We start from the raw sequence: 56490 nt of genomic DNA, 5'->3' as shown, positions 1-56490 counted from the left end.
CTGATCTTATCTTAAGTGGGCATACACACGGGGGACAACTCGTGATCCCGTTTCTTGGACCGATTTTCCTTAACCAAGCTTACCGGAATGTGTCAAACGGATGGTACACCTTGAAACGAATGAACGATGATCCGGATGGGAAAATGCTGGTCAGCAGAGGTTATGGAACGAATCATTTGCCGCTCAGGTTATGCTGTCCAGCTGAGATGCACAAGATTACTCTAAAATCGATGAAAATAAAATAAAACAGCCTTGATCTATATGGATCAGGGCTGTTTATCTATATCCTCACCTGGCTTGAAGCTCTATCGAACGAGGGTCAACAAAAGAATATCCCTTGTTCTCCAGCTTCGTTAACAAATCATCTAGGGCCTCTACAGTCCAAGGAAGTTCATGCATCAATATATTGCTTCCGGGATTTAACTGATCAAGCACATTCTGAACGACTTTATCGGGTTTGTTCTGAGTACTCTTGTCCCAGTCCAGCGAACCGTTGGACCAAGTCATGTATAACATGCCATTTTGTTTGACGGTTTCTTTCAAAGCGTCATTACCAGAACCAAAGGGAGGGCGGAAGAATTCAGGCTCCACACCAATGGTTTCTTTGACGATGTGTTGAACATCCGTTACCTGCTTGGCAGCCTCTGAAGCGGACATTTTTTTGAGATCCTCGTGGTCCCAAGCATGGTTACCAATGATTTGCTCACGCTCGTAAATCAGCTTTAGCAATTCCGGATGGCTTTTGACACGATATCCATTAACGAAAAATATGGCTTTGGCATCATGTTTGTCAAGTGTATCAATTAATCCATTAATCATTTCTGCTTCCTTAGGGCCGTCATCGAATGTCAGAAGAACGACCTTCTTCTCACCCTTTTCATCATTGGGTTTGATGTAATAATTTTCATTCATATGATACGTTTTCTCAATGTGTTGTTCTTTTTTATCCTCAGTTGTTTCTTGTTCTGTTTCTTGTTCTTGTGTTTGCTCTAGGCTGTCTTGAGACGAAGGTAGGCCATCTTCCACTGCGTTTGAAGTGTTGCTTTCTTCACTTGGTGCAGAGGAGACCGTTTCATTTTCAGGAGCGGTGTTTTCGGTAGTAGGTGTATCCTGCTCCCCACATGCTGACAACAGGAGACATGCGGCAAAAAGGATAGCGGCAGTCGTTTTCAACATAATTTCAACTCACTTTCCTGTATTTATGCGGAATGAGATGTCGTGCTTCCGCAAACACTAGTTGTGATCTTAACATAAGAGGAGGTTGGTGTAATGAAGGCGTCATCCTTTTTTTGGGGGATTGTAGTTGGTGTTGCTGCCAGTTCATATCTGTCCAAGGGCAAAATTCCCATGTTGTCTTCACTCTCGTCCGGCAACATGATGGGTCAAGCCAAGCACAAGATGATGGAAATGACTTTTCCAGGCATGGATGGATTCAGCCCTAAGAATAATGAGCATGGTGAATCCCACAAAAGTGCATTGAAAAAAACAGCAAGAGCCATTACCCCGCAGGAAAAAGAAGAAAACATGAACATGCTCAAAGATTTTATTCGCACCAATCCGGATGTTAAACATGAAGTTGAGCAAATTTTGAGTCAAACAAACACAACAGTACCCGGTTTATAAACCAAAACTACTGGAATAGAATCAACCACAGTCTTGTTTGATGTGGATTGATTCTTTTTTTGTCGATTTTACTTCGTGCATTTGCAGGTATAAAATGATAACATAACTACATAGATTTATTTTCAGCACATATTGTTTTGTGCTTCATAATCTGTTATAAGACTTGCTTATAAAGGGGAGATCCTGTATGAAAATAGAACGATTAAGTCACGATAAGATACGGATTTTCCTGACCTTTGACGATCTGAGCGAGCGCGGAATACAAAAAGAAGATATGTGGCAGGAAATACCTAAAGTTCATGAACTGTTCACTGAAATGATGGATCAGGCATATTCCGAACTTGGGTTCGATGCTACAGGTCCGCTTGCTGTCGAAGTATTCGCACTTCCCGCTCAAGGAATGGTGGTCATTGTTACGCGTGGGAAATATGATCCGCAACAATATGGTTCCGGCCATGAGGATGATCTGCCTGAAGAAGTATACGAGATGGAAGTTACACTGGAGCAGAGCGATTCCATTGTATATGCTTTTAAGGATTTTGAAATCTTGATTGAGGCTGCACATATGTTGCGTCAACATGTAACGAATGCGGGAAGACTTTATTCCTATAAAGATAAGTGGTTCCTGCATCTGGAACCGGACGAAGTCGATAGCACCAAACATGCTGCCTTAATAGCATTGCTTGCTGAATTTGGTGAGGGTTCTTCGGTTACGCCAGCGGTAATGGAAGAGTACGGTAAAGTTATTATGCCTGAACAGGCCATTGAAGTGATCTGCACCCATTTCAAACGCCAGGATTAAATTCAATTGCAAACGCGTCTTAGTCAGAGGAGGGAATTTCGGTGCTTTTGTTTTCGGTTTTAGCTGCAGCAGTAGCTCCGGGTCTCGCCTTGTTAACATATTTTTATCTGAAAGACCGTTATGATTCCGAGCCGCTTCATATGGTACTGAGAGTATTCGTTATGGGTATTTTGATGGTGTTGCCTGTGATGATTATTCAGCGAGGTATGATGTTATGGCTCGGAGATAACCCCTACGTTGAGTCCATTCTCATTTCGGGCGGGGTTGAGGAATTTGTTAAATGGTTTGTGTTATACCACATCATTTATAATCACACGGAGTTTGATGAGCCATATGACGGTATTCTTTACGCTGTTGCTGTTTCGCTTGGTTTTGCAACGGTGGAGAATGTATTGTATGCATTTGCGGGGAATGCCTCCGTCTCAGCCATGTTTCTCCGTGCATTACTTCCTGTGTCAGGACACGCCATGTTTGCGGTAATTATGGGGTATTACATGGGTAGGGCCAAGTTTACGGATGGCAAGAAGAAACGTTGGTTCCTGATGCTATCGCTGTTGCTTCCATTTTTCTGGCATGCACTGTACGATGTCATCATGAACACGATGGTAAACTACTGGCTGTGGTTCATAGCACCGCTAATGGCGGGATTGTGGTATGGGGCCATGGGCAAAATTACGCGGGCTAATAACCGCTCTCCTTTTCGATTTGTGAAACGGGAGGAAGAGGTTAAATTATAGAAATACGGACACACTGGTGGACATGGAGCGCGTACTGCGCCTGATGCCCCGGTGTGTTTTTTTGTTTTCGACCTAAAGAATCTCCGGGGAATGAACAACAGAAACGGGGACAGCGTAATGAGGATAAAAATAAAAATCAGATGCAAACAGTGCGGAGAGCGGTTTACGCTGCGCGGCAAAAAAGAAAGAGGGCGAATTGAGACCGGATTCAAGCAGTGTCTGTGTGATAATCGAGATCAATTTGAGATTGAAGAAGATGGCGGTACGTCTTGGATTCAAATGAATTAAATAGCTCGTAAAGAGTCAAACATTGTGCCGGCTGGAAAACCGATGCATAAGAGGACTTTCTTCGATCCACAATATAGATAGTGGTTCAGATGAAAGGAGACTCTACCGATGTATAAACGTTTAAGTTCAGTCATGTTTCCGATATTTGCAGTATTGCTGATCGGTGCCCTTGTTTGGGGATACCAGGAGAACCAGGAGAAAAATGCGATCTTGATCAAAGCGGAGAATCAGTATCAGCGTGCGTTTCATGATTTGTCTTTCCATATGGACAAGCTGCACTCTGAAATCGGTAATACACTGGCGGTGAACTCCACTTCCCAGGGCATGCACCGTAAAGGTCTGATGAATGTGTGGCGGCTTACCAGCGAGGCGCAAAATGAGATTAACCAACTGCCACTAACCATGCTGCCTTTTAACGAGACGGAGGAATTTCTTTCTCGAATCTCAAACTTTGCTTATCAGGCATCCATGCGTGATTTAACCAATGAACCACTAAGTGAGAAGGAAGTGGGCAACCTGAAAAGGCTGTACCAAAATTCCTCCGAAATCACTAAAAACCTACAGGAAGTCCAGCAAAAAGTGCTTTCTGACCGCTTGCGCTGGATGGATGCCGAAACGGCTATGGCGACAGAAGAAGAAACGATGGATAACACCATTGTCGATGGATTTCGCACGGTGAACAAAAAAGTACAGGAGTATCCTGAACTGGATTGGGGCCCTTCGGTATCCAGCATTTATGCAAAACGTTCAGTCAAAAAGCTTGATGGTATTCCTGTATCAAAAGAACAAATTCAAAGTAAAGCTGCGAAATTCTCGAATGCAGACAGCAGCAAGATCCAGGTTCAGGAGAATGGTAAAGGTACGGATTGGGAGTCCTATACCGCTACAATCAATCAAGGCAAAGAAAGCAAGTTGATGATGGATTTTACCCGCAATGGGGGCATGCTGATTTCCTACAGCGATACTAGACCGATTGGCGCGAAAAAGGTCTCACGTTCAGATGCCATGGCCAAAGCGGATCAATTTCTCGTCAATAAGGGCTACAAAGATATGAAAGCAGTAAACTACGATGAGTATGGTAACTTGGCAAACTTAACGTATGTTCGCAAACAAGGGGATACCCTGCTTTATCCGGAGAAAATGTCTGTACGCGTCGGTCTGGATACAGGAGACGTTACTGGCTTCCAGGCAAGTGATTATGTCTATGAGCATCAAAAACAACGGCAAATACCAAAAGCGACTCTTACCGAAGCACAAGCTCGCAAAAAGCTTAATCCTGAATTTGAGGAGAGCTATGCACGTAAGTCATTAATTGAGAATGATTACAGCAAGGAAGTATTATGTTATGAATTCGGCGGACGCATCAACGGGACGAAATACCGAATTTATATCAACGCTAATACAGGGGTCGAAGAAGCAGTTGAAGAAATTAAACCTGTGAATGCGACTTCCTAGAATTTAAAGGGAAAACGACAGACAATAATTTTACCAAACAGACCACCTCGTGGTCTGTTTTTTGTTATCCGCTATGAGAAAGGTCATGGTATAATAGTCCTTGTACATACGATGATGAATAGTAAGGTGGCGGTGAAGAGCTTGTATCCGAAAATTAATGAAATTTTACACATCCAAATTGCCTCAGCAGATGAAAAAGAAGAGAGCAAGGAATACAAATCCCGTATAGCAGACATGGATGATCACAGTTTTTTGATTGAAGTACCGATGCAGCAAGGTAGCAGTCGTTTGAAAAGATTGTATTTCGGCGAAGAACTGTCCATCTCTTATATCACTGAGGATGGCGTCAGACATTATTTCAATACGTACGTGACCGGATTTGAAGAAGATGTGGTAAGGCTTGTGCGTATACGCAAACCGCTGCCTGATGATATCTCAAAAATACAACGACGCAGCTTCCTGCGTGTTCATGCGAATCTTGAACTAGCCATTCAAGCAGAAGATCTGACTCGTGCGGTGGGATTGACCGAGGATATAGGTGGCGGGGGGTTGTCTATATATGGAGAACCAAATTTCCCGATTGCGGAAGGGCAAAAGTTGAATTGCTGGCTGCTCGTTCCCTATCGGAATTCTACGATTGAACATGTGGCTTTCGAGGCTGAAGTGGTTCGCATTAAAACCCTCGAGTCTGGAAGACAGCTCTGCATGTTGAAATTTACCCAGATCACAGACTCGGAGCGGCAAAAAATCATTAAGTTCTGCTTTGAACGGCAGCTGGATTATCGTACGAAGTAAGGGCGGATTTTTTGAATAAAAAGGAAATATGGCGGGAAACGTAAGGGGAAAAACGGAGGTGCTTGGGTATGAATCACCGACGTATATCCCGAAGATATGAGCGACTGTATTACGTGTTCTCCAAACGAATGGAAAGAAGACTTTTTCAGCTTATTGCCGTTTTATTCTTGTTGTTGGTGGTATATCAATTGCTGCTTCAGGTTCCATATTTCAAACAAAATGTGACCCGGATAGACCGAATGGAGGGGACACCAATTCATATGGAGCTTTCAACGAAAAGGGAACATCAATGAATTGGCTGTTTTTGCATCCATGTGTATAGTGTGGTATAATTTTCACGATGCAGGCAATGCCTGTTTTTTTATTGAGGCTTATCGTTTGAGGAGGAATGCCCCGTTGGCAAGCCAGAACACATCAGAGAACGGGAAGATGAACGTTGCAATTGACGGACCTGCTGGTGCCGGGAAAAGTACCGTGGCCCGATTGGTTGCAGAGGCGCTCGGTTATATTTACGTCGATACTGGCGCAATGTACCGTGCGGTAACCCTACACATGATTCGGAAAGGGATTTCTCCGGATAATGTATCAGAGGTACTTCAAGAAGCCCACAAACTGGTCATTGATTTACAGCCGGACCCGGGCGGACAGAAAGTGTTCTGTAACGGGGAAGATGTAACCTCGGAAATCCGCTCCCGTGAAGTTACGGGGATCGTGTCCCGATATGCGCAAATCGAGGGGCTGCGTTCGCAATTAGTGGATACTCAGCGGCAAATGGCTTTGCGCAAGGGCGTCGTCATGGATGGACGCGATATCGGAACGACAGTATTGCCCGATGCGGAAGTGAAAATCTTCATGACTGCCAGTGTGGAAGAGCGCGCACTTCGCCGCTTCAAAGAACTGGACCCCTCTGAAGGACTGACGTTGAAGCAATTAGAGCGAGACATAGCCACACGTGACAAATTGGATGAAGAGCGGGAAATATCCCCACTTCGCTGTGCTGAGGACGCAACTGTTCTTGATACAACCAAGATGAGTATTCATGAAGTGGTTGACAAAATCGTATCTTATTGCACAATGGTCAGAGGAGAGGTTGGTCTATGATTTACACATTTTGCAGCACAGTACTGCGGATCATTTACACCATTCTTTTCCGCCTGGAAGCAGTTGGACGGGAGAATATCCCCCAAGAGGGCGGCGTACTTTTATGTTCCAATCATATCAGTAACTTTGATCCTCCAACGGTAGGTATTAAACTTCGCCGGCAGGTACGCTTCATGGCCAAAAGTGAATTGTTTGATGTTCCGGTACTTGGGAAGATCATTAAGGCTGTGGGCGCGTTTCCCGTTAAGCGTGGAGGCGTTAGCAAGGAATCCATCAAAACTTCACTAAACATTTTGCGCAATGGTGAAGTGCTCGGCATTTTCCCTTCCGGGAGTCGGCACAACGATGGAGGCATCGGCAAAAAAGGTGCAGCGAGCTTTGCTCTTCGGAGTGGTGCTACCGTTATCCCTACTGCTATTATCGGCAACTACAAGCTATTTCGTAAGATGAAAGTGGTGTATGGAGCACCGGTGAATTTGGACGAGTTTAAGGAAGATCCTTCTGGTGATGCACTGGAAAGAGCAACTGAAAAGATTATGTCCAAAATTAATGAGATGGTGAAAACAGGTGTACCGAGCAAATAATTTGCTCTTCACCGAAAGTCTGAATGCATTATTTCCATATTTTTGAGGGAAACTAATCCGAGCCATTCAGCGTTGAAAGTGTTTTGAACTCTGCTACAGGCAGGTTTGAATATAATGGGGTTTTTGAATTGAGGAGGGTATTTGACATGTCGGAAGAAATGAAAAATCAAGAAGCAACCCAAGATGAGTTGGATCAATTCGTTTCCTTGAAAAAAGGAGATACTGTAAAAGGAACCATCGTCAAATTGGAAGATAACCAAGCCTATGTGAGCATTGGATATAAATATGACGGTGTAATTCCAATTCGCGAACTGTCCTCATTGCATGTTGACAGCGCGTCTGATGCAGTAGAAGTTGGACAAGAAGTTGAAGCTAAAGTTCTTAGCATCGACGACGAGAAAGAAAAACTCGTTCTGTCCAAACGTGCAATCGACAGCGAAAACGCTTGGGATCAATTGCAAAAGCACTTTGAAGATCAAGATGTATTCGAAGTTGTTGTAGCTGATGTGGTAAAAGGCGGTCTGGTAGCAGACGTGGGCGTACGCGGATTTATTCCGGCTTCCATGGTTGAGCGCCATTTCGTAGAAGACTTCAGCGACTACAAAGGACGCACACTGCGCGTTAAAGTGAAAGAGATCGATCGTGAGAACAACAAAGTGATCCTTTCCCAAAAAGACGTTCTGGAGCAAGAATTCGAAGCTAACAAAGCTGAGGTTATGGCTGGTCTGCAAGAAGGCCAAGTTATCGAAGGTACAGTACAACGTTTGACTCAATTCGGAGCATTCGTTGATGTAGGCGGAGTTGACGGTCTGGTTCACGTTTCTGAGCTCGCTTGGACGCATGTGGACAAACCATCCGATGTCCTTTCCGAAGGTGACAAAGTTAGCGTTAAAGTGCTGAAAGTTGACCCTGAAAAAGGCAAAATCAGCCTGAGCATGAAAGCTGTTCAACCAGGACCATGGGAAACAGCTGGCGAGAAATTCAACACTAGCGATATCGTAACAGGTGTTGTTAAACGTCTAGTTGATTTCGGTGCTTTCGTTGAAATCGCTCCTGGTGTTGAGGGACTTGTGCACATTTCACAAATTTCCCACAAACACATCGGCACTCCTCACGAAGTGTTGAAAGAAGGTCAGGAAGTTCAAGTTAAGATTCTCGACATGAACCCTGCTGAGCAACGTGTAAGCCTGAGCATCAAAGAAACAGAAGAAGCTCCTGCCCAAGCGCCAAAAGCTGAAAGACCTGCTAGAAACAACGCTCCTCGTGAAGAAATCAACAACCCGAACGTTTCCTTGAGCAATCAAGGTATGAGCATCACACTCGGCGAACGTTTCGGTGACAAACTCAGCAAATTCAAATAAGTTATTCATGCATGGTTCTAAGTTATACTGCATATTTTGCTGAACAATAAAAGCAAGATCGGCGAGCCCCAGCGGGTTCGCCGATTGTTGTTATTGTGAGCATTCTTGGCATGAAAGGTTAGCCAAGACATGTGTTTTTTGCTATGATGAGTAACGTAAGTATGGACAGGAGGAGTGGAATGTATGGCAAGACCCGTTGTGGCAATTGTCGGGCGACCGAACGTGGGTAAATCCACTATTTTTAATCGGATTATCGGCGACAGACTGGCCATTGTGGAAGACAAGCCGGGCATTACCCGTGACCGGATCTACGGAATCGGTGAATGGAACGGTAAACCATTCAGTATTATCGATACAGGTGGTATCGAAATCGACGGCGAGGATGTCATTCTTAAATCAATTCGGATGCAGGCAGAGCTCGCCATTGAAGAAGCGGATGTTATTGTATTCATGTGTGATGCAAAAGCAGGAATTACGCAATCTGACGAAGAAGTCGCAGAGATGTTGTACCGCTCAGGCAAGCCCATAGTTGTAGCCGTTAACAAAGTGGATAATATTGGGCGCAGTGAGCTCATTTACGAGTTTTACGGATTTGGATTTGGAGATCCGATCGGTGTATCCGGAAGTCATGGTACGGGTATTGGTGATTTGCTGGATGCGATTGTTGAAAAATTGCCTGAACTTGAAGAAGAAACATACGATGAAGACGTCATTCGTGTTGCTCTAATCGGACGTCCAAACGTTGGTAAATCTTCATTGGTGAATGCCATCTTGGGTGAGGAACGCGTAATCGTAAGCGATGTAGCCGGAACGACACGCGATGCCATTGATACCCCGTTCGAAAAGGATGGGCAGCGTTATGTGCTTATTGATACAGCAGGTATGCGTAAACGTGGTAAAGTGTATGAAACTACCGAGAAATACAGTGTTATGCGTGCCATGCGTGCCATTGAACGTGCTGATGTTGTTTTGGTCGTTATTAACGGCGAGGAAGGCATCATTGAACAGGACAAGCACATTGCAGGTTATGCATTTGAAGCGGGTAAAGCTTCCCTATTCGTTGTGAATAAATGGGACGTGGTGGATAAAACAGATAAAACGATGAATGAGTTTGAGAAAAAAATTCGGGATCACTTCCTGTTTATGACTTATGCTCCCGTAGTCTTTTTGTCAGCCAAAACAAAACAACGCTTACAAAAATTGCTACCTGTGGTAACTCGTGTAGCTCACCAGCATGCTATGCGTGTTCAGACGCATTTGCTTAATGATGTTGTATCTGATGCAGTGGCTATTAATCCACCGCCTACAGACAAAGGACGCAGAATGCGGATTAACTACGTGACACAGGTTGCTGTAAAACCGCCGACCATGGTTATTTTTGTAAACGATCCGGAATTGATGCACTTCTCTTATGAGCGTTACCTGGAGAATAAAATCCGCGGAGCGTTTGATTTTGAAGGTACGCCAATTCGCATATTTACTCGGAGGAAGTCCGACGAAGGTTAGGGGAGAAGTTTGTGATTTTACCAATCGCAGCGATTGTACTGAGCTATTTGCTCGGTTCAATCAGCTTTAGTGTCCTCCTTGCAAAGGCAATACGGGGGATCGACATTCGTCAGCATGGCAGCGGAAACGCAGGCGCTACCAATACATTGCGAATATTGGGTAAAGGACCGGCTATTCTTGTGCTGCTGTTGGATGTCCTTAAAGGTATTGCGGCTGTATGGATTGGAGTGTGGCTCAGTGACGGCTCCGAGTGGATTCCTGCAATTTGTGGTATAGCAGCGATTGCAGGACATAACTGGCCGCTCTACTTCCGATTCCGTGGGGGAAAAGGAATTGCAACAGCAATTGGCGTACTCGCCACTCTTGCATTTGTTCCTGCAGTTTCTGCCGGAATTTTTGCAATCCTGTCCATCGTTTTGACACGTTACGTTTCGCTGGGTTCTCTTATTTTTGTAGCATTAACACCAATCTTCATCCTAGTGTTCCCGGGATATTCCATGAATCTATTCTGGGGAAGTCTGATTATTTGTCTGTTTGCTTTTTGGAGACATCGCACCAACATTGCGAAGCTTGCCAGAGGACAGGAAAATAAATTAGGAGCCAATAAACCTGGGGGTGGAAAACGCGTTGTCTAAAAAAGTTGCCGTCCTGGTCGCAGGCAGTTGGGGGACCGCTCTCGCAAGTGTGCTGGCCGCCAATGGGCTGGAAGTGACGATGTGGACACGTGGTGAAGAGCAGGCCGCCGAAATTAACAACCAGCATCGGAACAGTCGTTTTCTACCTGGTGCAGAGTTATCACCTCGCATTCAGGCAACGACTAATATGGGAGATGCCGTTCAAGGGGCATCGGCCGTTTTGATTGTTGCACCTTCCTCAGCCATGCGTTCGGTAGTCAACCAACTCAAGTCGTATTATACGCCAGACATGTTAATAATCCATGCAACCAAGGGATTTGAAACGGAAAGCCTCAAACGGATGTCGACGGTGATCTCTGAGGAACTTGAATGCGAAGAAGGGCATATCGTTGTACTTTCGGGTCCGAGTCATGCGGAGGAAGTGGTCAAACGCTGTCCTACAACGGTGGTTGTGGCTTCACTGGATAAAGCCGCAGCAGATGCGGCTCAGGCATTATTCATGAATGCCTATTTCCGTGTGTATACGAATCGGGATATGCTTGGCGTGGAGCTCGCAGGTGCTTTTAAAAATATTATCGCACTTGGTGCAGGGATGTCAGATGGCCTGGACTTCGGAGATAATGCCAAAGCCGCTCTCTTGACTCGTGGATTGGCAGAGATCACCCGGATTGGCGTGGAGATGGGAGCAAACCCGCTTACGTTTTCGGGCCTCGCAGGAATCGGTGATTTGGTCGTTACCGCGACAAGTCAACATAGCCGGAACTGGCGGGCCGGTTCCATGCTAGGACAAGGACAAAAGCTGGAGGATGTGCTGAATTCCATGGGAATGGTCGTAGAAGGCATTCGTACGACAAAAGCAGCCTATTTTATCTCCCAGAAATACGGGGTGCAGATGCCGATTGCGGATCAACTATACCATGTTCTCTTTCAGGATCGTGAGCCGCGTGATGCGGTTGAGGCACTTATGGGCCGTGATCCCAAGACCGAAATGGAAGTTATGAAACTGGAAACATGGGAACAGTGGCACTCCTGATTCTCCATTGCTTTACTCACCAGAAATCAAGAAGCTCATTCACCTTTTCATCGGTACACTCATACTATACACATGAGTATTGCCGGAGGAGGGGAGACGAATGGGTAACAACATTTCTAAGGATGCACTAAAAGCGATCAATAAAAAAACGGGCAAAACAATTACAGAAGGTGCTGTCAAGAAATTGGCGAGCACAGTAAAACCGTCCACCATGCAAAATGAAGCTCAGTTGCGCCAATTGATTAAACAAGTATCCGCCATGGCGAAAGTTCCGGTATCTGAAGATACGGTTCAGGATATTGTAAGTGCGGTCAAAAAAAGTGGACTGAATCCAAACAGCATGGAATCATTAATGAAAATGATGATGAAAAAATAATAGATCGTTTTTGCTTCTACAACGTGGGCAAGCAAGACAAAAAGATGAGTCAGCTAAGGCTGGCTTTCTTTTTGTCTTTTTTTTGGAAAAGTCCTCTGAATTTCGTGTTATAATAATTTCAATTGTCACCGTGTCAGTGATGAATAACGGATTGAAGGGGAGACTGCTGGATTATGAGCGCAATGGACAAGATGTGGCTGTCATTGGTTGCAATTCTGATTATGGGATTGTCTGTATTCCTGATAACTTTCGCGAGAGCCAAGACCAAAGGCTTTGTGCGAGGGATTCTGTCATTAATCGCGTTTCTGATTATGCTGATCGGTTTTTTCGGCGGAATTGCTTCGCTCACTTGATCTTATTCTTGCGTGCAGCTTAACATCCGCATAACTACACCATAGAACTGACACAATGAAAACGGATGAAGGGAAGGTGAGCCGGTTGGGACCACAGGGAACAGAGGGCCTTACAGAACACTATCCGGAATTGCACGCTGCGTTGCTGGAAACGGCAAAAGCCTGGAATACAGTACCTTATGCTTGGCTTCTTGGGGGGAGCTGTGGACTGCTGCTGCAGCAGGTCGAGTTGCAGCAGGCTCCCAGAGATATTGACGTGTACGCCGATCTGGCTGCAGCACATGGGCTGCATCATGCTGCCCCAGGAATTGCCCTGGATGAACCAGTGATAGATCGAACAGGACCATACGCTTCATTGCTGAGTCATTATCAAGTCGGAGAGTGTGCACTTGAACTCGTAGGTGGGTTTGAAGTATGGTCCAGGCAGAGCTGGTACCGGATTGAGATTGAACAACTGCTGATTCATCATGCGCCTCAGGCTCAAATTGGTTCTTACACGTTAAGATTGATGCCCCTTGCTCATGAGCTGCTTTTTAATCTGCTGCGAGGTCGAGCTGACCGTTATGAGGCTATTGCTGAAGCAATCCGTAAGGATCCACAGCTTCATCAACCCTTACTGGCTTCATTGGGTAAGCATAATGTGTGGACAAGCCGCTTCTCCGCTGAGGTAGAAGAGTTGGTTGGTTTTACATGGACTTCATAGGTGGGGAGGCAAGAGGATGGAGCACACGATTACATTTTTACCGCAAAATAAAAGCATCCGCCTAAAAGCGGGAGTGAACCTGCTCAGTGCCGCACGCCGTGCAGGAGTGAAGATTCCAACCCGTTGCGATGGAAAAGCCGCTTGTCTAATGTGCAAGGTCAAAGTAGATGGTGATCAGATGCAGGCTCTGCACCCTCCTACAGATGCTGAACAAAGGAAACTGGGTTCCCTGCTGGAAGCAGGAACTCGTCTTGCTTGTCAGGCCAAGGTGAGGGGATCCGTGTCTGTTCATGTTCCAGAGGATCCGCTCAAAGCCGCAATACGTAAGCAGTTGGAACGCCAGCAGCAGGAGAATGACGACTGGTTCTGAAATTAGCCTGAATGGAGCTCAATTGGAATGGGTTTTCCCGTTGGACTCTTCAGATTGAAGGAGGATGCGGATGAACGAAAACAAAAATAGACTCTTCATTAGTTCGGGGCGGAGGTACGGGATTCAGGGAGTCCGCTGCCTTCTCTTCATTTTAATGGTTGCTACAGTAAGTGGCTGCATGTATCCCTCCCAGGGGAACGATGACCCCAAAATAGCATACAGGGAGAGTGTGAACCGGATACAGAGTGCTGTAGAGGCATTTCAGAAGGATCAGGGGATTCTGCCCATGATTAATGCGGATATGGATACACCAAAATATGAAAAATTCAGAGTGGATCTTCCGAAGCTGAAACAGCAAGGTTATCTGGACGAGATTCCGGGTACTGCTTTTGAAAGTGGTGGGAGCGCTTACTTTCTTATTCAAAATGAAGAGACAGCACCCACTGTAAAAGTAATGGACTTGCAGACGGTACAGAAGGTCAATGATGTACAGCGCATGGTTAACCAGTATAAATCAGTACATAACGGCAAACTGCCCGCCGGGGAAGAATTGTACACCGGTCTGTATGCTGTAGATATGAAACAAGCCGCTCAGGCAGGTACTCCAGAGGTTACACTGAACAGTGTATATTCTGGTCAGGAGTTACCATTTATCATGGACAGTGAAGGTAATGTGTACGTGGACTATGCCTTCGATATCATGCAAGCGGTGGAAAAATCGGATCGTTCTCCTGTGGAGGGGGATGATGTGCGCGAGTATTTGCTGGAGCACTCCTATTTCGTTCCTGTAAAATCGGTTAGTTATACGTGGCAGAATAATGCCCCAGTTGCACAAGAAGAACCATAGATGAAATACACCCAAAAAAGAGATATTCCTCATCAAGGAGTATCTCTTTTTGTTGATGCATTAAGTTCTCAGGAGCTTCAAAGAACTGGAGTAGGTAATACCTCAGACCTCAACGTTGTAGTTCAACTCAAGTTCATCGCCGGGCAATCCACGAATGCCCCAGTGAGCACGTGGTGTCTCGAAAATGGTGATCTCCAAATCATGGACAGGCAACAGGAGTTTTTCATGTATTTGTTTATTTAGTAGCTGGATTAAATCTTTCTTTGTTTCCATAGATCTTCCTTCGAACATGCTGATTTCAACAATGGTGTATGCTGCTGATCGGTCTGGCGGGTACTGAAAGTCCTCCGCATCCAAGGGGAAGTAAAGTTGGAATTTTTTGTTCTATGGCAGTCCCAGGACATCCATCAGAACGGAATGAATCACGCTAGCAAGCTGTTCTTTCATTGGATTTAATTGCTCACGTACACCGAAAACTTTAATTTGTGCCATGCTCATCACACCTTTCTCATCTCGTTTTCAATCTAACTCAGCTCGGCTCTATAACCATGTTTCCTTCACAGCATACCTCTAACTCCAAGTGTCCGGTACCCCAAATAGAAATGAATGAAGCCAGCATAAATGCGACCCGGTGTTCATAAAGTAGATTGAAATAATGACGCGCAGTCCGAGAGCAGGGCAACTTACCGGAGTTGATAACCTGAGAAAAAAACAAAAAAAACGCGTCATATTGCTGCATACGGATACATAAGATGATACTAGTCCAATTGCATGTACGAGTTAACGCCGCTTTCGCCGGTTTCATCAGAATGCAACGTTCGGCGGCGGACGACTTCCGGGCACTCACAAAGGCGGCTCTACCGTTGCAGGGATTTCAGTCTTCTGATTGAAAAAACGAAGCGGATGCTCTTTAGCATTTTTCCTTCGGAGTAATTTAAGGAGGGGATTTCATTGGAGAAAGTGGACATTTTTAAGGACATAGCTGAGCGGACCGGAGGGGATATCTATCTCGGGGTTGTCGGCGCAGTCCGGACGGGGAAATCAACATTTATTAAACGATTCATGGAAACGATCGTTCTGCCGAATATCACAAGTGAGGCTGATCGTGCCCGTGCAGTGGATGAACTTCCACAGAGTGCAGCAGGCAAAACGATTATGACCACCGAGCCAAAATTCGTACCGAATAACGCAGTCCAGATCAAAGTGGCTGAAGGGCTCGATGTTAATGTACGTTTGGTGGATTGTGTAGGGTACGCTGTGGAGGGTGCGAAGGGCTATGAGGATGAAAATGGTCCACGCATGATCTCCACGCCGTGGTTCGAAGAGCCGATCCCGTTCCAGGAAGCAGCGGAGATTGGCACGCGCAAAGTCATTCAGGAGCATTCCACATTGGGTGTGGTGGTTACCACAGACGGCACCATTGCCGAGATCGCCCGTAGTTCCTACGTGGAATCTGAAGAACGAGTCATTGCCGAACTGAAAGAGGTTGGCAAACCATTCGTACTGATCATCAACTCTACCCGTCCTCGCAGTGAAGAGGCTCTTCAATTGCGAAGCGAATTGGCAGCTAAATATGATATTCCGGTAATGACATTAAGCGCGGCCACGATGACGGAAGATGATGTGACAGGCGTGCTGCGTGAAGTCCTGTATGAGTTCCCTGTTCATGAGGTGAATGTGAATCTGCCGAGTTGGGTTATGGTCCTCAATGAAACCCACTGGCTGCGTAACAACTACGAAAATTCCGTGCGCGACACGGTGAAGGACATTCGTAGACTGCGTGACGTGGACCGGGTTGTGTCCCAGTTCATGGAGTATGAGTTCATTGACCGCGCAGGACTCAGCGGCATGAACATGGGCCAAGGTGTGGCCGAAATTGATCTATACGCACCTGATGAATTATACGATCAGATCCTCGTGGAAGTGGTCGGCATTGAAATCAGAGGCAAGGATCATCTGCTGCAGCTGATGCAGGAATTCTCTCATGCCAAGCGGGAATATGACCGCTTCGCTGAAGCCTTGGAGATGGTCAAAACGACCGGATACGGCATTGCGGCACCTTCGCTTGCTGAGATGGCACTGGATGAACCCGAGCTTATTCGCCAAGGTACCAAATTCGGTGTGCGCTTGAAAGCAACTGCACCTTCCATTCACATGATCCGGGTCGATGTCGAGTCCGAGTTCGCACCGATTATCGGCACGGAGAAGCAAAGTGAGGAACTGGTGAGGTACCTGATGCAGGACTTCGAGAACGACCCAATCAAGGTGTGGGATTCAGACATGTTTGGTCGTTCACTACATTCCATCGTGCGCGAAGGGATTCAGGGCAAGATCGCCATGATGCCGGACAATGCAAGGTACAAATTGCAGGAGACATTGGGACGTATCATCAACGAAGGTTCAGGCGGCTTGATTGCCATCATTCTGTAAGACAAAAGACCACAAGGCCATCCTTGTGGTCTTTTTCCTGTACCATTTCTTTTCTTATAAATGGTACTACTGGATGTATACTACATGTTTCACGAAAAACTTAGCGAGTTTTAGCTTTAAATTGTTAAAACCCATTTACATACTAGGGATTAGCCGTTATATTAATATTCAACTATTGTGATCAAGGTCACTGAGAGTGCACGAATAGGGGGAGACAGAGATGAAAAAGAAAGATACGAAATGGGTATGGTTAAGTGTTCTGCTTGTATTTACATTGGCACTGTCCGCTTGCGGGATCAAAAAAGAACCGGCAGCAACTCCAGCTTCCGGAGCATCAGAGGACAAGCCCAAGACGGAGGCAGTGACAGGCCCGCTTAGTGGTAAACGGATTGCCCTAATCATGGAATTTAACACGGGCACATTCTCACAGCAGTATGTACAAGGCGTAAAAGAGGAAATTGAAAAATTCGGCGGTGAGCTAACTACATTTGTTGCTGATAATGATAAAGCCAAAATGGTTTCTTTGCTGGATAGCGCAATTAACCAGAAGTTCGATGCAATCTTGACGGATCACGGGGACTCGCTTCTGGAACCGGGTGTGAAAAAAGCAGTAGAGCAAAACATTCCGGTAGTAGTCTTCGACGCAGCAATTCAAGTACCAGGGGCAACTGTACTGTCTCAGGACGACCAGAAGATGGCGGAGCTTACACTGGAACAAATGAAAAAGGATATTAACGGCCAGGGGAATATCGTGAAAGTATGGGTGGCCGGATTCGCTCCTATGGAACGTCGCCAGATTGCCTACGGCGAATTCATGAAAGAGAATACGGACATCAAGGAGATTGCCACATTTGGCTCCGCGCAAAACCCGGCTCTGGATACACAAGCCAAGATGGAAGCGATTCTGAAACAATATCCGAAAGGCGAAATCACAGCCGTGTGGGCTGCGTGGGATGAGTTTGCCAAAGGCGCTGCACGTGCAATCCAGCAAGCGGGTCGTGACGAAATTAAAGTTTACGGTATCGATATGAGTGATGAAGATCTGCAAATGATTCAGGATCCGAAAAATCCTTGGGTTGCTTCCGCAGCGGTAGACCCGACAGACATTGGACGTGTTCAGGTACGTTATGCTTATCAGAAACTGAACGGCGATGAGACTGAAGATCAGGTGGTCCTTAATCCGGTTTATGTTCAACGCGAAGCACTGCCTGAGACCCAAATCTCTACTTCCGAATTGTCCCAATATGTTGAGGGTTGGGGAGGTAGTACACAGGGCATCAAGGATTGGATGGCGGATTATGGAATCACTGCTAAATAAAGCAGCGTTAGAAGGCGCGCCGCAAGGTGCGCTTTTTTCGCAGGCAGATATGCAAAACAACAGATTGTAAGGATAGCATGACTCCCTGGAGGAGGGAATGGAGGTCTACATCATGACAACTGCACCGATATTGCTTCAAATGGAACATATTCATAAGCAGTTTGCTGGCGTTCCTGCGCTGAAAGACGTTGATTTTTCTGTAAAAGGTGGAGAGATTCATGCACTGCTTGGCGCCAATGGAGCAGGAAAAAGTACCTTGATGAAAATCCTGTCGGGTGCCTACCAACTGGATCAGGGAGAGATTCTTTTAAATGATCAGCATTTACGTCTAAATTCGCCGGGGGACGCTAAGGCAAACGGGATTCACTGTGTTTATCAGGAGGTCGATGCTGCACTGGTACCGCAGCTGACGGCTGCTGAGAACATTATGCTGGACCAGCTGGCATCTCCAGTTGGTGGATGGTGGAAAAGCCCGCGTAAGCTCCAGCAGCGCGCTCTTGAGGCACTCAAAGAATTGGGAGCAGACATTTCAGTTCAGAAAAAGGTAGCAGATCTCACACTTGCAGAGAAACAGATGATTCTGCTGGCGCGCATCCTGATTCAGGATGCCAAGGTGATTATATTTGATGAACCGACTGCTCCGCTGAGCCAGGAAGAAACCGATGCCTTTTTCCGGATTGTTCATTTGTTAAAAGAACGGGGAGTAGCTTGCATTTTTATAACCCATCGGCTTGCAGAAGTGACTGGACATTGTGATCGAGTGACCGTCATGAGAGACGGGCAGCATGTATTTACGGGTGAGGCGCGTGGACTAACGGTCAATGATCTGGTCACACAAATGCTGGGCAAGCCATTCGAAGAGGAATTTCCGAAGACGGAAGCTCCTATTGGCGAGATAATCTTTGAAGCACGTGGACTGCACCGGGGGATCAAGGTCAAGGGGGTTGATTTGTCTGTACGCCGTGGTGAGGTCCTGGCTGTTGTCGGTCTGGTCGGTGCGGGCAAAACGGAATGCTCCCGTCTTCTGATTGGAGCTGACCAGCTGGAGAAAGGGGATATTCATTTAAACGATAAACCGCTTCGCTTCTCTCAGCCTGCGGATGCTGCAGCTTCAGGCATTGTTTCCGTACCTGAGGAACGTCGCAAGCAGGGGATTCTCATTCAGGAAAATGTGGAACGAAATCTGAGCCTGCCCTTGCTCGGACGTCTTAGTACATTCGGATTCGTGAGTCGCAAGAAGGAGCGGGAGAACGCGGAATCACTGGTTCAACAGCTCGGCATTAAAACACCTTCGGTACGTCAGGAAGTGAAGTATCTGAGCGGAGGTAACCAGCAGAAAGTAGCTATTGGCAAATGGCTGAATGCGGACGCTGATGTCTTTATATTTGATGAACCTACCAAGGGCGTGGATATTGGAGCCAAAAGTGACATCTTCCGTATCATTAACGAGCTGGCTTTGGCAGGCAAGGCGGTCATCTATTTCACATGTGAGCTGGACGAGGGGCTCGGTATAGGTGACCGCATTGCAGTGATGTGTGAAGGGAAAATCGTAAAAGAATTCAAGCGTGGCGAGACCAACCAAGAACAGCTGCTATACTACGCAAGCGGTGGACAAGAGGTGCAGGTATGAAGGACAAATCTATGGATTTTGCGTTCCGTTACGGGGCGATTATTGTTATTATCGGAGTTATTGCTTTTTTTGGCATAAAGTTGCCTTACTTTTTTACCTACAGTAATCTGACTGACATTCTGGGATCGATATCGATTGTGACTTTTGTTGCCATCGGTGTTACGTTATCTCTCATTGTGGACGGTTTCGATCTCTCGGTGGGGGCTACCGTCTCATTGACGACCGTTGTAACCGCATCATTAATGATTTGGTATCAGCAGCCGCTCGCGGTTGTCATTATTGTTCCGCTGGTGATTGGTGCTGTCATTGGTCTCCTGAATGCTTTGTTGATTGTAAAACTACGTATTCCTGATCTGCTCGCCACGCTGGCGACCATGTACATCATTGGAGGTATTCACAAAACGTACGCGCAAGGGTATACCATTTATAATCATATGCAATTTCCTGATGGCAGCAAGGCAGCCGGAGAGATGGATCCAACGTTCTTGCTGATTGGTCAGGGGAAATGGCTCGGCATGCCTATATCGGTTATCCTCCTTCTCGTTGCAGTCATTGGTGTTCATATCTTTTTGACGTATACGAAATACGGACGCCAGATGTACGTTACTGGAGGCAATGAAGAGGCTGCGCGCTTGTCCGGAATCAAGGTGAAAAAGGTGCGGACGCTTGCTTATGTGGCTGCTGGCGTGTTTGCTGCAATAGGGGGCATTATCTACGCTTCCAAAGTGGGATCAGGACAGATTGATGCTGGATCTCCGTTGTTAATGGAATCCGTAGCGGCTGTGTTTGTAGGGTTCTCGGTCTTCGGTGCGGGTAAACCAAATGTTATCGGAACCTTCATTGGTTCGGTTCTGATTGGGGTACTGGTGAACGGTTTAACCATGATGAATGTTCAGTATTTTACTCATGACATTGTAAAAGGTGGCGTCCTCGTGCTTGCCCTGGCGGTGACATTTTACGTGCTAAACCGCAACCGCACTTGAAATTGTGTGCTGTCTGTATTAGTATAAAATTTGTTCCGCGTCTGAAACGCGCTTGGTTTCAGGCGGCATTCTGCCGGAAATGACTGTTGACCGCAGGCGGAGAATTGTGTTCATCACGCTCAAGATGTACGTAGATTTTTTGCGTATGAACGTATATTTCGCTTTAAAACGGAAACACAGTATAACATTCAGGACATTGATTCAGGAGGTGAAAACAAATGAACAAATCAGACTTGATTACACACGTGTCCGAAGCGACTGAATTGTCCAAGAAGGATGTAACGAAAGCGGTTGACGCCGTATTCGAAGCAATCTCTGAGGCTCTTCAAAGCGGAGACAAAGTACAATTGGTTGGTTTTGGGAACTTCGAAGTTCGCGAGCGTTCTGCACGTAAAGGGCGTAACCCGCAAACAGGTGAAGAAATCGAAATTCCTGCGAGCAAAATTCCTGCATTCAAACCAGGTAAAGCGCTCAAAGACGGAATTAAATAAGATTTCTACATATTCCATATGTCAAAGAAAGGACCGTGACTCGTTCACGGCCTTTTCTTTTGTCTTCTAACGATGTGCCTCGCTGTTTTTTGTGTCGGCGGAATTGTCCGGTTGCTTGCTATAGGCGATCAATATCAGATCTTCTCCTGCTGATTCCGAAAGGTGCTGTTCAATGTCCTGTAGCTGATGAATGTGCTCGTCTGTCAAGGTTGCAGGGGTGTACTTCATGCAGAGGCTCCTTTCTATGGAATGTATCCTGTAGTATGACCCGGTTCCCATAGATTATTGCAGCTTTTACAAGCAAAACTCAGTTGACAAATGAATCAATCTTAATCATCATTAACGCTATTGAACAATTAGGAGAGGGGACGTTACGTAATGGACCATCCAACCGGCAGTGATTACATTGTCATTAAGGCAGAGGAAAACGGAGTTCAGGTCATCGGTTTGACGCGAGGACAGGACACGCGTTTTCATCATACCGAGAAGCTGGACAAAGGTGAAGTCATGATTGCCCAGTTTACGAATCATACTTCCGCGATCAAAATCCGCGGCAAAGCTACCATGATTACAAAGCATGGCCAAATAGAATCAGAATAATAGACGAGTTAAGAGTCTGTTGCATCAGAGCTAAGCGTCGTTTTACGAAAAACTCCTGCCTGTTTACGAAGTGGATTTGGGTAGAGCCAATACTTTGGGTATGAACGAAAAATTGCAGGCATAGCCTGCTTTTTTTCATTGTACAATGAGGTATGAGCCTTTACCGGACAGACTACACTAACATGTAAAGGCAGGGAGGCATTTTATGAAACCGCGGATGATCGTGACGGCTTCGCTGCTGGCAACGGTTGCAGCAGTTTTCCTGTTGGTTGCTGTGCAAACCTTACATATGCGAACATTGGGCGGAGAGCGGGTACAGCCGGTATCTGCAGCTGAGCAAAAGCTGGAACTGTCTGACGAGAATTTGGTGGACGTGCTGAGCTCTATGCCTTTAACTACACCGATTGCAAAAGTGGAATGGAAGCAGTCCATTTTGAAACTGGATCTGAAGGTGACAGGTACCGGAACAAGTTACACCGAAATCTATGATAATATGGCAACGGTGGCCGAGCTTGGATTTCACGGTATTGATAACGTGGAGCAAATACTGCTTCGTGTCATGGCAGAAGATGAGTGGCTGCACAAAAGGCATCTGCTGCTTGCTGCTGATATACGAAGAAATGAGTGGCCAACAGATGCAATCGATGCACTTCGAAATTGGAAAAGCCCCGTCCTATCCAGTGAAATAAAAGAATGGTTTCACATCATGGAGACGGATCTGTGGAAGAAGCAATTCGAATTGTTGAACGAAGGGTAATAGAATAGCAGGATTCAGTGCGTGTCTGTTCAACATATGCTATAATATATAAGATTGTAGTGCAGAAATGGTTTAACAATGCAAAGGCTCGGAGGCTGAGAATGAATTCATATCGCGTACCCCAACTAGCAAAAAAATATACGGATTACGACATGATTCGACAACATACGGAAATACCACCGTTTCCGGATAGCCGGGCTCGTCTGCTGCAGGCGTTTGTGGGCCGTACAGATGAAAAGGAGCATGATGAGCTCTATGCTCTGGCTACCTCGCTCGTTCAGCTGGCCATGGATACGCATGATCGAATCGATACGATCTCCGGGGATCGGAATGAGCAGGAGATGCGCTCACGCCAGTTGAACGTTCTTGCTGGTGATTACTTGAGCAGTCGCTTTTATCAGCTACTTGCCCATGCGGGTCGTATTGAGATGATTGGCAAGCTCAGCGGTGCCGTATCTGATGTCAACGTGCGCAAGATGACGCTGTATGATCGGATGAAAAAACTTCTCGTTTCGGCTGAAGAATACTTGCGTGAAACGGTACAGCTGAAGATGCAGCTGTTTCTTTCTTTTGCGGACATGATTGGATCAAAGGAACAGAAGCTATGGGAGAGTCTTCTTGCAGAATTCAGCTTGTGCGAGACCGTTGTGGAAGAGCTGCAGCGAATGAATGACGCGAAGAAATTCAGTCATAGCTATGCTTTCTGGCATATATACAAGCAAGGTACAGCCGATGAGCGGAACCTGCTTGGCCAGCCAGAGCTAGATATGCGGGCATGTGGTGCTGTGGCAGTCAAGTATCAAATTGATGGGCTTCTGCTGGACAGGCTTCGTGAAAGTACAAACCGCATAAAGCTTTTGCTGCAGGAAGAACAAGACCAGCGGGGATTAGCTGAGCTGCATGCCATCTTGGAAACCTATTTGGGTTATCTGGAGCCTTCACATGCAGCAGTAAGGGAAGATTGAGGGGGAGACAAATGGGGAGCGCAGAGTCGAAACCGAAAGAAGAGTTTGTCCATTCGGTGTTTCAGAGTATAGCGGGAAAATATGATGTCATGAATGACATCCTGAGTTTCCGCAGGCATAAAGCCTGGCGCAAATTCACAATGAAAAAAATGAACATGTCCAAAGGGGATACAGGTTTAGATCTGTGCTGCGGTACCTGTGACTGGACGCTGGCGATGGCAGAGGCAAGTGAAACAGGTCACATGCATGGACTGGACTTTAGCAGCAATATGCTTGAAGTGGGACAGAACAAGGTTAATGCCGTAAACAGACAAAAGCAGATTACGCTTGTTCAGGGGAATGCCATGTCACTTCCTTTTGAAGATAATTCATTTGATTATGTTACCATCGGGTTTGGCCTTCGTAATGTTCCTGATCTGAGACAGGTTTTGTCAGAGATGAAACGTGTAGTGAAACCTGGTGGCATGGTTGTGTGTCTGGAATTGTCCAAGCCGACCTGGCAACCGTTTAAAGGTATTTATTATTTTTATTTTGAACAAGTACTGCCGAGACTTGCCAAATTGTTCGCCAAACGTTATGAGCAGTATAAATGGCTGCCTGATTCATTGGCATTATTTCCGGGAAGGAAGGAACTGGCTACCATTTTCGAAGAAACCGGATTGAAGCAAGTGCAGGCCTATCCTCTGACCGGAGGCATCGCGGCATTGCATATTGGAACCAAGGAGAATCAGCATGTTTAGGAAAATTCGCATCTTTTTAGAAATGATCAAGATTGAACATACGCTTTTTGCTTTACCTTTTGCATTTATGGGTGCCATTCTCGGCTCTATGGTCGTGAACGGAACGTTCCCAACCTGGATGCAGATTATGTGGGTGCTGCTGGCCATGGTTGGTGCACGCAGTGCGGCATTTGGACTTAACCGGATGATTGACCAAGCGATCGACGGCAAAAATCCGCGGACAGCTATGCGCGCCATCCCAGCGGGCCTGCTCAAAAATGGCGAGGTTGTTATCTTTATTATTGTTTCATTTGTATTGTTATTCTGGGCTTCATCCAATCTTAATGTGTTATCAATGCAATTACTTCCAATCGCAGTGTTTATGCTGGTATTGTATTCATACACCAAACGATTCACATGGCTCTGCCATGTTGTTCTCGGAATGACTATCGGCCTTGCTCCACTTGGAGGCTGGGTTGCTGTTACGGGGTCCATGGATTGGACAGCCATTGTGCTGTACGTTACGATTGTGTTCTGGACCGCGGGCTTTGATATTATTTATGCATGTCAGGACCTGGAGTTCGACCAGGAAGAGGGGCTTCATTCCATTCCTTCCCGTTTCGGACTTATTAAATCGTTGAATATTGCTAAGTTCTTTCACATTATTACAGCCATCGGATTTTTGGCGCTTCTGTTGATGACGGATCTGAGCTGGTGGTATGGAGCAGGCATGCTGATTACATATGGTATTCTTTTCTATGAGCACTATATTGTATCGCCTAACGATATGAGTCGTGTACAGACGGCTTTCTTTACCATGAATAGTGTTTTGAGTCTGGTCGTATTTACCTTTACTTTGATAGACCTGGCGGTGAAATAAATATGCAGCAGCTGGACAATAAACGACTTGTTGTCGGAATTACCGGAGCCAGCGGAAGTATTTATGGCATAAGACTTATTGAAACGCTGCTCGGCCTGGATTTCACTGTTCATCTGGTGATATCTAATGCCGGCTGGCGGGTTTTAAAAGAAGAAATGGATTGGGATGTCACGAATCGTGAAGGTGTGCTGGAAGAGAAATTCGGCGGCCTCGGCGGTTCGCTGGTCTATCATCCCGTTAGTGATATAGGGGCTTCGATTGCAAGCGGATCTTATCTGGCAGATGGCATGATTATCATGCCATGCTCCATGGGCACACTTTCCTCCATCGCACAGGGGGCGTCAGATAATCTGATGTCTCGCGCTGCGGATGTCATGATGAAGGAGGCAAGGCCACTAATTCTGGTGCCACGGGAGACACCGCTGCATGCAATCCATCTGGAAAATATGCTCAAGCTCTCTCGCTTGGGTGTTCGAATGATTCCGGCCATGCCGGCTTTTTATCACAAACCTCAGACGATGGAAGAGTTGATTTTGTTTTTGGTAGGTAAAGTGCTGGATAGTTTGCGCATTCAGCATCAACTGTTCGCAAGATGGGGAGAACCGGATCAACGGGGCTAGAAGTTTTTTTCTATAACTGTTTTAACTTAATATGCAGAATATGACTTGCTCGCCCCGGTACCGGGGTATTGGTGAGCGCTGATGGTAGAGCTTTGGTGAAACCACAGCCTTGACCCATGCTCCGGCAACTTCTGAATTTGTTTCAGAACAAGTCGAAGAGTTTAATTCCCGGATGTTAGCCATGACATTCGAAGAAGTAAGGTACGACTTAGTAGAACACAAGCAGGAACGGCAAGCCCTGGTTTTTCGTGATGCCTGCAGGCCTGACTTGCTGGAGGGGAAGGTAAGCATGGATTTTTGGACTGATAATACGCTGACACGGGTGAACGAATGAAACTATTGGATATTTTCGGGTTGTTAAAAAAAGACATGGATTACATTGAAAAAGAATTGTATCGCAGTGTGCAGGGAGATCAGAAACTACTAAGTGAAACTTCACTACATCTGCTTAAAGCCGGCGGGAAGCGTTTGCGTCCGGTATTCGTACTGCTCGGCGGTAAATATGGTACATATGACATTGAACGCCTGAAGTTGATTGCGGTACCGCTGGAATTGATTCATTCCGCTTCGCTGGTACATGACGATGTTATTGACAATGCAGAGACGCGGAGAGGCAAACCTACGGTGAAGTCCAAATGGGATAACCGTATTGCGATGTACACTGGGGATTATATCTATGGAAAAGCACTTCAGATGACAGCTGGCCTGTCCGATCCGGACATCCATCGTATTCTGGCGAAGGCCATGGTGCAGATGTCTATCGGTGAGATGGAGCAGATTCGTGACTTTTTCAATACAGGACAGAGTGTTCGCAATTACTTGCTGCGGATCCGTCGCAAAACGGCGCTGCTGATTGCGGTCAGCTGCCAGCTTGGAGCTCTGGCTACACGCGCACCAAAACATGTTTCTTCACTCCTGTATACTTACGGATATAATGTGGGCATGGCCTTCCAGATTCAGGATGACGTACTTGATCTGGTGGGAACGGAGAAACAACTGGGTAAGCCTCCAGGTAGTGATATGAAACAGGGGAATATTACCCTGCCTGTCCTGTACGCTCTGCAGGAACGTGATCTTCGTGAGCCGCTGCTTAACGAGATTTCACGTGTTCAGCGTGAAGATGGACGGGCGAGTGCCTCGGATGCGATTGGAATGATTCGCCAAAGTCAAGGAATCGCTAAAGCTGAAGCACTGGCTGACCGATATATGAAGAAAGCGCTCGATGCTCTGGATCAGCTGCCCAATATCAAAACAAGCAAAAATTTGCGCGATATCGCACATTTTGTTGTCAAGCGGACTCATTAAAGTGCATGGATACGATCATACTGCTTATGCTCGGGTTTACTCCAAAGACATGGATGTGAGATTCCTCATTGGGAGGAATTGGACATGTATGTTACAATCAAAGTGATTGCGTCTACATAATGAACTAACTTTGAACCGTGAGTGAGGAGTGAGCGTATGGATCGTACATTTTTGATGGTGAAGCCGGATGGTGTGCAGCGTGGTTTGATTGGGCGTATCGTTAGCCGTCTGGAAGACAAGGGGTTTAAAATGGTGGCTGGGAAACTGGTTCAGATGACGGAGGATCAGGCCAAGCGCCATTATGCGGAACATGAGGGTAAGCCGTTTTTTGATGATCTGGTGCAGTTTATCACATCCGGGCCAGTATTTGCCATGGTCTGGGAAGGTGATGACATTGTGGCACTTGCGCGGATCGTTATCGGCAAAACCAATGTAAAGGAAGCGGCTCCCGGTACGATCCGTGGAGACTTTGCAAGCCACACACCGCATAACCTGATTCATGGAGCTGATTCACCGGAGTCTGCCTCTCGTGAAGCAGCAAACTTCTTTACTACAGATGAATTGGTGACGTACGACAAGAGCATCGCAGCCTGGTTGTAATTTATTAGCCAGAAGGGTGATACGATGCTGGAGCAGGAACAACTAGACCCGGATTATGCCGGTTTTATTCGGAAAATCAAAGAGAGCACAGGCATTGATCTTGCTCAATACAAGGAAGGCCAGATGAAAAGACGGCTGACCACACTTCGAAACAAAAACGGGTTTCATACATTTTCTAATTTTTTTGATGCCATGCAAAAGGATAAGTCACTGTTTTACGAATTTCTTGATCGGATGACGATTAACGTTTCGGAATTTTGGCGAAATCCTAACCGCTGGGAAGTGCTCCGTGACGAGATCCTTCCTGAATTGATTGGTCCAAAGCGCCGAGTAAAGGTGTGGAGTGCAGCTTGTTCAACTGGCGAAGAGCCCTATACACTTGCAATGATTTTGGATACGATGGGGATTCTTAAGGACAGTTCCATTACGGCGAGTGATCTGGACGAAGGTGCACTGGCCAAAGCCAAGGAAGGGCGCTATATGGAGCGTTCACTCAAGGATGTCCCCAAAGAGACAGCCAGTCGTTATTTTAAGCAGGATGGGTTGGTTTATCGAATCGATGACAAGCTCAAAAGCTCAATCAAGTTTATGAAGCAGAATCTGCTGCTGGACCGATTTGATGATGGGTATGATCTGATTGTGTGCCGGAATGTAATGATCTATTTTACCGAGGAAGCCAAAAATCTGTTGTATCATAAATTTGCAGCAAGTTTACGGCCAGGCGGCATTTTATTCGTAGGCAGCACAGAACAGATCTTCTCTCCTGGACAATACGGTCTGGAGACAGCGGAAACGTTCTTCTATCGCAAAAAATAAATAAGGTTAATGGATTGGATGACCGTCTGGATTACACACGAACATGTGTCCAGACGGTTATTTGTATTTCGGGGTAATGAAGAGCGTAATTTCAACTCCGAATTGTGTCAGCACAAGCTGACCAAAATTTCGTTTTTGAGCAGGAAACGACGGGCTTTCTTGTCAAAGCGGGTCAGCTATACTATAATGAGCAAAGAAATTATGGGATTTTAGCAATGTGCAGTTTAACAGTTTAAAGGGGGAACGTATTATGAGTTTACGTTATTTAACCGCAGGGGAAACGCACGGACCCCAATTGACCGCAATTATCGAAGGATTGCCAAGCAATCTGAATATTGATTTTGAGGAACTGAACTTCCAGCTCCACCGTAGACAGAAAGGATATGGCCGTGGACGCCGGATGCAGATTGAGAAAGATCAGGCCAATTTTGTGGGTGGCATTCGTCACGGATATACAACTGGAGCACCGGTAGCTCTGGTCGTTCAGAATAATGACTGGAAACACTGGCAGAACATTATGAATATTGAGCCTATTGAAGGCAGTGATGAAGAGAAACGCCGCGTTCATCGTCCTCGTCCTGGACATGCGGACCTGAATGGCGGACTCAAATATAACCTGAAAGATCTGCGCAACGTTCTGGAGCGCTCCAGTGCACGTGAAACAACGGTACGTGTAGCTTGTGGAGCGATCGCCCGTCAATTCCTGGCTGAGTTTGGCATTAAGGTAGCGGGGCGTGTACTGCGTATCGGAGAGATTGAGGCACCTTACCAAGACCTGCCTATCGATGAGCTGATTGAAGTAACCGAAGCTTCCTCGGTTCGAGTAACGGATGCAGAGACGGAGAAGAAGATGGAGGCCTATATTGATCAAATCAAGCAGGAAGGCGACTCCATCGGAGGAATCGTGGAATGCATTGTTGAAGGTGTGCCTGTCGGTCTCGGAAGCCATGTGCAGTATGATCGCAAACTGGATGCACGGATTGCTCAAGGTGTCATGTCCATTAATGCCTTTAAAGGTGTGGAGATCGGTATCGGATTCGAAGCAGGAACGATTCGCGGCTCCCAGGTACATGATGAAATTCTTCACACGGAGGAACGTGGTTACCACCGGGCAACCAATCGTTTGGGTGGATTTGAAGGTGGAATGACCAACGGAATGCCGGTCGTGGTTCGTGGGGTTATGAAACCTATCCCGACACTCTACAAACCACTTCAAAGTGTTGATATTGATACTAAAGAAGCCTTCACTGCCCAAGTCGAACGTTCAGATGCTTGTGCGGTTCCAGCAGCAAGCGTAGTCATGGAACATGTGGTGGCATGGGAGATTGCCAAGGCATTCCTTGAGAAATTCGGTGGGGATTCCATGGAGGAAATTCGCGCCAACTACAACAACTATAACGCTCAATTGGAGAGCTACTAATATGCGTCAGCTGACAGTTCAGTTGGAGGAACGCTCATATCCCATTCTGATTGGCAGTGGTCTGCTCGCTGAGGCGCCTCGATTTTTTGAACAATATGGATTGACCAAAAAAAGTCCGCTGCTCATTATTACAGATGAGAATGTGGCTCCCAAGTATTTGGCTGGTCTTGAACAGACCCTCCGGGCGGCTGACTATACAGTCGTTTCGGCAGTGGTTCCTTCGGGAGAGACATCCAAATCCCTATCGGTTTATCAAGACATGATGACAGCTGCCATTGAGGGTAAACTGGATCGCAGTTCCGCCATTATTGCCTTGGGCGGAGGCGTTGTGGGAGATCTCGCTGGATTCGTGGCGGCTACATATATGCGTGGAATCAAGTTTGTACAAGTACCTACAACAATCCTCGCACATGACAGCAGTGTTGGTGGTAAAGTAGCCGTTAACCATCCGCTGGCCAAAAATATGATTGGTGCATTCCATCAGCCTGAGCTTGTGCTCTATGATGTGGATACACTTCAATCCTTGCCGCCGCGCGATGTTTCAGCCGGACTATCGGAAATGCTGAAGCACGGCCTGATTCGCGACGAAGCGTTTGCACATTGGTGTGAAGAGCATGCCGAAGCGTTGCTCGCGCTTGATGCGGAAACACTCGGATACGGTCTGGAACGCGGATGCGGCATCAAGGCTGAAATTGTGTCTCGTGATGAGCGGGAAAACGGCGAGCGTGCACTTTTGAATTTGGGCCATACCATTGGTCATGCAATTGAAGCGATAGCTGGATACGGGGAGTTTTTGCATGGAGAAGCCATCTCTATCGGGATGGCCGGATCGGCTTTGCTGGGCGAGAAGCTTGGTGCACCTGCAGGTCTATATGACGATACAGTGCGAATGCTTCGTTCCCTGCGATTACCGGTCACCATGCCAAAACATCTGGATACGGATGCGTTGATGGATGCCATGATGCATGACAAGAAATTCCGCGAAGGACATATGGTTTTTATTATTCCGGATCGGATTGGAGCAGCGCGAATTGTGAAAGACGTGCCCGTATCGGCAGTTCGGGATGTCATTGAATTGCTTAAGAAGGGAGCAGAATAACGATGGTAACACGTGGAATTCGCGGGGCTACAACAGTCACGCAAAATAACGAAGAACAGATTTTGAAGGAAACAGCGGTATTGCTGCAGGAGATTGTGGATCGCAACGATATTAAGCCGGAAGATATCTGCAGCGTCTGGATTACGATGACGGGTGATTTGGATGCAGCCTTTCCAGCGAAGGCCATTCGCCAACTGGATGGCTGGGAGTTGGTACCTTTGATGTGTGCACTGGAAGTACCTGTTAAGGGCGCCCTGCCGCAATGCATTCGTTTCATGGTGCATGTGAACACAACCAAAGACCAACATGAAATCAATCATGTGTACCTGAATGGTGCACAATCCCTGCGGCCTGATTTGGCTGCACCTTCGAATTCGTAAGAAATAGAGTGGTTGTCAAACCATTCTGAATGCTGTATAGTGAGAACCAGTTGAGTAGAGTATGAGTTGAGCTGAGAGCAGCTGAGATAGTGGAGTATATAGCAGAGTCCAGCGGGTGGTAGCCGGAGTAACAAGGTCGGCCAACTGATTCGCGGTACGTCGTGCTACAGGATTGATAGGAACAGGAACCTCATATTGTGAAACGTGTCCAGTGACACCGTTTTGTTTTGGTATATGCTCATTTTTGTTTGTTGTAGATCCCATTTCGTTTCTATGATGGTATCGTGCAAGCAGGAAGAGTTAGTGAACCCATATTCAAGACGTGCAGGTTAGTGGATGTAGGACGTTCATTCATGAGACTGGTCTGATGATCCAGCATGGAAGTATAGGGACTTGTTATTTATGAAGCACCAAACTGTTAATTACAGCTTATAAACCCAGAACCTCTACCTGATGGTAGAGGTTTTTTTGTTATATACAACCGATGACTTTCTTCTACCTAATCTGAAAGGACGTGATCTGATGATAACGCCAAACGTTAATCAAGTACTGAAAATGTCGAATGAATACAATCTGATTCCGGTAGTCAAACGGATTTTGGCTGATATGGAAACGCCTATCCGGATTTTCCGCCGTTATGCTGAGAATGACCGGGCATTCCTGCTGGAAAGTGTGGAGGGCGGTATTCAGTGGGCAAGGTATTCTTTCATTGGTACGGATCCGTTTCTGATGATTTCGGCCAAAAAGGGTCGGATGGAAGTGGAAGAAGCTGGCCAGAAGCGCGAGCTGCCAGGCAAACCCATTGAAGAACTAAAAGCGCTGCTGCGCAAGTACCGTAGTCCCAAGGATGACGAACTGCCGCCATTTACAGGCGGAGCGATTGGTTTTTTTGGATATGATCTGCTGCAATATTATGAGAAGCTTCCAGCTCATGCGCTGGATGATCTGAATATGGATGATATCCGTTTCATGTTCTGTGACCAGATTATTGTGTTTGACCATGTGAAACAGCAAATGCTGCTTGTCGGCAACGTTCATGTCAAAGAAGGAGCAACGGATGAGGACATCCGGAAAGCTTATGCAGTGACATCAGAGAAGCTTGAGCAGGCCGCTGAGCGCTTGCAGCAGCAAGGACCAGGGGAAAACCTGAATCCGCGATCCATTCCGGGAGACGTTGATCTGGGGGATATTCGTTCCAACCTAACGAAGGAACAGTTTATCGGCAATGTGGAGCAAGCCAAAGAATATATCCGTGCAGGTGATATTTTTCAGGTCGTGCTGTCGCAGCGCTTCCACATCGATACTGAGGTTTCCCCGCTTCATGTGTATCGTGTACTTCGGACACTGAATCCATCACCCTATATGTATTATTTGAAAATGGATGATGAAATCATTGTAGGGACCTCACCAGAGGCTCTGGTAAAGGTGGATGGAAATCGTGTGGAGACACGGCCAATTGCCGGCACACGTCCAAGAGGTGCAACGGAAGCAGAGGATCGTGCTCTTGCAGCCGATCTGCTGCAGGATGAGAAGGAACGGGCGGAACATCTCATGCTGGTTGATCTGGGCCGCAACGATCTCGGCCGTGTATCGAAATTTGGCAGTGTGAAGTGTGACATGTTCATGGAGATTGAGCGTTATTCTCACGTCATGCACATGGTATCGAATGTGACGGGCGAGCTCAGAGAAGACAAGGACTTCTTCGATGCATTCCTCTCTTGTCTCCCAGCTGGAACGGTATCGGGTGCACCGAAGCTGCGTGCGATGGAGATTATTGCAGAGCTGGAAAAAGAAGCACGCGGTGCTTACGCAGGCGCTATCGGATATCTCGGGTTCTCCGGTAACATGGATGCCTGCATTACGATTCGAACCATCATTTTCAAAAAAGGGAAAGCGTACGTGCAGGCCGGAGCAGGCATTGTATGGGATTCGGTACCTGAAAGTGAATACGAGGAAACAGTCAACAAGGCGAAAGCATTACTTAAAGCAATCCGTACAGCGGAGGCCATGTTCCCTCCCAAAGGAAAAGATAACCACCTGACACTTGCTAATGCAGATTATTTTGTAACGCCAGCCACGGCTGTACAGAACTGAGAGAGGAGAGACCGGATATGAATATGAACCCTGTGATGAATGAAGACTCCAAGAGATCCGCATCTGCATTAAACCTGAACGAAGGAATGAAGGACGGACTTTCCAAAATTTTGGAGGGTAACCATCTCGAGCAGACGGAAGCACGTAACTTGATGTACTCCATCATGAGAGGTGAAGCGACTCCGGCCCAGATCGGCGGATTGCTAATGGCTCTCCGAATGAAAGGGGAAACGGTGGACGAAATCACCGGTTTCGCCGAGGCCATGCGTGGACAGGGCGGCCGAATTCTTACCGATAGCAGCGGGCTGCTCGATACTTGCGGGACTGGCGGATCGGGGATTCACAAGTTCAATATCTCAACAGCCTCAGCCATCATTGCGGCAGCAGTCTCTGTTCGAGTGGCGAAACATGGCAATCGATCTGCTTCTGGTAAAGCGGGCAGTGCGGATGTTCTTGAAGCGTTGGGGGTTAACATTCACCTGGATGGAGAACAGGCCAGACAATGCCTGGATGAGATCGGAATTTGCTTCTGTTTTGCTCAGGTGTACCATCCTTCCATGAAACATGCGGCTGCACCTCGCAAAGAGCTCGGTGTACGTACGATATTCAATATGCTTGGTCCTCTCACTAATCCCGCAGGAGCGGATCGGCAGCTCCTTGGTCTGTATGACCGCAGTCGTACGCCGATGATTGCAGAAGTTCTCAATCGTCTCGGTTTAAAGAGAGCGCTCGTCGTTGCAAGTCATGATGGACTGGATGAGATCAGCATATCCGCACCGACTCAGGTATCTGAACTGCGTAATGGTGAAGTTCACACGTATGATATTGACCCGCGTGATATGGGATTGTCGCTCCATACGCTGGAGACAGTTCTTGGAGGAGATGCTCTCCAGAATGCCGAAATCATAAAACGAATCTTTCACGGAGAACGGAGCGCGTATCGTGATGTCGTTCTGCTAAATGCTGGAGCATGCATCTACCTTTCGGGTCTTGCGGAGACCATTGCGGAAGGTGTGACCATGGCCGCGAATGCTGTAGATTCCGGAAAAGCAGCGATGAAATTGGAACAGCTAATACACACAACGGAGGCGTACAGTCATGTATCTTGATCGAATTGTTGCAACGAAACAGCAAGAGGTTGAAGTATTGGCCCAGACCTTTCAGATGGAAGAGGCATTAAAACAGATTGAAACATTGCCGGTTACCCGCGGGTTTGAACGGGTGTTATCGAAGAATCGTAATCGGAGCTTGGGACTTATTGCTGAAGTGAAAAAAGCATCACCATCCAAAGGACTTATACGTCCTGACTTTCATCCGGTAGAGATTGCATTAGCCTATGAACGGGCAGGAGCAGATTGTATTTCCGTATTGACCGACGTCTCCTACTTTCAAGGCAGTGGAGAATATTTGCAGGCCATTCATCAAGCAGTGAATATTCCTCTTTTGCGTAAGGATTTTATTATCGATGAGCGCCAGATCGCTGAAGCGAGATTGCTTGGTGCAGATGCCATTTTGCTGATTGCAAGCATCCTGTCACCAGAGCAGATCCGCCAGTATCTGTCATTCGCCAAAAGTATAGGACTGGATGTCTTAATTGAAGTCCATGACCGAACGGAACTGGAGCAAGTGCTGGAGATTCCGCAGGCAACTCTTGTTGGGATCAATAATCGTAATCTGAAGACGTTCGAAACCAGCTTAAGTACAACGCTTGATCTGATGAAGTTGATTCCGGATGGCGTCACGTTAATCAGTGAGAGCGGAATTGACGGTCCAGAGCGTTTAGGATCACTAATAGAGGCCGGAGTACAGGGAATCCTCGTCGGTGAACATCTGATGCGTAAGGAAGATGTGGAAGCTGCCGTTTACGAACTGATGGGGCCAAGAGGATGAATAAACTTATGAATGACGGTGTAGGCGGCAGAGATAACAGGGCGCCTAGAGAATCGGCAGCGGCAGTAAAAATTTGTGGACTTCAGGACGTTGAAGTGCTAAAATCGATGATAAACTTGCCGATTGATTACATTGGTGTTGTCTTTGCCGAGTCCCGTCGCCAAATTGATGCGCGTAAGGCTGCCGAGTTAAGAGCGGTCCTCATGGACTGGAATGCTTCTTATCGTCCGAAACTGACGGGAGTATTTGTGAATCCTTCAATCACAGAACTGGAGGGTGTCATGGAAGCAGCTCACCTGGATGTTATACAGCTGCATGGACAGGAGTCTCCGGAATTTTGCGGACTGGTGAAGCAGCGTTTCGGGACCGAGGTGTTCAAGGCTCTTTCCTTTCCCAAAGATGAAACAGCTGCAGAAGTGAACGATACTGCCAAGAAGGCACTTGATCCTTATCAAAACGTTGTGGATGCCATATTACTGGATACCTATGATCCGTTATACGGAGGAGGTTCCGGCAAGACGTTTGCGTGGGATCGTATTCCCGCTTATGCCGAATGGGCAATTCAACATGGAATTGCTCTGTTCGTAGCAGGGGGGCTGCATCCGGATAATGTAGAACAACTGATACAGACCTATGCACCAGACGGCGTCGATGTATCCAGCGGCGTAGAGTCTGACGGCCTGAAAGATATTGCAAAAATCACAGCATTTGTAGAAAGGGTGAAGCAGGCATGACACATCAATTGCCGGATCAACACGGGCGATTCGGTCCCTTCGGAGGCCGCTTTGTTCCTGAGACACTAATGAACGCTCTAATCGAATTGGAAGAGGCGTATGATCGTTACTCTCAAGACGAGGAATTCAATAAGGAATTAAACTATCTGCTAAGTGAGTATTCCGGACGGGAGACGCCGCTGTATCATGCGGAACAGTTGTCTCGCCATCTGGGAGGACCGAAGATCTATCTGAAGCGGGAAGATTTGAATCATACCGGTGCACATAAAATTAACAATGCGATCGGACAAGGCTTGCTTGCCAAACGTATGGGTAAAAAGAAAGTCATTGCCGAAACGGGTGCCGGACAACATGGTGTCGCAACGGCAACCGTTGCTGCACTGCTTGGTCTTGAATGTAAAGTGTTCATGGGCGAAGAAGATACAGAGCGTCAACAACTGAACGTATTCCGGATGAAGCTGCTGGGGGCGGAAGTGATTCCGGTGACGTCGGGCACACGGACACTGAAGGATGCAGGGAATGAGGCTCTTCGTTACTGGGTCAGCAACGTGGAGGATACATTCTATGTGCTTGGATCAGTCGTTGGTCCTCATCCATATCCCATGATGGTGCGTAACTTTCAACGAGTCATTGGGGATGAGACGCGCAGACAGATCCAGGAGATCGAAGGGCGTCTTCCTGATGTGATTGTTGCGGCTGTCGGTGGCGGAAGCAATGCAATTGGTATGTTTTACCCGTTTATCGGGGATCAGGATGTGAAGCTTGTTGGTGTCGAAGCTGCCGGCAAAGGTGTGGACACTGAATTCCACGCAGCGACGATGAGTAAAGGCACACATGGCGTATTTCAGGGTTCCATGAGTTATTTGCTTCAGGATGAGTATGGACAGGTTCAACCTGCACATTCCATCTCGGCGGGTCTGGATTATCCAGGCGTTGGTCCGGAGCATTCCTATCTGAAGGATATTGAACGTGCTAAGTATGTACCGATCACAGATCAGGAGGCGCTGGATGCTCTGCAGTTGCTCAGCCGTACAGAAGGTATCATTCCTGCACTGGAATCTGCACATGCTGTGGCTCAGGTCGTTAAGCTTGCACCTGAACTTACAGCAGACGATATCGTTGTCATCTGTCTGTCCGGTCGGGGAGACAAAGATGTTGAATCCATTATGAAATATACGGGAGGGAACTTGTCATGAATCGGATGGACCAGACCTTCCTGCGTTTAAAGGAACAAAATCGTACAGCACTTATTCCGTTTCTGACCGTTGGTGACCCCGATGTGGAGACGACAATTGATATTATCAAGGAGCTTGAACAGGCAGGAGCTGACATCCTGGAGCTTGGGGTTCCCTATTCCGATCCGCTTGCGGATGGCCCTGTCATCCAGCGTGCTTCCGAGCGTGCGCTGAAAAGCCAGATCTCCATTCGTACCTGCATGGAAACAGCGGCCAAAGCACGCGAGGCTGGGGTACAGCTACCGTTTGTTCTCTTTACGTATTACAACCCTGTACTGCAAACGGGACTTGATTTGTTCTTTGATGAACTTGTGAAACACGATATTAGCGGCATGATTATTCCAGATCTTCCCATTGAGGAAGCAGAAGAGATGCGCCGCAGGGCGGACGAGGCAGGCGTGCATCTGGTTCCGCTGGTAGCTCCTACGTCCAACGCGCGGATTGAGCGTATCGTTACTGGAGCGAGAGGCTTTATCTACTGCGTATCTTCGCTAGGTGTAACGGGGGAAAGAGCCTCCTTCTTTGACGGAGTAGAGAGTTTTATTGAGACTGTGAAAAGTCTGACAGATATTCCGGTAGCGGTAGGGTTCGGCATTTCCAGCCATGAGCAAGTAGAGCGTTTTTCCCGCATCTGTGACGGGGTGGTTGTCGGGAGTGCCATTGTTCGTCAGGTGGAAGAAGCGATTCCTCTTCTTGGAAATCCGGATACCCGTGAGGCAGGGCTGTTGCAAATTCGCAACTTTGTGGCACAATTAAAAGGATAGGGAGATAACGGCGTGTTATTGCCCTGCATGTTTCGGCATGTAACTTATAACTTAACTACAGGAGGCGGTCGGGTTGAAACCGAAATCCCAGATTGTCAATCTGCCTGTGTACCAACCGGGCAAACCGATTGAAGAAGTGAAACGTGAACTGGGGCTTGAGCAAGTGATCAAGCTGGCCTCCAACGAAAATCCATATGGCAGCTCTCCTGCCGTACTGGAAGCCATTACGAAAGAGCTGGCCCATGTTAGTCTGTATCCTGACGGCAGCGCCGTTGAGCTGACAGGAGTGCTGGCAAAGCATTTGGGCGTGGAACGAAACAACATTATTTTTGGCTGCGGATCAGACGAGATTATTGCATTAATTACCCGTGCTTTCTTCCTTCCCGGCGATGAGACAATCATGGCGGATCAGACGTTCTCCGTGTACAAAAGCAATGCAGACATTGAGGGCGCAGTGACAATTGAAGTTCCGCTTCAAGATGGAACGCATGACCTGTCCTCCATGCTGGCGGAAATTAGTGATAAAACCAAAGTCATCTGGGTATGTAATCCGAATAACCCTACAGGGACAATTATCTCTGAACAGGAACTTGTAGCATTTATGGATCGGGTACCTGCTCATGTCATGGTTGTGGTGGATGAGGCCTATTATGAGTTTGTAACGGATGCGGCTTATCCACAAACCATTTCCATGCTGGATCGTTATCCGAACCTGGTCATTTTACGGACATTCTCCAAAATCTATGGCCTTGCTTCACTACGAATTGGATATGGCATTGCACGTCCGGAGGTCATCGACCTGATTAACCGTGTACGTGAACCATTCAACACGTCGCGTTTTGGCCAGGTGGCAGCAACGGCTGCACTTTTGGACCAACCATTTGTTCAGGAATGTGCGAAGCAGAATGCATCTGAACGTGATTATCTGCAAAACGAGTTTACCCGTCTTGGATTGCCGTTCTTCGCGTCGCAAGGAAACTTCATCTTGGTCGATTTGGATATGCCATCTAAAGATGTGTTCCAATCCTTGCTCAAACAAGGGATCATTGTCCGCCCTGGATTCCAAGTCTATCCAACATACATCCGTGTGTCTGTAGGCAAACCAGAACAGAACCGTGCTTTTGTGACGGCATTGGAGAACACGCTGGCTGAGAAGGCGACAACAAGCCACTAAAACCGGCGATGAAAGAGTGAGGTCTCATGAAATTAAAAATTGCAATGATTGGTGTGGGGCTCATTGGAGGATCTCTCGCGCTTTGCTTCAAAGGCAAGCCGGGAGTAACTGTAATGGGCTATGCACATCTACCTGAATTGAAAGAAAAGTACATAGCGAGTGGTGTAGTGGACGATGCTACACTCTCTCTGGAAGAAGCGGTGCAGGATGCCGACTTTATTTTTTTGTGCGTTCCGGTAGGTTTGCTTGAATCATATTTTCAACAATTGGCGAAGCTGCCCTTGAAAAAGGGATGCATCATCACGGATGTTGGCAGCACCAAAGCTTCAATTGCGGCTTGTGCTGAGCATGTACGCATGACCGATGCCTACTTCATTGGCGGTCATCCGATGGCCGGATCTGAGCGTGCTGGTGTTGATGCGGCGTCGGCCGTACTTTTCGAGAACGCGTATTATGTTCTGACTCCGTCTGCACATGTTCCTGAAGAGGCATATGCCAGACTATCCGAGCTACTAGCGTATACGCGGGCACAGATCGTCAGAGTTGAGCCATTATTACATGATGATATTGTGGGAGCTATCAGTCATTTACCACATGTCATCGCGGTAGCGCTCGTGAATCAGGTACGTGAATATAATGAATCAAATCCCCTGTATAAAATGTTGGCGGCAGGCGGGTTCCGTGATATCACACGTATTGCATCCAGTGATGCGATTGTATGGCGTGATATCCTGCTGAGCAATCGTGAAGTACTCCTTGGTCTATTGAAGGACTGGAACAGCCAGATGTCTGCTTTTACGGATATGCTGGAAAACGAGAATGGCCCAGGAATCGAAGAAGCATTCCGTCAGGCACGTGAATTCCGCAGCGTATTGCCAGAACGGCGTAAAGGCATGATCTCGCCGCTGTTTGACTTGTATACAGACGTTCAGGATGCACCAGGGATGATTGGTAAGATCGCAACAGAGCTTGGGACACATGATATCAACTTGAGCAACCTGGAGATTATCGAGAACCGGGTCGATGTGCCAGGCATCATGCGTTTGTCATTCCGTCAGGAAGAGGATATGGAACGTGCGAAGTCTTTATTGGATTCCCTGGGATATCAGGTCTGGGTATGAGAATAGAAAAAAGAGGGCGAGAGCCCTCCTTTTTTTGTGTATTGATAAACAGTTGTTATGATACGTCCTTAAAGAAGGGCAAAAAAAAGACCGCTTACATAAGCGGCCATTGCTCACGTGGAGCAATACAGTTATTGGATAGGAGTGGAGAGAAACCATACTGTACTTTTATTATATGTATACGTTTTCATTTTGTCAACACTTTATAAAAAATTGTTAAATCAAATTATAACTTACGTAAATTCAGGAAATAAAACCCTCCAAAAAAGGATCTGAAATAAAAAGGTAAAAATTTTGCAACCTTTTTGGATCTCTTTGCGTCTAATGAGTGTGCAATGTGCAATTTTGCCAGTTGGGTTCTTATGTAGTCATACTCGTGAAATAAGAGGCATAAGAATGACAGGTCGGGCTTTTGTAAATCGTAAAGAATTTGCCAGGAGGCTGCTGACCGTTGTACAATAAATACTGTTAATGTAGAAACGTTGGGGAAATTGCCATTACATAGGGGAATTTGGCGTAGAGGCCTGATATGGCTTTACGCTGTTTTATGCGGTGAGAACCGCAACTTTTTTGTGCCTGTTCGGTAATACATGGATAGAGTCGAACGGGGAGAAGCACATGGATGGGCGAGGAGGGGTCGCACTCAAATGACGGATTCCCAGTTGATTCGAGAGATCAAGGAAGGTAACCTGGAGTTATATTCCGAGCTGATGCGTCGTTATCAGCGTAAAATACTGGCTTTCGTATATCATATGTTGAAAAGTTCCAATATGGAGCTGCTTGCGGAAGATCTCTGTTCTGAGACTTTCTATAAGGCGTTCCGCAGTTTACACTCATTCCGCGAGGTGGATGCCTCATTCTCGACGTGGTTATATACCATTGCGAGAAATACGGTGCTGAGTGAGCTGCGCAAACAGCGCAGTGGCAGTGTTCCTCTAGAAGAGAGCGGGATTGTACCCATTGCTCCTTCCGAGAACGCCCCAGAGCATGCTGTACTGCGCAGTGAGCGGGTCATGCTGGTTAGAGATGCCATTAACAACTTACCGGAGAAGCAGCGTTCTGCCATCATACTCCGTGAATATGATCAACTAGACTACCAGGAGATTGCGAATATTCTTGGGCAGAGCGTCAGTTCTGTAAAATCGTTATTGTTCAGAGCAAGATCTAGCGTAAAAACTCAATTGGAACCTTATTTCTTCGAACCGGTGTACGAGCCATATGAAGGGATGAAGAACAGATGAATTGCAATGAAGCCCAGGACTTGTTTGCACTGATCTGGGACTTGCCGGCAAATCATCCGCAGCGGCTTGCTTTTCATGCACATCTGGATGGTTGTGAGGAGTGCTCGCAGCAGTTTGAAGTTTGGGAAGAAGCCCAAGTACTGCTGCACAACATACCGGAACCAGTGACAGAGCAGCAGGCAGAGAGAGTCAATCGCAACGTAATGGACCGCATTTATGCGGAGTCCCCGTGGCTTTTGCCTGAAGAGGCAAAAGTGAATCGATTCTCAGCTGCGATCCGCAAGCATATGACGTTGTGGATTGCTGCGTTTCTGGCCATTTTTTTATGCAGTTTCTTATACATGGCGATGTTTAAGTCTGGGGTATCAGAAGCTGAACAGCAAAGTGTCGTTTCTACGGGGATACTCGAAACAGCTGTTGCTGGAAGCGATCTGACTGCTTCAGGTATGTATCAGTACGACATGCCAGGGGCCGACAGAGGAAGCATTATTGAACCCTTTGTCGTAAGTATGGGACCTGCGTATCCGGGATACTGGATGGCCTTGTCACTACTCGCCATTGGCATGGCTTTGTTTTCGCTGGGGCGGATGCATCGAACGACGAACAAACGTAAACAAGGTGCGCGTGCGTAGTTAACCAGGCGTTCGCCGTATAGAGAAATGAGGGATGAGATGCGAATTGGGCTTATTCGTCACGGTCTTACCGATTGGAACGCTGCAGGGCGTATCCAAGGGCAGACAGACATACCATTGAATGCAGAAGGGCGTCAGCAGGCAGAACGTCTGGGACACCGTCTGTTGACAGAGGATTATCAATGGGACTATATCATTACCAGTGGTTTATCGCGAGCCCAGGAGACAGGAGAGATTATCTCTGGATTGCTAGACGTGCCTATGCTTGAGCCAGATGCGCGTTTGAAAGAAAGAGGTTTCGGTCAGATCGAGGGTTTGACCTCGGATGAACGAATCACCCGCTGGGGAATGGATTGGGAGACGCTGGATCTGGGGCAGGAGCAGATTATTGATATACAGACTCGCGCTTTAGCGTTTCTAGAAGATTTGTGGGCTGCATATCAGGACAAAAATGTTTTGATTGTAACTCATGGCGCTTTTCTCGCAAACCTGTTGTCTGCCTTGTTCAAAGACCGCTATACGGAACGAATTGGCAACCTGTCACTTACGATCCTGGAAAAAGAACAGGATGACTGGAGTCCCTTGTTATATAATTGCACACGACATCTATCATTGGATGCGGCTAAACAATCTGAGTAATTGGACTCAGGTTGTTTTTTTTGTTTTGAAACAGCGAAACTGTCGTTTGGTATCATTCTGTGCCTCTCATTTTTCTTCTGAGCAGACAAGTTCGGGCATAGGATGAATAAAAAGATAAAAGATTTGGTAAATGAGGTTTAGATCATGGGAATTCCGTCAAACATGTTTACAAAACCAAACTACTCCGGCCCCGAATCAGTAGCCAAATAGTAGTTAACGGCGAGGCGATGGACCCATGAATCTAGCGGATATGCTAACTTTTGCCGATATCGGCCAGCTTAATCGAATAGCAGACTATTACCAGTGTGAGTGTAAACCCAATTCCAAACATGAACTCATCCAGAGTATTCTCACAACGTTGGGCAGTAGACGGTTTTTTGAGCAACAGGTCAGCGAACTTAATGTGGCCCATCTGCGTTTCCTGAACAACCTGCTATTTGATCCTCGGCAATACTTTGGCATGGAGGAGCTTGTCGCCATTGCCCGTCAATCGATGGACAAAAAAGAAAGCGAGTCCGGTGCCAGTCCGCGAGATCTTATAGTTCGGTTCACCAAGAGTGGATGGTTATTCAATGGAACAACACAGCATACGAAGTACCTTTACCAGGTACCCCAGGATCTGAAAATGAGGTTCCGGGATGTGTTATCCGCTCACCTGAAGGCAGGTATTAAAACGACAAATGAACCACCGATGTATCGAGATGAATACCATCTGCTGGTAGACGATCTGAAGTTGTTCCTGCAATTTGTGCAGCAGCATGAAATTACTTTGAACGCAGAAGGAATGATGTACCGTCGTTCTCAGCAGCAGGTGATGGACCATCTTCATGTCAGTGAATCATTGGTTGGAAAAGCGGGATGGAGGTTTGGCTACGGTCGTTCCTTCAAGGATTACCCTGACCGGTTTGCATTGCTATATGACTATTCTTTCCACCACCGGCTTGTTCGGGAAGAACAGGGGCTGCTGAAATTGACTGCAGCCGGCGAGGAAAAACTGGGTGCAGAGAATACAGCCGAGATGATACAGCTATTTCGGTTTTGGTTAAGACTTTATAAAGGTGCTATTCCAAACTTGTCCTCCATTGTGTATTGGACAGGAGAATGTGCGCCTGGTTGGTCCACTGCAGAGTCCTTGTTCCGACAAATTGGCCCGTTAATCCAGCCGTTTTATTACGACACACCGGAGACGATCTATGAAACGAGAGTTGTCAAAATGATGCTGCATCTGGGAATGCTTCGCATCGGAGAGCAGGAGGGTGAGAGTACCGTGCAAATGACAGCATGGGGCTTACGGCTTGCTGCAACCTGCCGATCGCTGTCTGGTGACACGACTCCTCTTGTGTTTGACATTTAGGGGACAAGTTGCTAAAATCACTCCCAAATTAAGGAGTGATACTGAAATGATAATCCCATTCAAGGGTCAACAACCGCAGCTTCATTCTTCGGTGTATGTAGCTGAAGGTGCCAAACTTATAGGTGACCTGAAGTTAGGTGCAGATTCAACGGTCTGGTTCAATGCCGTATTACGGGCCGATCTGGCGCCAATTTGGATCGGACAACGTTGTAACATTCAGGACAATGCTGTTGGACATGTGAATACGAATCAACCTTTGATTCTGGGAGATGACGTTTCAGTGGGACATGCCGCGATTATTCATGGTTGTCACATCGGAACAGGCTCGCTGATCGGTATGGGAGCCATCCTTCTCAATGGAGCCGATATTGGTGAGTACACACTGATTGGGGCCGGTTCTGTTGTAACTGAAAATACTAAAATTCCGCCCTATACCCTAGCTCTGGGAACACCAGCCAAAGTGATCCGTGAATTGACGGATGCCGACCTTGAGCGGATGTCGAGGACTTCACTTGGTTATGTTGCCAAAGGTAAGGAATATAGGAGCTCTTAAATCCGTTTTGGAGGTGCATCCTATTGGATAAAATGAAAGTTACGTATGAAGTCATGTTGGGGCTGGCTGCTGAGATGGTGTGGGACGAAGCGCTTCGTAAACAGCGTAGCGAGAAGCTGTATATGGAAATCGACAAGGCGTTGGCTACCGGAGACGAAGTAGCTTTCCGGAGTCTGACGGATGAACTGAAAACCATAAACTGATTAACTGATGATCCAACCATATAAGAAGGAAATGCGTGATTACGCATTTCCTTTTGTGTTTTTTGGGAGAGATTTACGAATAACTCTATAGATTTACATCGTTTGCTCATATATAATATGGGAATAAAATGGATAGAGAGGGGAAATAGGGAATTGAAATTCAGTGAGATGACTCAAGACAGCTGGGCTGAACTGCAACTCTATCTGGATACATGCCTTATTCCATTCACCGGTCTTACGGGAAATCATTCGCCGGCTGAAGCCACGGAAGCACTAGAGAGGCTTAGAGATTTTCTGGATCTGATTGAGGTCCCATTTAAAGGGAGGGTCATGACATATCCAGCGTTCCATTTCGCTTTTCCGGAAATGTCAATGGCATTAAACACCATATGTGAGCAGCTGAAGCGCTCAGGATTCAGATATGTGGTGATAATGACATCAGATGGTTTATTGGACAAAGACAAAATTTCTTCTGCAGATCTGGTTTTTAATCGTTCTCAAATGGTTGAGGAAATAGATGAAGCAAAAATAGCAGGGTATGTCGGGGAAAAAATACGCGAGATGTGGAAGAATTAACATCTGACTGGAAATGTGACAATTTATCAACACTTTTTTAATAACGCTTACAATTGAACCTTAAAAATGTGTGACAAATTCTTGACGGTGTTCTAGGGCTACTATATGATTATGTATGTTCTAGTAAGTCGTGGAATTTCTGATAATGAAAACGTATGAGAGAGTTGGCTGAAAAAGGGGGGTGGAGACAGTATGAGCAGTGAGCATGACCAGCACGAAGCCTCGAACAAACCACCAAGCCGGATGGAGATGTCACGCAGGCAGTTTTTAACGTACACGCTTGGTGGAGCTACAGCCTATATGGCCGCCGGTGCGATTCTTCCCATGGTCCGTTTTGCGGTGGACCCAATTTTGCAGCACAAGGGAGAAGGCACTTCTGTCAAAGTAGCTGAGATCAGCAAAATCACGAACGAACCTCAAGAATTCACATTTGAACTGCAGCAGCAAGATGGTTGGTACCTGAGTAATGCTTCGCTTGTGGCATGGATTCGTAAGGATGAGCAGGGTAAAATTTATGCGCTTTCACCGATCTGTAAACATTTGGGTTGTACAGTCGGCTGGAACAGTGACAAAAATTATCCTGATGAGTATCATTGCCCCTGCCATGGCGCGCACTATGACAAGGAAGGAAAAAATCTTGCCGTAGCCCCGAAACCGCTGGATGAATATGTGGTCAAGGAGGAACAGGGCTGGGTATACCTGGGCGAGATTGTTCCGAACACCCGAGTGAAATAGGAGGCGTGAACGCAGATGTTTAAAAATGTCTATGACTGGATTGACGAGCGTCTCGATATCACGCCAATCTGGAGGGACGTTGCGGATCATGAAGTTCCAGAGCACGTAAACCCGGCTCACCACTTTTCCGCATTCGTCTACTGCTTTGGTGGCTTGACGTTCTTTATCACCGTAATTCAGATTCTCTCAGGAATGTTTCTTACGATGTATTACGTACCTGATATTATCAATGCTTATGCCAGTGTCGAGTATCTGCAGACCAAGGTAGCTTTTGGCCAAATTGTGCGCGGCATGCACCACTGGGGAGCCAGTCTGGTAATCGTAATGATGTTTTTACATACGATGCGTGTATTCTTTACAGGCTCTTATAAAGCGCCCCGTGAGATGAACTGGGTTGTCGGCATGTTGATCTTTTTCGTCATGCTGGGTCTTGGATTGACCGGGTACCTGCTGCCATGGGATAACAAAGCCTATTTTGCAACCAAAGTTACCCTGGAAATTGCCAATACCGTCCCATGGCTCGGACCTATTATTAAAGAATTCCTTCAAGGTGGAACCATTGTAGGTGCACAGACGCTAACACGATTCTTTGCCCTGCACGTCTTCTTCCTTCCCGCTGTGCTTCTGGTGCTTCTGGTCGGACACTTCATCATGATCCGCAGACAGGGCATTTCGGGACCACTATAACTTGAGAAGGGAGGAATCGCAATGGCTCACGGACACAAGCCTGATGATCAGGAGAAGATTATCTTTGTCGGTGATTCACGCGTCCGAAAAGGGGCAGGTTTTATTACTCCACCGGACTATACAGCGTATCCAGGCAAATCAGAAGCATTTATACCTAACTTTCTGCTGAAGGAATGGATGGTTGGTGTTGTGGTGCTGGTGGGTATCCTGGTACTGACCATCTCTGAACCTGCGCCGCTTGGTTATCCGGCTAATCCAAGTGCATCCGTTATTCCGATGCCGGACTGGTATTTCCTTTTTCTGTACCAATATCTGAAATATCCATACGCGTCAGGCGATTATGTCCTGCTCGGTGTTCTGGGTGTCAGCGGGGTTGCATTTGGAGCGTTGCTGCTTGCCCCGTTCTTGGATACAGGCAAGGAACGACGATTTTACAGACGTCCAATTGCATCATCACTCATGGTTCTGTCAATCCTCTCTGTATTTTATCTCACGAATGTGGCTTGGACTCACTACAAGCACGAGCTTGAAGCAACAGGCCAGAAGCCTGAACACATTCAGCGTGAGGAAGAGGCACACGAGAAGCATGAACAAGGTCTGCCGACTTCCAATGCACCAGGCCAAAAGGAAGAAGTGGCCATCGTTGAGAAGGATGATCCTGCAATGGAAACGTTCAAAAAGGCAGGATGTGTGGCATGTCATGCTGCAGATATGAAGGGAGCTAGTGGACCTTCGCTTCGTGGTATTGGTGACAAACATAGCCAGGAAGAGATCTTGACCATTATTAAAGAGGGATATAACGGCATGCCGGCCATGTATGATCAAGCCATCGCCCAAGGTCTGACAGACGACGATATCAATCACCTGGCGGAATGGCTTGCGAAACAGAAGGCAGAACAGTAAAATCAAATTAAGCCAAAAACCTGACTGTTGTTGCGGTCAGGTTTTTTTGAATGTTTAACCAAATTAACGCTTCATAAAGACAATAGGAAGTATAAGAAGGAAGGGGCAGCGAACGTGTCTTTATCTTTTTTCTGGAGCCGGGAATTTCTGACCAATCGGTATTTTCTGTGGCTTCTGTTTTGGTGTAATGCAGTAGGTACCGTGTACGGGTACATATGGTACGGAGATCAGCTGAAATTAACACTGGCGGAACAGCCCCTATGGCAGGTTGTATTTGTTCCGGACAGTCCTACAGCGAGTTTGTTTTTTACCCTTGGTCTTTTATGGGTTCTATATAAACCTAAGTCTGTGGTGCTCAACCGAATCGGACATGTTATTCAAGCTCTCGCTGTGGTTACGTCGGTGAAATATGGGGTCTGGGCCGTTTCGATTATTTTTGTGGGTTGGATGCAGGGTGGTTCGCCGCATTGGCAGGACTGGATGCTGATCGCCTCACACAGTGCCATGGCCATTGAAGCGTTGATTTATGTCAGGTTCTTTGGTTTCAGATGGTTGGCGCTGCTGATTGCCAGTCTATGGACGTTATTGAACGATACGATGGACTATACATATGATATTTTCCCTTGGCTGCCTAGTGCTCTCTATCAGCATCTGGATGGTGTGCGCAATTTCACTTTCGGGCTTACCCTGGTTAGCATTCTGTGCGCGTGGCTGGCATTAAGACAGGCGAAACGAGCCTGATTTTGCAAGCTTGTTCTAAGTGGTCGCGCCCTGCCATACATTGGTATGGGGGGGATGTCCATGAAGAGAATGTTCTGGAACAAAACCGGATTATGGGTAGTATCGTTCATGGCGCTGTTATTTTGGACGAACTTGTCATACAGTGTATCTGCACAAAGTGAAGGGAACGAAGGGGCAGCGAATCAACAAGCCCTTGTCAACAGTTCCATTCAGCAGCTTAATCAGGAAGCGACATCGCTCTACAGGAATGCCTTGGATCATAATATCGAAGAAGTCAGAAACGGTATTATGCGGATTAGCGAACGGCTGGAGCATATCTCGTTTGAAGGTCAGACAACGGTCGAAGGCATTCATGCCTTATCCGAAACGATTGTTGAAGTAAAACAAGCAGCCGTACGCGTCAAAAGTGATGACACCGGTCTTCAGCAGGCTTCTGCCAAGCTGCGGCTCGCTGCTGATAGTCTTGCGAATCCATCCAAACCCTTATGGCTCCAATATTATAAAATTGTAAAAGACGACCTTCAGGCCATATCCACTGCTGTGAGTCAGCATGAGAAAGCAGCAGCACTCACGAGCCGATATGCTTTGCTTGAGGAACACTATGAAACCATTCGACCGGCAGCGATGATTCGTCGTGAACCCTATGAGATCGCTCAGCTGGACGCCTGGTTATCCCATACCAAAGGGCTGACTGGAGCTAAACAGCCAGATATCACTCAGCTGCAAAGCATGATATCCCAAGGCGAAGAACTGGTCAATCAATTGTTTGGTCGCGAGAAGGATGAGAGTGCCTTTGTTCCATTTGTTCAGGGACCGAACCGGAGAGCGGCAGGATTATTCATCACATCCGTGATTGTGGCGGCACTAACGTATGCAGGATATCGTAAGTATCGTGCACAGCAGCAAGGCATATTTCCATTCCGGCGCTGATCATCAGCTTCAAACCAAAGAACCTCTATACCGCAAGGAAGCCAACTGGATTGTCCTTGGAATAGAGGTTTTTTTGCATATATTTCAGTTGGTTTTCAGGATTCCTTGAAGCCTTCTCCATGGACGTCATGAACATCGCTGATGATAACAAAGGCTCGGGGATCAACAGATCTGACAATGATTTGCAGTCGCCTGAATTCCTGACGTGAAATAACGCAGTAAGCAACATGCTTGGCTTGTTTGGAGTAGGCACCGATGGCAGGAATCAGAGTTACACCGCGGTCCATTTCCCGGGTAATCAGATCAGCAATTTCGGGAGCATGGTCACTAATGATCATGAATGCCCGAGCGGAATAAGCCCCTTCCTGAATGAAGTCAATGACCTTTGAGGCGATAAAGACGGCAACCAGCGTATAGAGTATTTTTTCTTTTGGAATGTAGATTAGTGAAATGCCGATAATAATAAAATCGATACCAAGCAAAATTCGGCCCATGCTCCATCCATATTTTCGATTGAGAATACGTGCAATGATATCTGAACCACCGGTCGTACCGCCTGAGCGGAATACGATACCCAGACCAGCCCCGAGAGTGACACCTGCATAAAGGGCCGCCAGCAGGAGATCATTCTCCGTGTGCAGTGGCTCAATCCATCCAGAGTGAATCATTTTCTCAAACAACCACAGAAACGCTGTAAGGGCACCAATGCCCACCCCTGTATAAACCATCTGCCTGCCGCCCAATATCTTGAGCCCGATCAGAAATAACGGGACGTTGATAACAAGGGTCGTCAGAGAGGGAGAGAGGCCAAACGCATAATTGAGCAGTACGGTAACCCCGGTGACGCCGCCCTCCATTAGTTGGTTAGGGATAATGAAGTACAACAGTCCAAAAGCATACAATGCAGTACCTAGCAGAATAGGGAGAATCAGTTTAATTTGAATCCAGGTTTTGGCAGTGCTCATTAGATCCCTCTCCATATGTAAATTAATGATGAAGCAATACTTGCCATCTTAGTATACCTATTTATTGATTCTTTAAAAATGATTTGTGCCTCAGGATGGTGGAAGTCAAACTAAATAACTGATATATTAGGAACAAATACGACACAATTTCAAAAGGAGAATCCGTTCTCATGGAGAAAAGCATCGCAGAAATGCAGCGCGAGGTTGACCTCTACATTTCCCAGTTCAAAGAAGGCTACTTCAGTCCGCTGGCCATGCTGGCGCGTATGTCGGAAGAGGTGGGAGAACTAGCTCGGGAAGTCAATCACGAGTTCGGTGAAAAGCCGAAGAAGGCTTCTGAAGCAGACAATTCCATTGAGCTGGAGCTTGGGGATATTTTGTTTATCACGATTTGTTTTGCCAACTCGCTTGGGATTGACCTGGCGCAGGCACACGACAAAGTCATGCATAAATTTAATACACGCGATGCAAATCGGTGGACTCCAAAAAACACCGATTAGGCGTAGATTACATATGCTGTACCATCACCCGATTGGGGAGGGACAGCTTGGATGATGAAGCCGGAAGATTATATGCAGCAGGCTTACCGCTGTATTTTGCAAAATGATTTTGAGCAAGCGATCCGTTGGTTTGAATCGGCTATTCTTGCTTACCCGGAACATGCGGAGCTTCACTACCGTTGTTCCATTACACATGCCCGCAGCCAGCACATTGGTCCGGCACTGGAACATGCCCGTAAGGCAGCTGAGCTGTCCGGTGGCACAGAAGAATATGTTCTGCATCTGCAGACATTGGAAGCCAAACAGCTATGTACACAGGCGAAGATTTTGCTGGAACAGGCTGGCAACGGCACACACGAACGTTATGTTTCGGCTGCTGCTCTGCTGAAAGAAGCGGTTAAGCTTGATCCGCTGTCTGTCGAAGCGCATGTGATGCTTGCACTGGCCTATAGCGATTTGAATGAATTTGATCGTGCAATCAAGGCTGTTCGTGATGCGATATCGCTGGATCCGCAGAACGCACAATTGCATCAAATGGACCAACAAATCAAGCAGCGTAAGAATTCTATTCAATAAGAAATTCATTTCATCTGAAGCGAAAGCTGACGAAATGAATTTTATAGTGACTGAACCAACATACAGTGAGGAGATGCAGCCAAGATGAGTGAAGTAATAAGAGTTGCCGTAATCGGAGCGGCTGGCCGAATGGGCCGGGAAGTGGTGAAGCTGGTTCTTCAAGACCCGGAACTGGAGCTTGCTGCCGCGGTTAACCGCTCCGGCGCAGGTATTGATGCCGGAACCCTGGTCGGCCTTCCGGAATGCGGAGTGCTAGTAACCGATGATATCGAAATGGCTTTTGCAGAGACGAAACCGCAGGTCATGGTTGATTTTACAATACCTCAATATGCTTTCGCTCATACAGAACTTGCGATCCGTTATGGAGTCAGACCCGTCATGGGAGTTACCGGCTTCACGACGGAGCAGATAGAACAACTGGACAAGCAGTGTCAGGACAAAGGGATCGGTGGTCTGATTGCCCCGAACTTCTCCATTGGTGCCATTTTGATGATGAGATTCGCGGCACAAGCGGCCAAACATATGCCTAACGTTGAAATCATTGAGTATCATGGGGATCAAAAACTGGATGCGCCTTCAGGAACAGCAATTAAAACGGCTGAGCTGATTGCAGCCAACCGTGAGGAAATCCGTCAGGGCAACCCTAATGAAGAGGAAACCATTGATGGCTCCCGCGGAGGTTATTATAACGGATTCCGGATTCACAGTGTTCGTTTACCAGGCGTATTTGCACAGCAGGAAGTGGTATTTGGCGATTTTGGCCAAACGCTCAAAATTCGTCATGATTCATACGAACGTGCAGGTTACATGCCCGGTGTAAAAATCGGTGTACAGAAGGTTATGGAATATACAGGACTCATCTATGGATTTGATCACTTTATCGACTAAAGGAGATTGTCATGTTGAAAATTGCATTTATTGCCCATGATCGCAAAAAAGAAGAGATGGTAAACTTTGTTACAGCTTATGAACCCGTGTTTACAGACCACCAATTGTATTCGACAGGCACCACCGGACTTCGCATTATGGAAGGAACTTCCTTGAAGATTCACCGGTTTGAATCAGGTCCGCTTGGAGGAGACCAGCAGATTGGTGCTTTAGTAGCGCAGAATGAGATGGATCTAATTATTTTCCTGCGTGATCCGCTGATGGCTCAGCCACACGAACCCGATATTAATGCATTGCTTCGTTTGTGTGATGTACAGGGCATTCCGCTCGCAACCAACATTGCAACGGCTGAAATTCTGGTTAAGGCATTGGATCGCGGCGATTTTGCTTGGAGAGAGCTCGTGCATAAATACAAACCGGAAGCTGGAGTCACAACAGGTGATTCCGAATGAGTCTTGATATTCTGATTTTCGGAGCACACGCAGACGATGCGGAGATTGGTATGGGGGGAACAATCGCCAAACATACTGCAGCGGGATTGAAAGTGGGCGTGTGTGATCTGACAAAAGCAGAAATGTCGTCCAACGGGACTGTAGAGCGCAGAGCCGAGGAAGCGGAGGAAGCCTCCCGCGTCCTCGGTCTTTCGTGTCGAACCAATTTGGGCTTGCCGGATCGTGGTTTATACATAACCCCTCAGCACATACAGGCAGTGACGGCTGAGATTCGAAGGCATGCCCCGAAAATTGTATTTGCACCCTATTGGGAAGATCGTCATCCGGATCATGTCATGTGCAGCAAGCTTGTGCAGGAAGCGGTGTTCAATGCCAAGCTGCGTAATTATATGCCGGACATGCCTGCCACCCAAGTGAAGGAGCTGTATTTTTACTTCATTAACGATATGGGACCAGTGGATTTGATTGTCGATATTACGGAACACTATGAGCAAAAGGAAAAATCGCTGCTCAGTTATCGTTCCCAATTTGAGATAGGGGCAGGAACGGTCTCTACTCCGTTGAATCAGGGGTATATCGAACGCGTAAGAGCTCGGGACTCCTTGCTGGGTCAGCGGAGTTTGATTTCTTTCGCAGAAGGGTTTGCGAGTATTACACCTTATGTCGTTGGGCACTTTGGCGCAGCAGCTAGATAATATGTTGCTGCGCAAGTTCTTACCCTAATATAAATATAAATATAAATTCCGTTGCATTACATCAACTCGCACACGCGGGAGATTAAAGGAGCGTCCACCGGATGGATCAAAAGCTAAAGATTGGTATCACCTGTTATCCGTCCCTCGGAGGGTCTGGCGTTGTCGCAACGGAGCTCGGCAAATTGCTTGCCGAACAGGGTCACCAGGTTCATTTTATTGCGAATAGTATTCCGTTCCGACTGGGTACTTTTCAGAAAAATATTTTTTACCATGAAGTTGAAGTGAATGATTATTATGTATTTCGCTATCCGCCATACGACCTGTCCTTGGCAACCAAGATGGCTCAAGTGGCCAAAACCCAGCAGCTTGATTTGCTGCATGTGCATTATGCAGTTCCCCACGCAGTATGTGCTTTCCTGGCCAAACAGATGGTGGGCGACGATCTGAAGGTTGTCACAACTCTGCATGGTACAGATATTACCGTACTGGCACAGGATGAATCCCTGAAAGATCTCATTCGGCTTGCGATCAACGAGAGTGATGCGGTAACCGCGGTTTCACAGGATTTGATTCGGGAGACGGTTGAACTTCTGGACATTCAACGTCCGATTGATTTGACATATAATTTTATTGATAAACGAATTTATTATCCTCGGGATGCAGCAAGTCTGCGCAGGGATTTTGCGGCTCCAAACGAGAAAATATTGATGCATATCTCCAACTTCCGCCCGGTGAAGCGGACACAGGACGTTGTTGAAGTTTTCCGTCAGGTTCAGGAGCAGGTTCCAGCCAAATTGCTGTTTGTTGGAGAGGGGCCGGATTTGCCTAAAATCCAATGGAAAATTAATGAATTGGGCCTGAATGACAAAGTTCATTTTCTGGGTAAACAGGATGACATTGCACAAGTCATTTCCATGGCAGACATCCTAATGCTTCCTTCGGAAAAAGAGAGCTTCGGACTTGTGGCCCTGGAAGCGATGGCCTGCGGTGTGCCGACCGTTGGATCACAGGCAGGAGGAATTCCTGAACTCGTATTACATGGGAAAACCGGGTTTTTAGCACCGATCGGCGATACACAGTCCATGGCTGAGAACGCCATTCGCTTGTTGACCGACGATCGACTGGCAGCAGATTTCAGAGAAGCCTGTCTTCATAGGGCACATCATGATTTTTGCAATGATGCCATCCGTCATGAATATGAACAAATATACTATCGGGTACTGGGAAGAGAAGTTCCCAATCTAAAACCCGTTTGCGGTTGAACTTCCATTTATTCGATAGAAGCAGCGATACAGAATGATCAAGCAACAGGCAAGCAATGAGGTGATTGGTTTGGTGCAATGGACAAGGGTTGATCTTGAGATGGCTGAGCAGAGTGAACAGGTGCTGCTCAAGTTGAATGAAGAGGGCTATGATGCCTTTTGGGTTGGTGGCTGTGTTCGGGATGAGCTGCTGGGTCGCAATGTAGATGATATGGATATTACAACCTCAGCATCTCCTGAACAAGTGATGGAACTGTTTGCAGACTGTATTCCGACAGGACTTCAGCACGGGACGGTTACTGTACGTTCAGGGGGGTATTACTTCGAAGTCACAACATTCCGTACGGAATCGGAATACAAAGACAATCGAAGACCGTCTGAAGTCCAGTTTGTCAAGGATATCAAAGAAGATCTGCAGCGTCGTGATTTTACGATGAATGCCCTGGCCATGGATAGAAGGGGTACAATCGTTGATCCTTTTGGTGGACAAGTGGATATTCGTGAAGAACGAGTCAGATGTGTGGGCGCAGCGAGTGAGCGGTTCGGTGAGGATGCGCTTCGCATGCTTCGGTGTGTCCGGTTTGCTTCGGTTTTTGACTTCAGCATTGCCTATAACACGTGGAAAGGTCTTATGAAGCAGAGAGACTTGCTGCAACATATTGCCATGGAGCGAGTTCGTACCGAAATGGTGAAGATGATGGCTGGTCCACATCCGCTGCGAGGTTTGGATTTGCTGCTGCACAGTAAAATACTGGAATATATCAAGGCTCCGGTGCAAGGCAGCCGATTCAATAGGAACCTACTACTCCGAATCGGGGAACTGAAAGATCATGATTCCTTACTGCGCTGGTCGCTTCTGCTGATCGCAGGTCAATATAAGAAGGATGAAGCTGACGCTTTACTGCGCAAGTGGACATTTTCCAACGATGATCGTTTGCGCATTACCGGGGTTTTACAGTTTGATGAGTTACTGAAGACGGTTGTTCAGAACCATAAGGATCAATTGTTATTACGATCGGAGTGGATTAGTGCTGAACTGACGTGCGGACGTCAAGCCGCTGCGGATTGGCTCAAGATTCAACTTATTCTCCCCGCTGGCCATCTCCTTTCCGCTTCAGCAGAGGCGTCATACCAAGCGATTCTTGCTAACGCAGCGGAGTGGAGTCGATCCATGCCGGTTCATGAGCTGAAGGAGCTCCATATTACCGGAGAAAATGTTCTAGGACTACTCGAGCGCAAGGGGGGGCCTTGGCTGGGCCGATTGATGAAGCATTTGTTACGTGAAACAGCGATTGGAAATATAGCGAATCAGCATGAAGCGCTGACCGCTGAAGTGAAACGGGTGGCTGCAGATGACCAAGCAT

At 47.0% G+C, this 56490-nt stretch carries 68 protein-coding genes and 1 pseudogene (3 of these 69 cut by a window edge); 65 read left to right on the top strand and 4 right to left on the bottom strand.

Annotated features, from left to right (window positions below; all coding sequences use genetic code 11):
- Positions 1-245: the 3' portion of a metallophosphoesterase gene (locus CHH60_RS26670; RefSeq protein ID WP_176476220.1), read on the top strand. Its footprint begins 514 nt before the window's first position; 245 of the gene's 759 nt are visible here — the last part of the coding sequence; its start codon lies off the left edge, out of view; its stop codon occupies positions 243-245.
- A gap of 43 nt (positions 246-288) precedes the next feature.
- On the opposite strand, the gene CHH60_RS26665 is transcribed toward CHH60_RS26670, so the two are convergent.
- Positions 289-1176, bottom strand: a complete 888-nt coding sequence (locus tag CHH60_RS26665) for a polysaccharide deacetylase family protein (protein WP_095361946.1) — start codon at positions 1174-1176, stop codon at positions 289-291.
- A 93-nt stretch (positions 1177-1269) separates the two neighbouring features.
- On the opposite strand from CHH60_RS26665, the gene CHH60_RS26660 reads away from it, so the two are divergent.
- The 18 genes from CHH60_RS26660 (at position 1270) to CHH60_RS26580 (ending at position 14569) form a co-directional block, all read left to right on the top strand.
- Positions 1270-1623: a hypothetical protein gene (locus tag CHH60_RS26660; protein ID WP_095361945.1), complete on the top strand. Its 354-nt coding sequence runs from the start codon at positions 1270-1272 to the stop codon at positions 1621-1623.
- 187 nt (positions 1624-1810) lie between these two features.
- Positions 1811-2425 carry a genetic competence negative regulator gene (locus CHH60_RS26655; RefSeq protein ID WP_095361944.1) on the top strand — a complete coding sequence of 205 codons (615 nt, stop codon included), beginning with the start codon at positions 1811-1813 and terminating at the stop codon, positions 2423-2425.
- A gap of 41 nt (positions 2426-2466) precedes the next feature.
- On the top strand, positions 2467-3162 hold the full coding sequence (gene prsW / locus CHH60_RS26650; protein WP_095361943.1) for a glutamic-type intramembrane protease PrsW: 696 nt from the start codon (positions 2467-2469) through the stop codon (positions 3160-3162).
- Positions 3163-3279: 117 nt separating this feature from the next.
- Positions 3280-3450: a hypothetical protein gene (locus CHH60_RS30005; protein WP_164764345.1), complete on the top strand. Its 171-nt coding sequence runs from the start codon at positions 3280-3282 to the stop codon at positions 3448-3450.
- Positions 3451-3558: 108 nt separating this feature from the next.
- Complete coding sequence (gene ypeB / locus CHH60_RS26645) at positions 3559-4905, top strand: germination protein YpeB (protein ID WP_095361942.1); 1347 nt, start codon at positions 3559-3561, stop codon at positions 4903-4905.
- A 141-nt stretch (positions 4906-5046) separates the two neighbouring features.
- Positions 5047-5700 (top strand): flagellar brake protein, encoded by a 654-nt coding sequence (locus tag CHH60_RS26640; RefSeq protein WP_095292911.1) that lies wholly within the window; start codon positions 5047-5049, stop codon positions 5698-5700.
- Between the two features lie 68 nt (positions 5701-5768).
- Entirely contained in the window at positions 5769-5993 is a 225-nt protein-coding gene (locus CHH60_RS26635; protein ID WP_095361941.1) for a hypothetical protein, read from the top strand.
- A gap of 103 nt (positions 5994-6096) precedes the next feature.
- The gene (cmk, locus tag CHH60_RS26630) at positions 6097-6801 is read left to right on the top strand and encodes a (d)CMP kinase (RefSeq protein ID WP_095361940.1); all 705 of its coding nucleotides are present in this window, start codon (positions 6097-6099) and stop codon (positions 6799-6801) included.
- A complete protein-coding gene (locus tag CHH60_RS26625; RefSeq protein ID WP_095292905.1) occupies positions 6798-7385 on the top strand; it encodes a lysophospholipid acyltransferase family protein in 588 nt (195 codons plus the stop codon). The genes cmk and CHH60_RS26625 overlap by 4 nt, the downstream gene beginning before the upstream one ends.
- 146 nt (positions 7386-7531) lie before the next feature.
- Positions 7532-8746 (top strand): 30S ribosomal protein S1, encoded by a 1215-nt coding sequence (gene rpsA, locus CHH60_RS26620; RefSeq protein WP_095292903.1) that lies wholly within the window; start codon positions 7532-7534, stop codon positions 8744-8746.
- A gap of 183 nt (positions 8747-8929) precedes the next feature.
- Positions 8930-10252, top strand: a complete 1323-nt coding sequence (der, locus tag CHH60_RS26615) for a ribosome biogenesis GTPase Der (RefSeq protein ID WP_095361939.1) — start codon at positions 8930-8932, stop codon at positions 10250-10252.
- 11 nt (positions 10253-10263) lie between these two features.
- Complete coding sequence (gene plsY / locus CHH60_RS26610) at positions 10264-10887, top strand: glycerol-3-phosphate 1-O-acyltransferase PlsY (protein ID WP_095292899.1); 624 nt, start codon at positions 10264-10266, stop codon at positions 10885-10887.
- On the top strand, positions 10880-11920 hold the full coding sequence (locus tag CHH60_RS26605) for an NAD(P)H-dependent glycerol-3-phosphate dehydrogenase (protein ID WP_095361938.1): 1041 nt from the start codon (positions 10880-10882) through the stop codon (positions 11918-11920). Before plsY ends, CHH60_RS26605 begins: the two co-directional genes overlap by 8 nt.
- 100 nt (positions 11921-12020) lie before the next feature.
- The gene (locus CHH60_RS26600; RefSeq protein WP_056696692.1) at positions 12021-12296 is read left to right on the top strand and encodes a stage VI sporulation protein F; all 276 of its coding nucleotides are present in this window, start codon (positions 12021-12023) and stop codon (positions 12294-12296) included.
- Between the two features lie 173 nt (positions 12297-12469).
- On the top strand, positions 12470-12649 hold the full coding sequence (locus tag CHH60_RS26595; RefSeq protein WP_095292896.1) for a DUF2768 family protein: 180 nt from the start codon (positions 12470-12472) through the stop codon (positions 12647-12649).
- A 76-nt stretch (positions 12650-12725) separates the two neighbouring features.
- Entirely contained in the window at positions 12726-13352 is a 627-nt protein-coding gene (locus CHH60_RS26590; RefSeq protein ID WP_255248096.1) for a hypothetical protein, read from the top strand.
- Between the two features lie 16 nt (positions 13353-13368).
- A complete protein-coding gene (locus tag CHH60_RS26585; RefSeq protein WP_095361936.1) occupies positions 13369-13722 on the top strand; it encodes a 2Fe-2S iron-sulfur cluster-binding protein in 354 nt (117 codons plus the stop codon).
- Positions 13723-13792: 70 nt separating this feature from the next.
- On the top strand, positions 13793-14569 hold the full coding sequence (locus CHH60_RS26580; protein WP_255248095.1) for a DUF3939 domain-containing protein: 777 nt from the start codon (positions 13793-13795) through the stop codon (positions 14567-14569).
- A gap of 102 nt (positions 14570-14671) precedes the next feature.
- Here CHH60_RS26580 and CHH60_RS26575 read toward each other — a convergent pair.
- Positions 14672-14938 (bottom strand): annotated as a pseudogene (locus CHH60_RS26575) (tautomerase family protein); the annotation flags it as partial.
- 582 nt (positions 14939-15520) lie between these two features.
- Here CHH60_RS26575 and spoIVA point away from each other — a divergent pair.
- From spoIVA to CHH60_RS26550, 5 genes are all read left to right on the top strand, one after another.
- Positions 15521-16999 carry a stage IV sporulation protein A gene (gene spoIVA / locus CHH60_RS26570; protein ID WP_095292886.1) on the top strand — a complete coding sequence of 493 codons (1479 nt, stop codon included), beginning with the start codon at positions 15521-15523 and terminating at the stop codon, positions 16997-16999.
- A gap of 220 nt (positions 17000-17219) precedes the next feature.
- Positions 17220-18317, top strand: coding sequence for a sugar ABC transporter substrate-binding protein (locus CHH60_RS26565; RefSeq protein ID WP_095361935.1), 1098 nt, complete (start codon positions 17220-17222; stop codon positions 18315-18317).
- A 112-nt stretch (positions 18318-18429) separates the two neighbouring features.
- Positions 18430-19947 (top strand): sugar ABC transporter ATP-binding protein, encoded by a 1518-nt coding sequence (locus tag CHH60_RS26560; RefSeq protein WP_095361958.1) that lies wholly within the window; start codon positions 18430-18432, stop codon positions 19945-19947.
- Complete coding sequence (locus CHH60_RS26555) at positions 19944-20930, top strand: ABC transporter permease (RefSeq protein ID WP_095292881.1); 987 nt, start codon at positions 19944-19946, stop codon at positions 20928-20930. The genes CHH60_RS26560 and CHH60_RS26555 overlap by 4 nt, the downstream gene beginning before the upstream one ends.
- A 218-nt stretch (positions 20931-21148) precedes the next feature.
- Positions 21149-21421 (top strand): HU family DNA-binding protein, encoded by a 273-nt coding sequence (locus CHH60_RS26550; protein WP_024630670.1) that lies wholly within the window; start codon positions 21149-21151, stop codon positions 21419-21421.
- 66 nt (positions 21422-21487) lie between these two features.
- Here the strand turns inward: CHH60_RS26550 and CHH60_RS30125 are convergent, their stop codons facing one another.
- The gene (locus CHH60_RS30125; RefSeq protein ID WP_217990009.1) at positions 21488-21649 is read right to left on the bottom strand and encodes a hypothetical protein; all 162 of its coding nucleotides are present in this window, start codon (positions 21647-21649) and stop codon (positions 21488-21490) included.
- Positions 21650-21799: 150 nt separating this feature from the next.
- Between CHH60_RS30125 and mtrB the strand changes: the two genes are divergently transcribed.
- The 33 genes from mtrB (at position 21800) to CHH60_RS26385 (ending at position 49788) form a co-directional block, all read left to right on the top strand.
- A complete protein-coding gene (mtrB, locus tag CHH60_RS26545) occupies positions 21800-22021 on the top strand; it encodes a trp RNA-binding attenuation protein MtrB (protein WP_095292880.1) in 222 nt (73 codons plus the stop codon).
- Between the two features lie 205 nt (positions 22022-22226).
- Positions 22227-22778, top strand: coding sequence for a hypothetical protein (locus CHH60_RS26540; protein WP_095361934.1), 552 nt, complete (start codon positions 22227-22229; stop codon positions 22776-22778).
- A 101-nt stretch (positions 22779-22879) separates the two neighbouring features.
- Positions 22880-23743 carry a heptaprenyl diphosphate synthase component 1 gene (locus CHH60_RS26535; protein WP_095361933.1) on the top strand — a complete coding sequence of 288 codons (864 nt, stop codon included), beginning with the start codon at positions 22880-22882 and terminating at the stop codon, positions 23741-23743.
- Between the two features lie 11 nt (positions 23744-23754).
- On the top strand, positions 23755-24483 hold the full coding sequence (locus tag CHH60_RS26530; RefSeq protein WP_095292874.1) for a demethylmenaquinone methyltransferase: 729 nt from the start codon (positions 23755-23757) through the stop codon (positions 24481-24483).
- Positions 24476-25342, top strand: a complete 867-nt coding sequence (locus CHH60_RS26525) for a UbiA-like polyprenyltransferase (protein WP_095361932.1) — start codon at positions 24476-24478, stop codon at positions 25340-25342. Before CHH60_RS26530 ends, CHH60_RS26525 begins: the two co-directional genes overlap by 8 nt.
- A 2-nt stretch (positions 25343-25344) precedes the next feature.
- On the top strand, positions 25345-25962 hold the full coding sequence (locus CHH60_RS26520) for a UbiX family flavin prenyltransferase (protein WP_095361931.1): 618 nt from the start codon (positions 25345-25347) through the stop codon (positions 25960-25962).
- Between the two features lie 172 nt (positions 25963-26134).
- Complete coding sequence (locus CHH60_RS30000) at positions 26135-26296, top strand: hypothetical protein (RefSeq protein WP_181429797.1); 162 nt, start codon at positions 26135-26137, stop codon at positions 26294-26296.
- A complete protein-coding gene (locus CHH60_RS26510) occupies positions 26293-27267 on the top strand; it encodes a polyprenyl synthetase family protein (RefSeq protein WP_095292868.1) in 975 nt (324 codons plus the stop codon). The genes CHH60_RS30000 and CHH60_RS26510 overlap by 4 nt, the downstream gene beginning before the upstream one ends.
- 156 nt (positions 27268-27423) lie before the next feature.
- Positions 27424-27867, top strand: a complete 444-nt coding sequence (ndk, locus tag CHH60_RS26505) for a nucleoside-diphosphate kinase (RefSeq protein WP_095361929.1) — start codon at positions 27424-27426, stop codon at positions 27865-27867.
- A 24-nt stretch (positions 27868-27891) separates the two neighbouring features.
- A complete protein-coding gene (locus CHH60_RS26500) occupies positions 27892-28683 on the top strand; it encodes a CheR family methyltransferase (protein WP_095361928.1) in 792 nt (263 codons plus the stop codon).
- A gap of 250 nt (positions 28684-28933) precedes the next feature.
- Positions 28934-30103, top strand: a complete 1170-nt coding sequence (gene aroC, locus CHH60_RS26495; RefSeq protein WP_095292861.1) for a chorismate synthase — start codon at positions 28934-28936, stop codon at positions 30101-30103.
- Between the two features lies 1 nt (position 30104).
- Complete coding sequence (gene aroB, locus CHH60_RS26490) at positions 30105-31202, top strand: 3-dehydroquinate synthase (protein WP_095361927.1); 1098 nt, start codon at positions 30105-30107, stop codon at positions 31200-31202.
- 2 nt (positions 31203-31204) lie between these two features.
- Positions 31205-31582 (top strand): chorismate mutase, encoded by a 378-nt coding sequence (gene aroH, locus CHH60_RS26485; RefSeq protein WP_095361926.1) that lies wholly within the window; start codon positions 31205-31207, stop codon positions 31580-31582.
- A gap of 522 nt (positions 31583-32104) precedes the next feature.
- A complete protein-coding gene (gene trpE / locus CHH60_RS26480) occupies positions 32105-33676 on the top strand; it encodes an anthranilate synthase component I (protein WP_095361957.1) in 1572 nt (523 codons plus the stop codon).
- Positions 33677-33762: 86 nt separating this feature from the next.
- Positions 33763-34785, top strand: coding sequence for an anthranilate phosphoribosyltransferase (gene trpD / locus CHH60_RS26475; RefSeq protein ID WP_441339415.1), 1023 nt, complete (start codon positions 33763-33765; stop codon positions 34783-34785).
- Positions 34775-35566: an indole-3-glycerol phosphate synthase TrpC gene (gene trpC, locus CHH60_RS26470; RefSeq protein WP_095361924.1), complete on the top strand. Its 792-nt coding sequence runs from the start codon at positions 34775-34777 to the stop codon at positions 35564-35566. The genes trpD and trpC overlap by 11 nt, the downstream gene beginning before the upstream one ends.
- 8 nt (positions 35567-35574) lie before the next feature.
- Positions 35575-36300 carry a phosphoribosylanthranilate isomerase gene (locus tag CHH60_RS26465; RefSeq protein ID WP_095361956.1) on the top strand — a complete coding sequence of 242 codons (726 nt, stop codon included), beginning with the start codon at positions 35575-35577 and terminating at the stop codon, positions 36298-36300.
- Positions 36297-37496, top strand: coding sequence for a tryptophan synthase subunit beta (gene trpB, locus CHH60_RS26460; protein ID WP_095361923.1), 1200 nt, complete (start codon positions 36297-36299; stop codon positions 37494-37496). The genes CHH60_RS26465 and trpB overlap by 4 nt, the downstream gene beginning before the upstream one ends.
- Entirely contained in the window at positions 37493-38299 is an 807-nt protein-coding gene (trpA, locus tag CHH60_RS26455; RefSeq protein ID WP_095361922.1) for a tryptophan synthase subunit alpha, read from the top strand. The genes trpB and trpA overlap by 4 nt, the downstream gene beginning before the upstream one ends.
- Before the next feature lie 73 nt (positions 38300-38372).
- The gene (hisC, locus tag CHH60_RS26450) at positions 38373-39473 is read left to right on the top strand and encodes a histidinol-phosphate transaminase (RefSeq protein WP_095361921.1); all 1101 of its coding nucleotides are present in this window, start codon (positions 38373-38375) and stop codon (positions 39471-39473) included.
- Positions 39474-39499: 26 nt separating this feature from the next.
- Positions 39500-40594: a prephenate dehydrogenase gene (locus CHH60_RS26445; RefSeq protein WP_095361920.1), complete on the top strand. Its 1095-nt coding sequence runs from the start codon at positions 39500-39502 to the stop codon at positions 40592-40594.
- A gap of 647 nt (positions 40595-41241) precedes the next feature.
- Positions 41242-41835, top strand: a complete 594-nt coding sequence (locus CHH60_RS26440; RefSeq protein ID WP_095361919.1) for an RNA polymerase sigma factor — start codon at positions 41242-41244, stop codon at positions 41833-41835.
- Entirely contained in the window at positions 41832-42467 is a 636-nt protein-coding gene (locus tag CHH60_RS26435; protein WP_095361918.1) for an anti-sigma factor family protein, read from the top strand. Before CHH60_RS26440 ends, CHH60_RS26435 begins: the two co-directional genes overlap by 4 nt.
- A 39-nt stretch (positions 42468-42506) precedes the next feature.
- Positions 42507-43106 carry a histidine phosphatase family protein gene (locus CHH60_RS26430; protein ID WP_095361917.1) on the top strand — a complete coding sequence of 200 codons (600 nt, stop codon included), beginning with the start codon at positions 42507-42509 and terminating at the stop codon, positions 43104-43106.
- A gap of 235 nt (positions 43107-43341) precedes the next feature.
- Positions 43342-44460, top strand: a complete 1119-nt coding sequence (locus CHH60_RS26425; RefSeq protein WP_095361916.1) for a hypothetical protein — start codon at positions 43342-43344, stop codon at positions 44458-44460.
- A gap of 46 nt (positions 44461-44506) precedes the next feature.
- Complete coding sequence (locus tag CHH60_RS26420) at positions 44507-45013, top strand: gamma carbonic anhydrase family protein (RefSeq protein ID WP_095361915.1); 507 nt, start codon at positions 44507-44509, stop codon at positions 45011-45013.
- A 23-nt stretch (positions 45014-45036) separates the two neighbouring features.
- Complete coding sequence (locus CHH60_RS26415) at positions 45037-45216, top strand: IDEAL domain-containing protein (protein ID WP_095292837.1); 180 nt, start codon at positions 45037-45039, stop codon at positions 45214-45216.
- A 153-nt stretch (positions 45217-45369) separates the two neighbouring features.
- The gene (locus CHH60_RS26410) at positions 45370-45792 is read left to right on the top strand and encodes a DUF2487 family protein (protein WP_095361955.1); all 423 of its coding nucleotides are present in this window, start codon (positions 45370-45372) and stop codon (positions 45790-45792) included.
- A 192-nt stretch (positions 45793-45984) separates the two neighbouring features.
- Complete coding sequence (locus CHH60_RS26405; RefSeq protein ID WP_095361914.1) at positions 45985-46527, top strand: ubiquinol-cytochrome c reductase iron-sulfur subunit; 543 nt, start codon at positions 45985-45987, stop codon at positions 46525-46527.
- 15 nt (positions 46528-46542) lie between these two features.
- Positions 46543-47214: a menaquinol-cytochrome c reductase cytochrome b subunit gene (qcrB, locus tag CHH60_RS26400; protein ID WP_017687726.1), complete on the top strand. Its 672-nt coding sequence runs from the start codon at positions 46543-46545 to the stop codon at positions 47212-47214.
- A gap of 21 nt (positions 47215-47235) precedes the next feature.
- Positions 47236-48117 (top strand): menaquinol-cytochrome c reductase cytochrome b/c subunit, encoded by an 882-nt coding sequence (locus CHH60_RS26395; protein WP_095361913.1) that lies wholly within the window; start codon positions 47236-47238, stop codon positions 48115-48117.
- Between the two features lie 114 nt (positions 48118-48231).
- The gene (locus CHH60_RS26390) at positions 48232-48858 is read left to right on the top strand and encodes a DUF1405 domain-containing protein (protein ID WP_095361912.1); all 627 of its coding nucleotides are present in this window, start codon (positions 48232-48234) and stop codon (positions 48856-48858) included.
- Positions 48859-48918: 60 nt separating this feature from the next.
- Positions 48919-49788 (top strand): sporulation protein YpjB, encoded by an 870-nt coding sequence (locus CHH60_RS26385; RefSeq protein ID WP_176476218.1) that lies wholly within the window; start codon positions 48919-48921, stop codon positions 49786-49788.
- 95 nt (positions 49789-49883) lie between these two features.
- Here the strand turns inward: CHH60_RS26385 and CHH60_RS26380 are convergent, their stop codons facing one another.
- Positions 49884-50753: a YitT family protein gene (locus CHH60_RS26380; RefSeq protein ID WP_095361910.1), complete on the bottom strand. Its 870-nt coding sequence runs from the start codon at positions 50751-50753 to the stop codon at positions 49884-49886.
- 170 nt (positions 50754-50923) lie between these two features.
- Here CHH60_RS26380 and CHH60_RS26375 point away from each other — a divergent pair, with 170 nt between their 5' ends.
- Positions 50924-51253, top strand: coding sequence for a nucleotide pyrophosphohydrolase (locus CHH60_RS26375; RefSeq protein ID WP_056696770.1), 330 nt, complete (start codon positions 50924-50926; stop codon positions 51251-51253).
- A 51-nt stretch (positions 51254-51304) separates the two neighbouring features.
- On the top strand, positions 51305-51829 hold the full coding sequence (locus tag CHH60_RS26370; RefSeq protein WP_095361909.1) for a tetratricopeptide repeat protein: 525 nt from the start codon (positions 51305-51307) through the stop codon (positions 51827-51829).
- An 84-nt stretch (positions 51830-51913) separates the two neighbouring features.
- On the top strand, positions 51914-52717 hold the full coding sequence (gene dapB, locus CHH60_RS26365) for a 4-hydroxy-tetrahydrodipicolinate reductase (RefSeq protein WP_095361908.1): 804 nt from the start codon (positions 51914-51916) through the stop codon (positions 52715-52717).
- A gap of 11 nt (positions 52718-52728) precedes the next feature.
- On the top strand, positions 52729-53169 hold the full coding sequence (gene mgsA, locus CHH60_RS26360) for a methylglyoxal synthase (RefSeq protein WP_095292821.1): 441 nt from the start codon (positions 52729-52731) through the stop codon (positions 53167-53169).
- Positions 53166-53864, top strand: a complete 699-nt coding sequence (gene bshB1 / locus CHH60_RS26355) for a bacillithiol biosynthesis deacetylase BshB1 (protein ID WP_095361907.1) — start codon at positions 53166-53168, stop codon at positions 53862-53864. Before mgsA ends, bshB1 begins: the two co-directional genes overlap by 4 nt.
- Before the next feature lie 101 nt (positions 53865-53965).
- The gene (bshA, locus tag CHH60_RS26350) at positions 53966-55126 is read left to right on the top strand and encodes an N-acetyl-alpha-D-glucosaminyl L-malate synthase BshA (protein WP_095361906.1); all 1161 of its coding nucleotides are present in this window, start codon (positions 53966-53968) and stop codon (positions 55124-55126) included.
- A gap of 34 nt (positions 55127-55160) precedes the next feature.
- Positions 55161-56490 carry the 5' portion of a CCA tRNA nucleotidyltransferase gene (locus tag CHH60_RS26345; protein ID WP_095361905.1) on the top strand. It continues 2 nt past the right edge of the window, so 1330 of the gene's 1332 nt are visible here — the first part of the coding sequence; the start codon lies at positions 55161-55163; the stop codon is cut by the window's right edge — 1 of its three bases falls inside, at position 56490.
- Positions 56479-56490, top strand: the 5' portion of a protein-coding gene (locus CHH60_RS26340; RefSeq protein WP_095361904.1) for a biotin--[acetyl-CoA-carboxylase] ligase. Its footprint extends 966 nt past the window's final position; only the first 12 of its 978 coding nucleotides appear in the window; it begins with the start codon at positions 56479-56481; its stop codon lies beyond the right edge, outside the window. The genes CHH60_RS26345 and CHH60_RS26340 overlap by 14 nt, the downstream gene beginning before the upstream one ends.

This window comes from Paenibacillus sp. 7523-1 (assembly GCF_002276415.1).
In the GTDB taxonomy this organism is placed as follows: Bacteria; Bacillota; Bacilli; order Paenibacillales; family Paenibacillaceae; genus Paenibacillus; species Paenibacillus illinoisensis_A.
Note: the sequence above shows the minus strand (reverse complement) of the source record. Positions and strands in the feature narration are given on the sequence as shown.

Coding starts and splice junctions, on each gene's coding strand:
- aroH (WP_095361926.1), top strand. CDS start 31,205: ATGGTAACACGTGGAATTCGCGGGGCTACAACAGTCACGCAAAATAAC.
- CHH60_RS26420 (WP_095361915.1), top strand. CDS start 44,507: ATGATAATCCCATTCAAGGGTCAACAACCGCAGCTTCATTCTTCGGTG.
- CHH60_RS26600 (WP_056696692.1), top strand. CDS start 12,021: ATGGGTAACAACATTTCTAAGGATGCACTAAAAGCGATCAATAAAAAA.
- CHH60_RS26565 (WP_095361935.1), top strand. CDS start 17,220: ATGAAAAAGAAAGATACGAAATGGGTATGGTTAAGTGTTCTGCTTGTA.
- CHH60_RS26665 (WP_095361946.1), bottom strand. CDS start 1,176: ATGTTGAAAACGACTGCCGCTATCCTTTTTGCCGCATGTCTCCTGTTG.
- trpA (WP_095361922.1), top strand. CDS start 37,493: ATGAATCGGATGGACCAGACCTTCCTGCGTTTAAAGGAACAAAATCGT.
- CHH60_RS26530 (WP_095292874.1), top strand. CDS start 23,755: ATGGGGAGCGCAGAGTCGAAACCGAAAGAAGAGTTTGTCCATTCGGTG.
- trpC (WP_095361924.1), top strand. CDS start 34,775: ATGTATCTTGATCGAATTGTTGCAACGAAACAGCAAGAGGTTGAAGTA.
- CHH60_RS26555 (WP_095292881.1), top strand. CDS start 19,944: ATGAAGGACAAATCTATGGATTTTGCGTTCCGTTACGGGGCGATTATT.
- mgsA (WP_095292821.1), top strand. CDS start 52,729: ATGTTGAAAATTGCATTTATTGCCCATGATCGCAAAAAAGAAGAGATG.
- aroB (WP_095361927.1), top strand. CDS start 30,105: ATGCGTCAGCTGACAGTTCAGTTGGAGGAACGCTCATATCCCATTCTG.
- trpE (WP_095361957.1), top strand. CDS start 32,105: ATGATAACGCCAAACGTTAATCAAGTACTGAAAATGTCGAATGAATAC.
- ndk (WP_095361929.1), top strand. CDS start 27,424: ATGGATCGTACATTTTTGATGGTGAAGCCGGATGGTGTGCAGCGTGGT.
- CHH60_RS26425 (WP_095361916.1), top strand. CDS start 43,342: ATGAATCTAGCGGATATGCTAACTTTTGCCGATATCGGCCAGCTTAAT.
- CHH60_RS26405 (WP_095361914.1), top strand. CDS start 45,985: ATGAGCAGTGAGCATGACCAGCACGAAGCCTCGAACAAACCACCAAGC.
- CHH60_RS26595 (WP_095292896.1), top strand. CDS start 12,470: ATGAGCGCAATGGACAAGATGTGGCTGTCATTGGTTGCAATTCTGATT.
- rpsA (WP_095292903.1), top strand. CDS start 7,532: ATGTCGGAAGAAATGAAAAATCAAGAAGCAACCCAAGATGAGTTGGAT.
- CHH60_RS30125 (WP_217990009.1), bottom strand. CDS start 21,649: ATGAAGTACACCCCTGCAACCTTGACAGACGAGCACATTCATCAGCTA.
- CHH60_RS26510 (WP_095292868.1), top strand. CDS start 26,293: ATGAAACTATTGGATATTTTCGGGTTGTTAAAAAAAGACATGGATTAC.
- CHH60_RS26560 (WP_095361958.1), top strand. CDS start 18,430: ATGACAACTGCACCGATATTGCTTCAAATGGAACATATTCATAAGCAG.
- CHH60_RS26625 (WP_095292905.1), top strand. CDS start 6,798: ATGATTTACACATTTTGCAGCACAGTACTGCGGATCATTTACACCATT.
- CHH60_RS26550 (WP_024630670.1), top strand. CDS start 21,149: ATGAACAAATCAGACTTGATTACACACGTGTCCGAAGCGACTGAATTG.
- CHH60_RS26580 (WP_255248095.1), top strand. CDS start 13,793: ATGAACGAAAACAAAAATAGACTCTTCATTAGTTCGGGGCGGAGGTAC.
- CHH60_RS26500 (WP_095361928.1), top strand. CDS start 27,892: ATGCTGGAGCAGGAACAACTAGACCCGGATTATGCCGGTTTTATTCGG.
- CHH60_RS26540 (WP_095361934.1), top strand. CDS start 22,227: ATGAAACCGCGGATGATCGTGACGGCTTCGCTGCTGGCAACGGTTGCA.
- CHH60_RS26525 (WP_095361932.1), top strand. CDS start 24,476: ATGTTTAGGAAAATTCGCATCTTTTTAGAAATGATCAAGATTGAACAT.
- CHH60_RS26635 (WP_095361941.1), top strand. CDS start 5,769: ATGAATCACCGACGTATATCCCGAAGATATGAGCGACTGTATTACGTG.
- CHH60_RS26440 (WP_095361919.1), top strand. CDS start 41,242: ATGACGGATTCCCAGTTGATTCGAGAGATCAAGGAAGGTAACCTGGAG.
- bshB1 (WP_095361907.1), top strand. CDS start 53,166: ATGAGTCTTGATATTCTGATTTTCGGAGCACACGCAGACGATGCGGAG.
- CHH60_RS26385 (WP_176476218.1), top strand. CDS start 48,919: ATGAAGAGAATGTTCTGGAACAAAACCGGATTATGGGTAGTATCGTTC.
- CHH60_RS26430 (WP_095361917.1), top strand. CDS start 42,507: ATGCGAATTGGGCTTATTCGTCACGGTCTTACCGATTGGAACGCTGCA.
- trpD (WP_441339415.1), top strand. CDS start 33,763: ATGAAGGACGGACTTTCCAAAATTTTGGAGGGTAACCATCTCGAGCAG.
- CHH60_RS30005 (WP_164764345.1), top strand. CDS start 3,280: ATGAGGATAAAAATAAAAATCAGATGCAAACAGTGCGGAGAGCGGTTT.
- CHH60_RS26520 (WP_095361931.1), top strand. CDS start 25,345: ATGCAGCAGCTGGACAATAAACGACTTGTTGTCGGAATTACCGGAGCC.
- CHH60_RS26585 (WP_095361936.1), top strand. CDS start 13,369: ATGGAGCACACGATTACATTTTTACCGCAAAATAAAAGCATCCGCCTA.
- CHH60_RS26655 (WP_095361944.1), top strand. CDS start 1,811: ATGAAAATAGAACGATTAAGTCACGATAAGATACGGATTTTCCTGACC.
- CHH60_RS26370 (WP_095361909.1), top strand. CDS start 51,305: ATGATGAAGCCGGAAGATTATATGCAGCAGGCTTACCGCTGTATTTTG.
- CHH60_RS26375 (WP_056696770.1), top strand. CDS start 50,924: ATGGAGAAAAGCATCGCAGAAATGCAGCGCGAGGTTGACCTCTACATT.
- aroC (WP_095292861.1), top strand. CDS start 28,934: ATGAGTTTACGTTATTTAACCGCAGGGGAAACGCACGGACCCCAATTG.
- CHH60_RS26380 (WP_095361910.1), bottom strand. CDS start 50,753: ATGAGCACTGCCAAAACCTGGATTCAAATTAAACTGATTCTCCCTATT.
- bshA (WP_095361906.1), top strand. CDS start 53,966: ATGGATCAAAAGCTAAAGATTGGTATCACCTGTTATCCGTCCCTCGGA.
- CHH60_RS26445 (WP_095361920.1), top strand. CDS start 39,500: ATGAAATTAAAAATTGCAATGATTGGTGTGGGGCTCATTGGAGGATCT.
- qcrB (WP_017687726.1), top strand. CDS start 46,543: ATGTTTAAAAATGTCTATGACTGGATTGACGAGCGTCTCGATATCACG.
- CHH60_RS26435 (WP_095361918.1), top strand. CDS start 41,832: ATGAATTGCAATGAAGCCCAGGACTTGTTTGCACTGATCTGGGACTTG.
- ypeB (WP_095361942.1), top strand. CDS start 3,559: ATGTATAAACGTTTAAGTTCAGTCATGTTTCCGATATTTGCAGTATTG.
- trpB (WP_095361923.1), top strand. CDS start 36,297: ATGACACATCAATTGCCGGATCAACACGGGCGATTCGGTCCCTTCGGA.
- mtrB (WP_095292880.1), top strand. CDS start 21,800: ATGGACCATCCAACCGGCAGTGATTACATTGTCATTAAGGCAGAGGAA.
- CHH60_RS26535 (WP_095361933.1), top strand. CDS start 22,880: ATGAATTCATATCGCGTACCCCAACTAGCAAAAAAATATACGGATTAC.
- CHH60_RS30000 (WP_181429797.1), top strand. CDS start 26,135: ATGTTAGCCATGACATTCGAAGAAGTAAGGTACGACTTAGTAGAACAC.
- der (WP_095361939.1), top strand. CDS start 8,930: ATGGCAAGACCCGTTGTGGCAATTGTCGGGCGACCGAACGTGGGTAAA.
- CHH60_RS26465 (WP_095361956.1), top strand. CDS start 35,575: ATGAATGACGGTGTAGGCGGCAGAGATAACAGGGCGCCTAGAGAATCG.
- CHH60_RS26395 (WP_095361913.1), top strand. CDS start 47,236: ATGGCTCACGGACACAAGCCTGATGATCAGGAGAAGATTATCTTTGTC.
- dapB (WP_095361908.1), top strand. CDS start 51,914: ATGAGTGAAGTAATAAGAGTTGCCGTAATCGGAGCGGCTGGCCGAATG.
- CHH60_RS26660 (WP_095361945.1), top strand. CDS start 1,270: ATGAAGGCGTCATCCTTTTTTTGGGGGATTGTAGTTGGTGTTGCTGCC.